Source organism: Streptomyces kronopolitis (genome assembly GCF_050953795.1).
GTDB lineage: Bacteria > Actinomycetota > Actinomycetes > Streptomycetales > Streptomycetaceae > Streptomyces > Streptomyces kronopolitis_A.
Map to the genome: position 1 here is coordinate 7,748,256 of NZ_CP191850.1, position 57,671 is coordinate 7,805,926.

Genomic DNA, 57,671 nt, shown 5'->3' on the forward strand with positions numbered 1-57,671 from the left:
GCAAGGGCGTCTCAACTCTTGACGGCCTCCGCGATCTGCCGGGCGGCCCGGGCGGGGGTGAGGTGCGTGGTGTCGACGACCTCGGCCTCGGCGTGCAGCCACGTGCGGGCCGCCTCGGCGTAGGGCTCAAGGTGTCGCAGACGGAACGGGGAGTCGGGGCCGAGAACGGTGTCGTTCGCGATGCGCGCGCGGAGGGTGTCCTGGTCGGCATGGAGGACGAAGTGTCGGACCGGAATGCCGTGCTGGGCAAGGCCCGAGCTGATCTCGCGCCAGTACTGCTCGACCAGGACGGTCATGGGCATCACCAGGGTGCCGCCGGTGTAGTCGAGCACGCGACGGGCGGTCTCGACCACGAGCGGCCGCCATGGCGGCCAGTGCTGGAAGTTGTCCGTCGCGGGCAGTCCTGGCGTGATGTCCATGAGTGTCTCGCCGACTTTCTCGGCGTCGAACACCCGTGAGTCCGGGATCAGCTGCTGCACGAGCGCACCGGTCGTCGTCTTGCCTGCGCCGTGAGTGCCGTTGAGCCAAAGGATCATGGACTTGACGCTAACGGCATGCGGGCCACAGGGACAGCTCCTGGTGACCACCGCCGGCGGTCACTTGTGAAGGAAAGCGCCGGTGCGGCGTTCTTCCCGCTCGCCGGGCACAGGCTTGATCTCGATCTCACGCATGAGGGACACCCCCTTCGACTTGCTGTTCGTACGCAGCCCAAGCGCACGCCGCACTTCCCGAGAAGCGAGGAAATGGCCCAACGGCCCTTTGAGGGAACGTAATTGCCCGAAGGCGCATCGGACAGGTCGTAGGCTCGGTGACCTCGACCGGAAGGATGACCACAGCGTGCGCGAGCAACGGAGAGCCACGGAGGCGCAGACGACCCCGCAGGCCGCCGCCGGGCGCAGAGCGTCCCTCACCGGCATGGCCACGCTTCAGCAGCGTGCGGGGAACGCGGCGGCAACCCATTGGGTCCAGCGCCGGACCGGAGCCCTGAACGAGCACTACGCCACGAGGCCCACGGAGCACCCCGAGTGGGCGACGTACCAGAAACTGACGAAGGCTGCGGGCATTCCCCAAGCCGAGGCCGACGACGCCTGGCAACTCCTGCTCGGTGGGGTCGACTCGCAGCACGCGCTGAACGTTGAGGCAGCGGCGAGAACGAGTGACCGCCAGGAGCAGCGCGAGATCCGTGCGACGAATACGTGGTACCAGGAGTTCGTCAAGCTCATCACCAAGCACCTGGAGATCAAGACGCCCACCATGGCCCTGTGGGCCGGCGGTATCGAAGTCAACGACTACGCGTACGAGAAGGGACACACACCGCTGGCGCAGACCCGGATCGGCAGCGTGCTCAACGTCCTGGAACTGCACCCGGACTGGAAGCTGACCGGGCCGATGTGGAGCATCCTGTCCAAGGCCTTCGTGTCCCTCGCCACCGGCCCCGTGCACATCTTCGTGCGGGCCTACTCTCCCGACAGCATCCTCATCAGGCTGGAAGTCCCCCAGCTCCGACTGGTCCAGCGGCTGAACCCGAACGTGAAACTGATCTGGCACCCCGTGTACACCGGTCCGGACGGCCGGACGAGGGAGATCTCGCGAGACTGCCACCTCGTCGACAACGCGGAGTACGACACACGCGACACGTGCGTGAGCACCCTCATCCAGTACCTCAGACTCTTCCACGACGAGAGCAACACCGAAGCCGCCCCCGCCCACAAGAGCATGGAGCAGCTCCTCGCTGCGAACGGCCACAAGGACGGTGTCTGAACCGGCAGCTCACCGGCCAACCCGCGGACGTCCCGAAGCCAACCACAACTCCTCTGCTGCGAGCACCAGTTAGGGACCTGATCTCCACCACTCCCGAGCCCAGTCGTTCCCTCTGCATCGACAGAGAATGTGTTTGGCTCCGCGGGGCGGTGTGCATAGGCTCGGCAGTATGGCGACACGGCTTGTTCAAATCGCGATGAACGCTCGGGACGACTCCGCGCTCGGCCGGTTCTGGGCGGAGGCGCTCGGGTGGGGCCTCGACAGCGAGGGACCCGGCGAGACCAACCTCGAACCCGTGGGTTTCATCTACCCCGACCCCGTCGCCCTCTGCATCGACGTCCTTCGCGTCCCGGAACCCAAGACCGTGAAGAACCGGGTGCACGTAGACCTCGCCACCACCTCCGCGGCCCATCAGGCAGAGCTGGTCGCACGTCTCAAGGATCTCGGTGCGACCCCCGCCGACGTGGGCCAGGGCGAGGTCCCGTGGACGGTCCTCGCCGACCCGGAGGGCAACGAGTTCTGCGTGCTGGAGCCGCGGCCGGTCTACCAAGACACCGGCCCGATGGCCGCCGTGGTGGTCGACTGTACGGACCCGCGGACCATGGCCCGGTTCTGGGGTGAGGCGATGGACTGGACCCTGTACGAGTCCACTGACGACCGCGCCGTGCTGCGCTCCGCCCAGAGCGTCGGCCCGTACCTGGAGTTCCTCCGCACCCCCGACGCGAAGACCGTGAAGAACCGCACCCACCTCGACCTCCGCCCGTACCCCGGCGACGATCAAGCAGCGGAAGTGGCCCGACTGCGCACCCTTGGCGCCACCGTCGTCGACCTCGGCCAGGGCGACGTGCCATGGACGGTCCTCGCCGACCCGGAGGGCAACGAGTTCTGCGTCCTCACCCCGCGCTGAATCGGAGCCACCGGCCAAGCGTCGCGTGCGGGTCCGCCTGCCGAGGTCTGCCGTCGGGTGCGACGGGTGGCAGCCGTCCGTCGTCGCACCGCCCCGCCCGCACGCCGACCTCAGTGCACGGAGAGGCCGCCGTCGACGAAGAGTGCCTGGCCGGTGACGTAGGCGGAGGCGCGGCTCGCCAGGAACACCGCCGCGCCGGCGAAGTCCTCGGCCAGTCCATTGCGCCCGGTCATCGTGCGGGCCGCCAGCGCCTTGACGGTCTCGGGGTCGGACCACAACCGCTTGTTGAGCGGCGTCATCACGAAGCCTGGCACCAGCGTGTTGCACGTGACCCCGTACGGCGACCAGGCCTCGGCCTGCGAACGGGCCAGTGACTCCAACGCGCCCTTCGACACACCGTAGGCGCCGCTCTGGACGAACGCGCGATGTGCCTGCTGCGAGGTGATGTGGATGATGCGGCCGAAGCCCCGCTCTGCCATGCCGGGACCGAATCGCTGGCTCAGCAGGTGCGGCGCTTCCAGGTTCACCGCCATCGTGGCGTCCCAGACCTCGTCGTCCAATTCACCCATCGGCGGCCGCAGATTGATCCCGGCGGAGTTGACCAGGATGTCCGGCTCCCCGAATGCCGCGGCGGCCTCCTCGGCCGCGGTGCGCACACCGTCGCGGGAACCGAGGTCCGCGCTCACCCACGCAGCGCGGCAGCCCTGATTCTTCAACTCATCGACAGTGCGGATGAGTTCGGCCTCGCGGCGCGCGATGATCGCCACGCTCGCCCCGGCGCGCGCGAGGGCTTCGGCGATGCCCCGGCCGATGCCGGAACTACCGCCGGTCACCACCGCCACCCGGCCGTCCAGCGAGAACAATTCGGAGAGGTACGCCTGCGAAGTCATGGCAGCACCCTAATACTCCAGCGGTGGGTGGTGATCTTGCTGGTCGCAGGCCTGAGCCGACTCCGTCCGCATCACGAATCCGATGCGCCACCCGCCACGAATCGATGCGCTACCCGCCGCGAAATCAGGCTCCGAGCCGCCCGAGAACTCGACTCCGCCGACCCACGTCCGAACCGTCAGGCAGACCCAGACCCAGACCCAGACCCAGACCCAGACCCAGACCCCGACCCCGACCCAGACCCAGACCCAGACCCAGACCCAGACCCAGACCCCGACCCCGACCCCGACCCCGACCCCGGCCCCAATCCCCACTGCGCACGACCACTGGCACAACGACCGAAATTCACCTAGAGACCACCTCCCCGCAGCCGACCATCGCCTCATGCCTCCCACCTTCGGATAGCGTGTTCACGCGCCTCCCGCAGGGCGCATTCCCTGCCCAACAACGCAACGGAGTTCGGATTCCATGGTTTCGGACGGCGGAAATCGATGACCCCGACCGACCTCTGCTTCCTGGACGCCACTGATCTGGCGGCCCGCATCCGGACGCGCGATGTGTCCCCGCTGGAGGTCGTCCAAGCGCACCTCGACCGGATCGACAGGCTCAATCCGGGCCTCAACGCCGTGGTGACGGTGACCGCCGAGCAGGCCCTCGACGCCGCGAAGTCCGCGCAGGAAGCCGTCGTGAGCGGTGAGCCGCTCGGGCCGCTGCACGGCGTCCCGTTCACCATCAAGGACTCGCTCGATTCGGCCGGTGTCCGGACCATGCGCGGCTCGCACCTCTTCGCCGACCACGTCCCGGACCGGGACGCGACCACGGTGGCCCGCTTCAAGGCGGCCGGCGCGATCCCGATCGGCAAGACCAACCTGCCGGAGTTCTCGTACTGGACGGAGAGCGACAACCTCGTCTCCGGCCGCTCCCTCAACCCGTGGGACCCGGATCGGACCCCCGGCGGGTCGAGCGGTGGGGAAGCGGCAGCCATCGCCGCCGGACTGTCGCCGATCGGCCTCGGCAGCGACGTCGCGATCTCCATGCGCGGGCCGGCCCACTACACCGGCATCGTCGCACTCAAGGCGACCCACGGCCGTATCCCCTTCACCGGCCACTGGCCGGACGTCCTGCGCCGTTACTGGCACGTGGGCCCGATGGCGCGCACCGTCCGCGACATCGCCACCGCCTACTCGGTACTCGCCGACCCCGATGGTCAGGACGGCTACGCCGTGCACGCCCCGGGCACCGCCCCCGCCACCCCGGCCGGCACCGGGGGAGACGCGATCCCGGCGGACCGTCTGCGGATCGGATGGCTTGCGCAGTCCGGTTTCGGACCCGTGGATCCCGCGGTGGCGGCGACCGTGGCGGCCGCTGCGCAGGCCCTGGGCGAGACCGGCTGCCGGGTGACCGAAGTGCGCCTGCCGGAACTGGAGGCCCGCGATTACACGGCGCTGAGCGCGACGCTCTTCCTGCCGGAGATCCTCCTGTACTTCAAGGAGCACGCGGCGGGCCGCGAGGACGAACTGCACGCGGTGCTGGCGCACACGCTGAAGCTCCCGGACGTCCCCCTCGGCGACTACGTCACGGCGCAGCGCACCGTCGAAGACCTGAAGTCGGCATTCGCGGCGTACTTCGCGCACCACGACGCACTGCTCTGCCCCGTGGTGACCATGCCCGCGCCCCCGCACGGTCGGAGCGAGTACGTCGTCGACGGGGTGACCGTCCCCGCCTGGAACGTCATGCGTGCCACCGTGCCGTTCAACCTGACCGGACTGCCGGCGCTCTCCGTGCCCTTCGGCGCAAGCCCCGAGGGACTGCCGATCGGCGTCCAACTGGTGACGAAGTGGAACGCCGAGGACACCCTTCTCCGTCTCGGCACCCTGTTGGAGTCCATGAGCCCGGTCCGGGAACGGCGCCCGGCGCTCTGACATCACCACGACACCCCTGCGCGGCGGGTGGCCGCCGGCCCCGACCGGGGCCGGCGGCCACCCGGTGACCTGCACCGGACCCTGCTCAGGGTCTTGTCTCAGCCTCCACCGCCTGTTCTTCTGTACCCCGGGTAACCCGTCTCACGTCCGCCGCCCGGTTGCCCGCCCGGCCCGCACGGGCACGGGAGGGCGGACAGCGGCACAGTGCACCGGAGGAGAACGTCGTGGCAGCAGCGGCCGATCAGGACATACGCGACACTCTGCCCGAGGGCCTCGGCGCGGCCATCCGCGACACCGCTGAAGAGATCGCCGCGCTCCTGCGCCCGGACACCGACATGGCGCGCCCGATACCCGGCTCGGAATGGAACATCGGGGAGGCGGCAGCGCATCTGGCACAGGCCAACGAGCTGATGGCCGATGTCGCCGCGGGGCACGCCCGCCGCTACGGCGACGGCACGCCGCAGAGCCTCGCCGCGGCCAATGAGCGCGCGCTCGCCGAGTTCGAGGAGCGCGGCGCCGAGCCCCTGGCCGCGATGATCGTGGCACAGGCCGAGGCCTACCTGAAGGCGGTGCGGGAAAGCGGCACGGACGAGACCGTTCTCACCCCACTGGGAACCATGAGCCCGGCCGTCCTGGGGTCGTATCTCCTCACGCACATGCTCGGACACGGCTACGACCTCGCCCGCGCACTCGGCCGTCCCCACATGATCAACCGCGCCCGCGTCGAGCTGACCCTGCCCTTCATGCTCACGGCCATGCCCCGGGTGACCGACACCGCCCGCACCACCGGCCTGACCGCGCGTTACGCGATCCGACTGTGGGGTGGTACCCGATTCGGGGTGATGGTGACCGACTCCGAGGTATCCGTGGACGCACAGCCGCCGGCCCGCCCGGACTGCACCATCGCCACCGAGCCGGTCACCTTCCTCCTGATGGCACTCGGCCGCCGCAACCAGTGGAACGCCATGGCCCGCGGCCACATCCTCACCTGGGGCCCCAAGCCCTGGCTCGCCCCCCGCTTCCCGGCCCTCTTCACGGCGCCCTGAACGAGGCGGGCGGCGGCAACGCGCCGAGACGGTCCCTCTCCTCCTCGGAGAGCCGCACCGCGCCCGCCGCCACGTTCTGCTCAAGGTGGTCCGGGTCACCGGTCCCCGGGATCGCCAGCACATGCGGCCCCTGCTGCAACGTCTAGGCCAGCCGGACCTGCGCGACGGACACCCCATGCGCCCGGGCAACGGCACACTCCGCCTCACTGCCATCGCCGGCCGGACCCGCCATGCGCCCGGCCCCGGCGATCGCGAAGAAGGGGACGAACGCGAGACCGAGCTCGCCACAGATCCGCAGCAGCGCCCGTTCTTCACCCAACGCACCGATTCCGTAAGGGTTTTGCACGCACACGACCGGGGCGATGGCGCGCGCCTCCGCCAGCTGCGCGGACGTCACATGGGAGACGCCCAGGTGCCGGATCAGACCGGCCTCCCGCAGTTCGGCCAACGCGCCGAAATGCTCACCGATCGACTCGGCCCGCCGGCTCGGCGGAACGCGCAAATTGACCACACCCAGGTGATCGAGGCCGAGTTGCCGCAAGTTCTCCTCCACCTGACCACGCAACTGCGCCGGATCGGCCCACCACCATGCCCCCGAAGGGTCACGGCCCGGCCAGACCTTGGTGCTGATGACCAGATCCTCCGGGTACGGCGCCAGAGCCTGATTGATCAGCTCGTTGGCGGACCGCGTCGCCGAGAAATAGAAGGCAGCGGTGTCGATGTGATTCACACCGAGTTCGACTGCCCGCCGCAGCACGCCGATCGCCCCCTCACGGTCGCGCGGCACACCTTGGGCGAAGGGCGCGGTACCCGTCAATCGCATCGCGCCGAATCCGACACGGTTGACGGTCAGATCACCGAGACGCCAAGTACCCGCAGCTGAAGCGGTGTTGTTGTTGTGTGAACTCACGACATGCATGACATGGATCTCCTCGTGGAGGCGGGGAACGGGATTCCGATGGACGAGCGCGACGCGCGTTCAGCTCGCGCGGAGCTCCCCGGTGCGGGGCCGTCAGCGCCGCAGTGGGGGCATGAAAAAAGCCTCCCCGGCGGATCGGAATCCGCACCGAGAAGGCTCACGTAATTGCCGGCATTCTAGCAGGGCGGGTAGGGCGACGCCCACCGCGGCCCCACCCTCGACGCGACCGGGACACGCACAACAGCGCACCAGCGCATGGGGTTTGCGCCCGGCGCACACGCTGCCATGCTCCAGCCGGTAAGGGTTCGGCAGGAATCGACCTGAGGATGCTCCTGGCGGCGGCCCATACTGGTGGCGTTCCGCAGACCGCCCTCAGCCCCCTGGCAGACCGTGACTTTCTTGCCCGCAAACGGCCCTGCTCGGCCGGTCGGGCCAGCGTCTGCGTTCCCACCAACGAGGAAAAGGAGCTTCTCCATGCGTCGCATCCACTCGTTCGTCACAGCCGCAGCTGCCCTGATCGCCGCTCTCGGCGTCATCCCCACCGCGGACGCGGCCCCCGTATCGTCCGGCAGCGTGGCGGCTTTCAACTGCACCCCCGGATACTTCTGCATCTACAGCGACTGGAACGGCCGGGGAACCCGCTGCCAGTGGTCGCAGGCCAAGAAGGCGAACACCGCCGACGACTGCTCCTTCATCCAGCGGGGACAGAACGTGCGCTCCGTATGGAACGCAACCGGACACCGCGTCCAGTACTACACGCAGACGAACTACCACGCACGCGTCGGCTCCACCCCCGCCAGGGCAGGCGGCAACCTGCAGGGCAGCTACCAGATTCGCTCCTTCCAACCCCAGTAAGCGCGCTGAGAGGTTTTCCCGGGGCCCGCTTCAGATGGTGATCTGGCGGCGGCTGAACGCTGTGCTATGCAAGGTTGGGCTCTGCCCCTGAAGTAGACCTGCCGCTCCTCCTCGGGAAGATCACCAAGGAGGAGCGGGCGGCCTCTCCGTCACGTCGACACTTTCCGAGGCTCTAGCTTGGAAAGAGGGCCGGGGGGTATCGCGCACTGAACGTGCTGATATGGACGGGGAATTGCACGGCGCCGGTCACTTTCATCGCACACGGCCGCTCCACCATGCGCTCTCACTCGGACCGGTCCACATACTCTTTCTGTCCGCCGCCAGGCTCAGGCTCGCCTCCACCGACATGCTCTTCGCCGCGCTCGATGGGAGCGAGAAGCCCTGCGTCATCTCCTTCTCCATCCCCGGCAGCAGCAGCGTTTTCCCCACGCCGCGGGAGTGATCTCCACCTTGGAAAATGGGGCCGGCCATCCGCCCGTCAGCGTCCTTGGCGCCGAGGCTCAAGAACTCCCCAAGATCGACGATGTTGGTAGAGACATTGCGGATCGTGACCTGCACAGCCACCGCCCGATGTTCCTGCGTATCACTGCCGTCGTTCATCGCCCGTGGTGTATACGGCTTGGGTGTCGAGACTGTCGCCTGCACCCCGTTCTTGAAGCACCAGGTGGTACGGAAGCTCACGGTCGAGGATGTCGGGGAACCGGCCTTGGCCCCGGAAGACGACGTCGTATGCGACGGGTCGTCCTGGGACTTCGTGTGCGACTGCTTGTCTTGGCAGGAGACTTGCTGAAAGGGGTCGGTCGCGGCCACGGCGCCATTGATGCACCACACGGTGGCCAGACCGCCAAGGACGGCACCCGTCAAGTACCTGCCCCGCGTATTGCCGTAGCCCTGCTTCACACGTCGAGCACCGAGGACTCCCAGGGCCAGAGCGGTGATCTCAAGGACGGTCGCCACCCAAAAGAGGAGTCGGGCAGGGCCGGCCGAACCCACGACACCCAGGAACGCGAGGATCGCGAAGCCGAGGCCGGCGAGGACAAGAGGGCCAGTGGCCCACCCCTTGCGAGACCGGGGGAGGGGAGCGGGCGGCCCGTGCGAGGCCGGCGCGGCCGAGCCGGCGTCGGAGCCGGGCGCGGCAGGAGACGACGGGTGATTCTCGCCAGAAGAGGGTTCCGTCTGCGGCGTGGGGGAGTCGGGCATTGCTACTCCGTTCTTACGGCAGGCTTTTCTCTCCAGACGGTCACAGCCACCCGCCGGTTGCGACCGTTTGGCGTGTGAAGCATTCAGGCACGGGTTGCTCACCTTGTACGCATCAGGCGGCCGAGGCGGGCACGGTGCAGCAGTCGGCTCGGGTGACGGAGGCACAGGCCGGCTCGACGCATCCGCGTTCGCCCAACGACAGCTTGCCCCTGCGCACTTCGACGGCGTGCCTCGTCCGGACATTGTGGGTGCGCGCCGAAGAATTCCGCGTTCTCTCCGCGACCGCGACGTGACCGTCCGTAGGAGAATGGCGCCCGCCGCGTCGTTGTTCGAGCCATTCCCGACAGTCCCATAAGCTACCGATCGGTTCTGGGCAACCGATTCCGAAGGGCTTCCGTCTCTGTGATTGACAGTGGCCAAACAGGCCCTGAAAACCACCGACGGCACCGGAATTCACCTGCTCGGGGCTCGGACCGCACAAGAGCTCCCGACGTGATGCAGTACTGCCTTTTCCTCGCCTTCTCCGTTGTGCTTTCGCCATGCGTACACGCATGGCGGGCCGGTCGGTGCCCCATGAAAGGAAATGCCGGTATGTCCATACCTTCCTCAGCTGCCGTTCGGCGTCAGCGCAGAAACAAAAGGGCGACAGTCGCTGCCGCCATCGCGTTCCTCTCCGGGGCGTCCGTGCTCGGTTCGCAGGCACCGGCTTTCGCGGACGAGAACCCGCCGGTGGCCACCGGCACCTATGAGACCGACGACAAGATCGTGGCGGACTTGGCCAAGTGGACCCCGGTCTCGGACTCCGAGAGTGTGATGGGCCTGCCGACCGGACTCGCCGACAAGCAGGTCAACCTCTCGGATGTGAAGGGAGGGAACGTCAACTACGACCCTGATCAGGCCATCAAGGACGCTCAGGATGCGGCCAAGAAGTTCGCGGAGGACCCCGGCACCAAGGAGCCGGCCCGCGAAAGCGCCAAGAGGCTGTACGGCCCCATCCCGGGCCTCACGGAGTCGGCGAACTCCGCGGCTCCCGTCTTCACCGGCAAAGACGGGTACAAGGATGAATGGACCGGTGAGAATCTTGAACAGCTCTGCAATCGGCAGAACGCCGACCCCGCGCGGGTGGGTCAGAAGCCACCGTGTGCCTTCGTTGGAAAGGCCACCGAAAAGTACCCGGTCATGGGGCCGGCCGGAGATGCCCTGGCCGGCGGCGGAAAGCTGATCTACAAGGTCTCCAGCTCGGTGACTGACGAGAAGAGCGAGACCGAGGGCTGGTCGGTCGGCGGAAAATTCACGCCCAAGGTCGGCGACGGGAAGAGCGAGGTCGGGGGAGAGCTGAACTTCGCCTACAGCTACTCATCCACCTCCACCAAGAGGCTGCAGAGCACCCTGGAAACCGACACCGAAATCACCGTGCCCGACGGCAAGATGGGCTCGATGGAGCCTCGGGGTAACGGCGCCTATTACACCGGCTACATCGTCTACCGGCAGAACAACGACACCGAGCAGAGGATGGTGGCCGTTCCGGCCAGGGTCTACGTCCAGGCCCACGACAGCACCAGCCCCGTCACCTGGTTCAAGCGCATCAAGTAGGGCTCCACTCCACCCACGCCCGTCGCGCCGCGGTCTCGTCGGGCCGCAACCGCACGGCAGTCGACGCCGGCACCCCGTTGCCCGAGCCCGGCTCCGTCGTGGAGGGGCGGCGCAAGCCCACCGCGAACACAGTGCGGCCCCGATCCCGGCCTGCCGGACCGGGGCCGCACTGTGGAGGCCGGCGGTGAGGTGGCGGGGCGCCGGCGGTGGGGCCTCGGCGCCGGCGGTAGAGGGAGCGCCCCGTGCCGTCGGTTGACCCGTCGGTCGGGGTGTCCGCAGGGGCGTCATTCGGAGATTTTCTGTTCGGTCCACAGGACCTTTCCCGCGGCGGTGTAGCGGACGCCCCAGTGCTCGGCGAACTGGGAGATGAGGTAGAGGCCCCGTCCTCCCTCGTCGGTGGTGGCGGCTCTGCGCAAATGCGGCGAGGTGCTGCTGTTGTCGTAGACCTCGCAGATCAGGCTGATGTCGCGGATGAGTCGGACGTGGATGGTTCCGGCGGAGTAGCGGATGGCGTTGGTGACCAGTTCGCTGATGATCAACTCGGTGGTGAAGGCTTCGTCGCCGAGGTGCCACTCCGCCAGCTTGCGGCTCGTTGCCGCGCGCAGGCCGGCCACGGCTTCGGGCTCGGGTACGAGATCCCATTCGGCTACGTTCTCCGTGCTCAGGGCGCGAGTGCGGGCCACCATGAGTGCGACGTCGTCGCGGGGGGTGTCGGGCACCACGGTGGTCAGGATCGCGTCGCAGATCTCTTCGGGGCCACCGGGGGACTGCGCCAGGACGCGGTGCAGGGCGGTCAGCCCCTTTTCGATGCCCTGGGTGCGGTCTTCGATGAGCCCGTCGGTGAACAGGACAATGTCGCTTCCCTCGGGTACGTGCACCTCGGTGACTTCGAACGGGAGGCCGCCCAAGCCGAGGCCCAGTGGTGGGCCCACGGGCAGGTCCGGGCTCTGCACGGTGCGGTCGGGGCTGATGAAGAGGGGGGCAGGGTGGCCTGCCAGCGCGACGGAGCAGTTGCGTGCGACCGGGTCGTAGATGGCATAGAGGCAGGTGGCGCCGGCCAACGTGGTGTTCTCCGGCTGGTGGTTGCGGTCGGACTCCGTCCTGGTGACGAGTTCGTCCAGGTGCGTGAGGAGTTCGTCGGGGGGCAGGTCGAGGGCGGAGAAGTTGTGGACGGCGGTGCGTAGTCGTCCCATGGTGGCGGCGGCCTGCAGGCCGTGGCCGACGACGTCGCCGACCACCAGGGCCACGCGGGCACCGGGGAGGGGGATGATGTCGAACCAGTCGCCGCCGGCGTCGGCCTGTGCCGGGAGGTAGCGGTGGGCTACCTCGAGTGCGTTCTGCTGAGGCAGGGTGTGCGGCAGCAGGCTGCGCTGGAGGGTCACGGCGAGGGTGTGCTCGCGGGTGAAGCGGCGTGCGTTGTCCAGGCTGATGGCTGCTCGGGCGGTGAGTTCCTCGGCGAACGAGAGGTCTTCGCCGTCGAAGGGCTCGGGTTTGTCCGACCTGAGGAAGGTGGCCATTCCGAGGGTCTCGCCGCGTGCGAGCAGGGGAGCGGTGATCAGCGAGTGAATCCCGTAGGCCAGGACATCCGCGGTGAGGTCGGGGTTTTGATGACGCCAGCCGGTGGATTCGCTCAGCGAGGGCACGAGCACGGCGCTGCCGCTGCGGAAGCCGGAGGCGTGCGGTGTGGCGGCTTCGTAGCGCAGGAGGGTGTGGAGCGGGTAGAGGGGGTGGTCGTCCCTGATGCCGCTCACCGCGGTTCGGCACATCTTCGAAGCGGGCGTCGGCTCCCCTCCGCTCAGTACCCCGTCGGCCAGGTCGATGGTGACGAAGTCCGCGAAGTGGGCGCCCGCGAAGTCGGCCAGCTCCTGCGCGGTCTGCGTGACGTCCAAGGACCTGCCCACGTGATTTCCGGCGTCGTAGAGGAGCTTCAGACGCCGGCGTGTGGCTTCGGCCTGGTCGCCGAGGATGCGCAGTTCGGTGGTGTCCCGGAGCGTGGCGACGCTGCCCGCGGGCCCGCCGTTCTGCTGGGTGGACCTGTGGTTCACCGCGAGGAGACGGTCTCCCACCGGAATGACCTTGTCCTCCGCCGGATCGTCGGAGGTCAGAAGCTGGACGAGGCGGGGTTCGAGGCGGAGGTCCCGTACCCGTGCTCTTTCAGCATCCTTGGGGAGGCTCAACAGCCGACGTGCCTCGTCGTTGGCGAGTACGAGCCGTTCCTCGCCGTCGAGGATCACCACTCCTTCTTTGACGGCATGCAGGACCGCATCGTGGTGTTCGTACATCCGCGCCAGCTCAGCGGGGTCCAGCCCCCGGGTCTGACGACGCAGCCGCCTGGTCACCAGAACTGTGCCCCCCACGGCAACGAGCACGGCAATCACGCCGGTGCTCACCAGCAAGGGCAGTTGGCGGGTCACGGCGCTGGGCACCTCGCCGATGCGCAGTCCCGCCGAGGCCAGACCCACCACACGACCGTCACCGCCCACGATCGGTGCGACGGCCTGGACGAAACGCCCGGCCTTGTCGTCCAGCGTCTCCACCACGACCTCACCGCGCTGGGCAGGGCCGATGGCGCCGATGAACTGCTTCCCGATGAGACTCGGCCGGGGATGGGTGAGGCGCACGCCCTTCGGTGTGGTGACGACGATGAAGTCGACGTCGGCAACCTTGCGTGCCTTTTCCGCCCTGGGTTGCAGCTCTGCCGAGGGGTCAGGGTCATCCATCGCCTTCACGACCCCCGTGGCGGTGGCGAACGTCTCGGCGACGGACCGTGCCCGGGCCTGTGCTTCATCCGTGCTGTCACGCTTCGACTGCACAACGGTCTCGAAGACCGCCACGCCGAGCAGCAGCGACACCATGATCGCCTGCAGCACGAACACCTGACCGGCGAGACTCTTCAACCACGCGCGCATCCGTGACAGGCGGCTCATCCCTCACCTCGCATAAGACGAGTAACAATGCGGCCGACGAGTGACTGGTGGAGTGAGGGTCAACGTGGGCACGCCGTGACTCTCCCTCACGAGGCGACGTGGGTACGCCCGCGACCCGCACTTCGCCGACAAGCCCACTCCCACGGCCCGCCCATGGCATCGCGGACCGGGAAGCCGAGGTGCGCAGTGCGGTGGAGGCCGGTGGGTGGGTGCTGCCGGAGGTAGTGGCCGCCGCGCGAGCCGGGCCGCCGGGCTCGTCGGCCGCTGAGGACGACTCCGAGCTGCCTCGGACCGGCCACCCGGGCGCGACCGGACTTCGTGACGGGTCCGGAGCCGGGGTGGATGAGTCATTCCGCGACGAGCTGCTCCTCGCCGGCCTCGCGCTCCTCGATCAGACCCTCGGCCCGGCAAGCCTGTCGAGAGGTGCACGGTCGAAGTGGGGGAGCCCATGCGGCGGTTCGATCCCGGGGACACGGTCGTGCGCAGGGACATCCATCCATCGCTACCGGGTGTGGACCGTGGCTGCGCTGTGTGTCGTCGAGGAGCACCTCGACGACGGGCCCGGTGCGTACGGGGTCGTCAGAGCTTGCGGGTGTCGCGGGGCTCGGCATAGTGCTCGTCGTCCGGGGGGAGGCCGTGTTCGATGGCACGTCCGCGTTCACGTTCGGCGTTGAACTCCAGCCCGAGCAGGATCGCGATGTTGGTGAGCCACAGCCAGATCAGCGCGACGATGGGGGTGGCGAAGGCGCCGTAGGTCTTGTTGTAGCTGCTGAAGTTGGCGGAGTACAGGGCGAACAGCACCGAGGCGATCAGCCAGATGACCACGGCGAGGATGCCGCCGGGCAGCATGTGCCGGATGCGGCTCTTGACGTTCGGGGCCGCCCAGTAGAGCACCATCACGGTCAGCGCGACCAGAACGAGCATGACCGGCCACTTCGCGATGTTCCACACGGTCACCGCCGTGTCGCCCAGCCCCAAGGCCGTTCCTGTCTTCTGGGCCAGGGGGCCGGTGAACACGACGCCGACCGCGGTGAGGGCCAGGAGGACCACCACGGCCACGGTGATGCCGAATCGGACTCGCAGCGTCTTCCACATCGGCCGGCCCTCCCCGATGTCGTAGACGGCATTGGACGCCCGCATGAAGGCGGCGACGTAGCCGGACGCCGACCACAGCGCCAGCACCACACCGATGATCAAAGCGACCAGGGCCTTTCCCTGACCGCTTTTCAGTTGTTCCAGCACGGTGGTGAGGAGGGTGCGCACGGATCCGGGTGCGACGCTGGAGAGGTTCTTGATCAGTGTGTCGATGGTGGACGGGCCCAGCAGACCCAGAATGGACACCAGAGCCAGCAGGGCCGGGAAGATCGCGAGGACTCCGTAGTAGGTCAGGGCAGCCGCCCAGTCCGTGAGGTTGTCCTCCTTGAACTCCCGCAAGGTGCGTTTCACGGTGCCCCCGGCCATGCCACCCCTCATGGCATCTTGCCGGGACGGACGCCGGGCATCGCCGCCGTCAGGACCCCCGCCGGTACGGGACGGGCGCCCCGCGCTGTCACCGTCACCGTCCGGACGCCGGTGGGCGCCACGGCCGTGGTGAGCGCCGTCGGCGTCGTGTGCCCGGTCCGGATCATGAGGGGAAGGCGTGGCCACCGTGACTCCTTCGGCAAGTTCCTGCCGGCCGGCAACACCTGCGAGGGGCGCCGTCCACCGAGGCGGTCGGAGGACCGCACCCTCATCACACCTGCAGAGCTGGATGCCCGGCGCCCGGATGGCACCCACTTGCACCAACCGATCCCACCTACGGGTGGAAGCGCCGACCCTGCCAGGCGGGCGGTTGCGGGGCGTCGGCGTGCCGGGTGGATGTCGATCGACGCCGGCCAGGGGGTCAGGCGCCGGTGACGACCCGCATGAAGACGACCGGGCCGGCGCCCTCGTTGCGGTAGGCGTACTCCTGATCGCTGGGGAGGACGGCGCTCTGCCCGGGTTCCAGCACACGGGTGCCGGCCTGAAGTGCCAGGGTCAGACGTCCGGCCAGGACGTGGTGGATTTCCCGGGCGCCCGGCCGGTCGGGCTCGGCGTCGTAGTGCCCACCGGGTGCCAGGGTCCAGCGCCACAGTTCGGCCCGCGGGCTCTGGGTGGCGCCCAGGAGGAGCGCCTCGCTGCCGTCCGGGGTCTGCCACACGAGTGTCCCCTCGGCATCCGTGCCCGCCGGGTCGCTCTCGGGCAGGGCAAGGGCGGCGAAGTCGGTGTCCAGGGCGCGTGCGACACGGTCGACGGTGGCGAGGCTGGGATTGGCCTGGCCCAGCTCGATGTCGGTGAGCATCCGTCGGCTGACCTTGCCGGCCTCGGAGAGCTGCTGCACGGTCCAGCCGCGCTGCTTGCGCAGCGTGCGGATGCGTTCTCCGATGCGGGTGACGAACTGCTGAGTGGCGTTGCTGGCGGCGACCTCACTGCTCATGGCGAGAATTATAGTGCGCAAAAGCGTTGCCAAGGTTTCTGGATGGGCAATATATTGCCCAGGCCGCTGACCACCGCACGGCCACCACCGTGCCGCCCACCGGACCGCCGCGGGCCACCGCATGGCCGCCCCACCGGAACGACGACGGTGCGACGAAGGGACAACTGACGTGAAGATCCGCGAATTCGCCGTCGAGCAGTGGATGAACGACCACGAGGAGACCTGCCGGTACAACCTGGCCGAGACCTGCGTCCGGTCACTCACCACCGGCGAGCTGCTGGAGCTGTCCGGCCGACGCGAGGAGGTGCTGTCCGAGATGGAGGCCACCCCGCTCACCTACGGGCCGATCCCCGGCAGCCCGCGCCTGCGCGCTCTGATCGCCGGTCTGTACCGGACCCAGTCCCTGGACAACGTCCTGATCACCCACGGGGCGATCGGTGCCAACGCACTCGTGCACGCCACCCTCGTCGATCCGGGCGACCATGTCGTTTCCGTGGTCCCCACCTACCAACAGCACTACTCCATCCCGGACAGCTACCACGCCCGCGTCGACCCTCTGCCACTGAGCGAGGAAGACGGGTGGCTGCCCGATCTCGACGCACTCGACCGCCTCGTCACCTCGGACACCAGGCTCATCGCCGTGAACAACCCCAACAACCCCACCGGCGCGCTCATCGACGAGGCCGGTCTGGCGCGCATCGCCAAGATCGCCGACCGGGTCGGAGCATGGGTGCTGTGTGACGAGGTCTACCGGGGCCTGGACCAGGCCGGTGACGGCTTCACGACCTCGATGGCCGACCTGTACGAGCGAGGCGTCTCCACCGGCAGCATGTCCAAGCCGTACTCGCTGGCCGGTCTGCGTCTGGGCTGGATCGTCGGCCCGACCGCGTTGTTGAAGGACGTCGCCACACACCGGGACTACACCACCATCAGTGTCGGACGCATCGATGATCTGCTGGCCGGTGTCGCGCTGGAGAACAAGGACGCGATCCTGGCCCGCTCCCACCGGATCACCCGCACCAACCTGGCCGTCCTGGACGAGTGGCTCACCAGCCGCGAGGACATCAGCTGTGCGAGGCCGGCGTCGGGCACCACCGCGCTCCTGCGCTACCACGCCCCCATGGATTCCTACGAGTTCTGCACCCGCCTGCTGAAGGAGACCGGAGTCCTGGTCACCCCCGGCGCCGCGTTCGGCATCGAACGCACCGTGCGCATCGGGTTCGCGGACGACACCCGGACCCTGCGCACCGGCCTGCACCTGATCGGCCAGTTCCTCGACGACCTTGCCCGGACCGGATGACCTGTCGCGCGAGTGCAGCGGCCTCGACTCCGGGCCGCGCGCCCGGCTCGGGAGATACCGAGACGGGCGCGACAGCAAGCGAGGGATGAGCGAAATCGAAACGTTCGACAGCCCGGTTCACGTTGTCGGGCAGGGGGTGGTCCGCGTCGTGGGGGTGGCGGTTGCGGTCCTTGCTCACGTGCCGGGCGGCGCCTCGTGATGGGGTTCGTCGCCGTCACCCATGTTCCGGTCGATCTCCTGGCGGAAGACGGCCTGGAACGTGGCTACATGAGGTGGCGCGGTGAGTGTGTGGTGCTCTCCGGGTACCTGGACGTAGCGGGCAGGACCGGTCGAGTACTTGTCCCAGTAGCGCAGGTAGTCGAGCCACTCCTGCTCGGCCTGGGAGTCGGGGAGACCGTTGAACACGGGCAGCGGAGGAGGTGCGGCGCCGTGGAAGACGGTGATGGCCGGCACGGCACCTTCCGGTTCGTACTCGGCCCTGATCTTCTTCAGGCTGTCAGCCAGCGTCATCCAGACCGTGAACTTCTCCAGGTCCATATCCAGATCGGCCACCCGCTTGCCCGGCGCCAGATCCAGGACCACCTGTACCTGCTGTCGCAGAGGCAGCCCCCTGAGTTTCCCGGGAAGCTCTCTCGACTGCTCCTTGCTGAGGAACCCGAGGAAGTGGGAAAGCACGGACACGGTCACGGAGAAGTCGAGACCGGTCAGCAGCGGTTGGAGGGCCGGGGGGAAGTCGATGCAGCCCAGGAAGGCGACCTGCTCGCCCCGGGCCTGGAGTTCTCTGGCGATGGCGAAGGCAACAATCCCGCCGGAGGAGTATCCGGCCAGTGCATAGGGGCCGTGTGGCTGCTTCTCCTGGATCGCGCGGGTATAGGTGGCAATCATCTCGTGATGGCTGCTGAAGGGGGTCTCGCCTTCGGTGAAGCCACGCGCGCGGATGGCATAGAAGGGCCTGTCGCCGGCGAAATGTCTGGCCAGGTCGAGAAGGACCAGCACTTCACCCGCGCCCGGATGGACACAGAAGAGCGGTGTCTTCGTCCCGGTGTGCTGCATCGGGACGAGCGGGTCGTAGTCGTCGTCGGTCTTCACCTTGGCCGAGGAGTTCTCCTCGAGACGGGCAGCGAGCGTGCGCGGTGTGGGCGCCGTGAGGAGATCGATGGTCTGGAGACGGGGGACGCCGAGGCGACGGCTCACGTGTCCCCGCAGCCGCAGCAGGTCCAGTGACGTTCCGCCGAGATCGAAGAAGTTGGCTGTCGCACTGACCGACGCAGGCGAGATACCGAAAATGTCGCCGTAAATCTCGGCGAGGGAATGCTCGTTCTTCGTTCGCGGAGGGGAGTGGTCTCCCATGCTCCGGCGTATCAGCTCGGCAGTCCCATGGACTTCCTCGTCGAAGTCCCCTGATGCCAGGCGGGCGCTCAGCTTCGACCGTGAGATCTTTCCCAAGCTGTTCTTGGCGAACTCCTCGCGGGCGAGCGGAAGGACGAGGGCGGGACGGAATCCCCAGTGCCTGACGACGGTGTCGCGGACCGCGGTCAGGGCTCGGCACAGAGCGGGATCGTCGTCGGCCGGAACCTGTGGATGGAAGGCGATGACCAGCTGTTCGGTGTCGCTTCCCGCCGGCCGGATGGGGAAGGCCGCCACGTAAGAGGAGGCCACCTCGTCGAGCTTTTCGACTGCGGTCTCGATCTCGTGGCTGAAGTAGCTGATTCCGTTCACCAGGATGGTGTCCTTGCTACGGCCCACCAACCGCACCCGGCCGTTGACAAGGCGGCCGAGGTCGCCGGTTCGGAACCATCCGTCGGAGGTGTGCGCCGAGCGGGTGGCTTCCTCGTTCCGGTAGTAGCCCGATGTAATCATCGGGCCACGGAGTTGCACCTCTCCGGTGTGGCCGTCGGGCACCGGGTTCCCCTGGGGGTCGGCCACTCGCATGTCCAGCGAGGCCACCGGGGTTCCCACACCGGCGAATTCCTGACCCGAGTCCACGTGGGGGAACTCGCTGGAGTAGATGATCCCGGCGCAGGTCTCCGTCATGCCGAACGCCGGCCACAAAGCGCCCGATCGCAGTCCGAACGGGGTGAAATTCTCCAGGAACGCCGAGCCTGTCGCACAGGGGACGGCTTCGCCGCCGCTGACGACATGTCTGAGGTGGGCGAGGTCCAGCTTGTCATCCGGAGAAATCTGCTGAGCGGCGGAGTTGACCAGCCCCAGCAGGAAGTTCGGAGAGAAGGTCGTCGTGACCCGGTGCCGCGAGATCAGGCGCAGGAACTCGATCGGGTCATCCAGGATGACCGATGACGGGACGTGCAGTTGGGAAGCCCCGAGGCAGACCGGGATGAGATGGAACTCCAGGAGTGCCGAGACGTGGTCGAACCCTATCCAGTTCATGACGACGTCCGCGGACGTGAGCCTGCGGGCCTGAATCTGAGCCGCCGCCGACGCCAGGAGGTTCGCATGGCTGAGCATCACGGCTTTGGCTTGACCTGTCGATCCCGAGGTCAGCATCAGCACGGCGAGGTCTTCAGGTGCCGCATCGTGGAATTCGTGGGAGGGGGAGCATTCCGACAGGCTCTCCACCGTGGCCATGGACAGGCCGGGTGCGCTGGGTATTTCGGCAGCCAACTGCTCGCTGGTTACCAGGAGTGGCTCATCCAGTAGTTGGTGAACGTGGTGGTGCTGCGCCGCAGCCTGTTCGATGCTTCCCACCGGCGGCGGCAGCGGACACGGTACGAAGCCTCCGAGCTGACATGCCCAGAAGCTGGGGAGGAGTGACGAGGCGTCGTCCATCCGCAGGAGGACTTTGTCTCCTGGCCGCAAGCCGAGATCCTGTAACCCCTTCAGAATGCGAAGGGACTGATCGAGAAGTTCGGGGTAGCTGCTGCGACGGAATCCTGTGCCGTTGCCGTTGCCGTTGCCGTTGCCGGCGTCGAAGTAGTACAGGTCAGCGTCGGTCGACCGCTGCGCGGCAGCAAGCAGCAGCTGACCGACGTTCCGTACCCCGCTGCTCGGCAGGTGATCTGTTGTCGTCATCGCAAGGGTCCTAGAAGGAGTTCTGGGCAGTGAAAAAGGTGAGGCGTCGTCGAGAGGACGGCAGTGGCCGTTGATAGCGCTTCGAAAGATCGTCCATGGTGTTCTCTTCCACCTTCCATGCGAGCGACGGCAGATGCTCGATGATGTTCCGGCGCGGCTCGGTGTTTGCCATATCCGTGATATCGATTCCGAAGTCGGCATACATGGCGCTCAGACGCCGATCGGGAGCGCCCGCGCTCTGGGTGTCCTGAGCCAGTGCCCACACGCCGATCGAACTGCCGGCGGCGGAGAGCCTGTGTACGGCGTCGAAGAGCTTCTCTTCAGCGGACGCCGGCAGGTACGGCAGCAGGCCTTCGATCAGCCATGCCGTGGGCCGAAAAGGATCGAACCCGGCTTCCAGAAGTGCTGCCTCCCAGTCATCCCGCAGATCGACCGCCACGGGCCGTCGGTCGCAAGATGCCCGGGCGCCGATCTCGTCGAGAGCCTTTTGCTTGAACTCCATGACAGGCGCGCGGTCGAGCTCGAACACCTTGCAGCCGGGTGGCCAGTCAAGTCGGAATGACCGTGTGTCCAGCCCCGCGGCCAGGATGACCACTTGAGGTGCTGGGCTTCCCGTCAGGTAGTCGTCGAGGTACCGCGTGCGCAATGCCGCACTGTCGACAGCCAGCTGGAAGAGAACCCTGTTCTCCTCTCTCACCTGATCCGGATGGGTGGGTAGCGGCTTCGGCATATGCGCTGCTTGCACAAGCCGAGCCGCGAACTGATCCGTGAACAGCGGGGCGCTGTTTGCGGTTTCAATTGCCCGCAAGGCAGCGACGACAAGCGCTGTGGACGCTGCTCCGTTCATGACCGAGGAGGGATGCTCCATGGTGAATCCATTGACCCTTCTCGCCGAGTTCATCGCGGCCTCTCCCGGCGATGAATGTGATGTTGATGCCCCTCAGTATGGAGACGTGACTCGTAAGGGCACATCACGAGGTCACGTGATTTCCGGTCACTCACAAGGGCACTTCGACTCTGGTGTACGGACCGGGTGCCGGGTTATAAGGCGCGCATCGCCGTCCGCGTCGGTCAGGCCGAAGAGAGGCCTCTGTCAGGGTGTTTCCGTAGCGGATACTGCTTTCGGTAGAGAGTGCACACGAGTGGGAAAGGGGTGTCGGTGGACAGGCAGGTGCTGGCGGTGTTGCGCGACGCTGCGAAGGAAATCGCTGTGCGGTCGCCTGATACGGCGGCGAGTGTGGTGATCCGGACTCTGGGACTTGTGGGAGCGGGGCACAGTGCCCGCCCGCAGCTCCTCGCGGAGGCGGTGCGTCTGCTGTCGTGTGCGGGAAGGCTTCCTGAGGCCCGCCTGTTGGGAAGTGCCGCCTTACGCCTCGAGTTGGACACCGCGGCAAGGGCGTCGATCGAGGCGGGTTTCGCGGAGGCGCTCCTGCACACCGGTCGTACGGATGCCGTCATCACCCGCGTACGGGGGGCGCTTGCCGCGGAGGGCGTGCCGGATGACGTGAGGGCTTCCTTGCTGGCCGTCGAAGCGCATGGCCTGTTGTACGCGTCCGATGTCGGTGCGGCTCGGCGTGCCGCGGACGCGGCCGCGAGCTTGGCGAGCGCGTGTGGTGATCGTGCCGCCATGGTGTTCGCCGTCCTCGCGCAGAGTGTGGTGGCCCGAGCTGAGGGGAGGCTCGACGACTCTGTCTCAGCGGCGTGGCGGGCGGTGCGGTTCGAGGGCGAGAGCTGGGGGGTGGAACGTCACCGCCACCCTCGGTTGTGGGCAGCCATGGCGGCTGCGGCGGTGGATCGGTTCACGGAGGCCGAGTCCGACCTCGAACGTGGCCAGCAAGGCGCGGAGTCCGCCGGTGCTCGGTGGTCGCTTCCGTCGTGGCACTGTTTCCGTGCCAAGCTGCGACTGGCCGAAGGGCGGTTGGACCGCGCGGAATCCGAGGCGCGGCTCGGCCTTGAAAGGGCGTCTCGCCTCACCGCCCATGGGCGCAATGTCTGCATGCTCGGAGTGCTGTCCCAGGTGGCGGTGCACCGGGGAAATCCGGCGGAGGCGCGGGGACATATGCGTCGAGCGCGCCGGCTGATGGCGCAGGGGCTCAACGCGGTGGAAGAGCAGGTGTGGTGGGACCTGGCGCTCGTATATGACGCGTGCGGTGACCACGAGCAGGCCGCACGAATGGCTGTCCAGGTGGCGGGAGCGCTGCCGAGCCGGCTTCTGCTGCTCACCGATGACCCGTCAGCAGGACCGCAGATGGTGCGCATACTGATCAGGTCAGGAGCTGTCCGGGAGGCGGATCGGGCGTGTGCCGCCTTGGCGCGGCTGGCGGAGGCGAACCCCCGCGTGCCCTCTCTCGTGGGAGCTGCCGCCCATGCCCGAGGTCTGCTGGACGGTGATGTGGGTGCGTTGCGGGCCGCGGTGCAGGCGTACCGGACCAGCCCCCGAAAGCTTGCCGCCGCGTCTGCGCTGGAGGATGCCGCCACGGCAGAGCACGCTGCCGGCCGGAGGAACGCGGCGTCCGTGTTCGGGCAGGAGGCCTTGAGCATGTACGACGGCCTGGGGGCGTTACGCGCTGTGGAGCGGGTGCGAGGTCTTCTGCGCGGCGTCGGTGTGCGTCAGGTGGCGCCACGCGCCGGCGACGCCGCGGGATGGGGCGCGTTGACCCGTGCGGAGCGTCGGGTGGCTGATCTGGTGACAGAGGGAATGACCAATGACGCGGTCGCTGCTGCCCTGTCGGTCTCGACGCACACGGTCGACAGTCACCTGCGGAAGGTGTTCAGGAAGCTCGGGGTCACCAGTCGCGTGGCGCTCACCCGATTGGCGTTGCACAGAGAACACGAGAAGGCGTGACGCCACGCCTCGGGGGCCGCCGGGCGCACCGCCAACGCGTCGGCTCGGCCTCAGCGTCGATGACGAGAGCACGCCCCGGCGGTCGCTGCACCGGCGCAGGACGGGGATTGAGGAACATCCATGTCAGATCGTGCGCTAAGCCGGGGTCGGCCTGCTGGGCGGCTGACGGAGCATCGGCAGCCTGACCCGTCTGAAGTCTTCCCACGGATAGCGTCCTACCATCTGCGGCATCACCGAGCGCGACCCGCGGGGACACCTTCCGCACGCCGCGTGAAGGAGCTCTGTTATCTGTGGCAAGGGGAGACGGTGCCTGCGGTCCTGTTGCTGCCGACCGGGAACACTATCCGCAGCTACGGAGTCGAGGTCGACAAGACCGCGGAGCGGATCGGGGAGACCCTCCCGCTGGGCTCGGTCGCGGACGACGAGATCGGTGAGGCGCTGGAACTGCTGTCGGGCACCGCGGCGGTCAACACCTGGAACGCCCGCCGCGGCGCGGTGCTGTCCTGGCTGGGCTGGTGCGCGGAGTACGGCTACGACGGCCTACTGGTCCCGGCCTGCGCGAAGCGGCTGCCGGTGCCGGACTCCGGGACCCCGGCCCGCTCGAAGATGGCCGTGGACCGGCTCATCGCCCGCCGCGAGGCCACCTGCGGGAAGACGCCGTCGCGGATGCGGTATGAGACCGCTGCTGTATGAGACCGCCGCCCGCGCGGAGGAGATCCTCGCGGTGACACATCGAGGACCTTGAACTTCGCCGAACGCCGCTGCCCTGTGAAGGCCAAGGGCGCCCGGAGCAAGGCCCGCCGCTGCAGGCAGGACCGGGAGGGCTCCTTGGTCGTTCTCCTCGCGGGTCCGGTCCCTTGACACCGCTTCGCCTTCTTGGCCTGTTCGGTCCTCGGTCATAGTCGGCGCCATGGACTATGACGTAGTGGTGGCCGGAGGCGGCCCGGTCGGACTGATGCTGGCCTGCGAGCTCCGGCTCGGAGGCGCGCGGGTGGCCGTCCTGGAACGCCTCACCGAAGTGAACCCGACGATCAAGGGCGGGGCGATCACCACACCCAGCGCCGAGGCGCTCTACCGCCGGGGCATGCTGCCCGCGCTGGCCGAGGTGCAGCGGGAAGCGATGAACCGCTTCCAAGCATTCATGCGCGAGCGGAACGGCGGGGACGGAGGCGGGGCCGCGGGCCAAGGGCTCGGGATCGTCGGGCACTTCGCCGGAATCCTGCTGCGCGCCGACCTGGTCGACCGTTCGGAGCCGGGCCTCGGCGACGCCGGGCCCGCCGCCGAGATCGCTTTCGTGGCGCAGCAGGACATCGAGCGGCTGCTCGGCGGGCGGGCGGAGGAACTCGGCGCCGACGTGCGTCGGGGAGTGGAACTGACCGGCTTCGACGCGGACGGCGAGTCCGTCACCGTGCGGACCGGCCACGGGGCCATACGTGCCGGCTGGCTCGTGGGCTGCGACGGCGGCCGCAGCGCGGTCCGCAAGCTCGCGGGGTTCGAATTTCCCGGTACGGACCCGGAGATCACCTGTCACCAGGCGGTCGTGGAGATGACCGGCGCCGAGGACCTGAAGGTCGGTTGGACCGCCACGGACACCGGGGTGTACGCCCACGGGCCGATGCCGGGCCGCGTCGTCACCGTGGAGTTCGACGGCCCGCCGGCCGACCGGGACGCGCCGGTCACCACCGAGGACCTCCAGGCGCGGCTGCGCCGCGTATCCGGCGTGGACGTCACGATCACCGAAGTGCAGACCGCGACCCGCTTCACCGACCACGCCCGTCAGGTCACCGAGTACCGCAAGGGCCGGGTGCTGCTGGCGGGCGACGCGGCACACGTGCACTCCGCGTTCGGCAGCCAGGGGCTGAGCCTGGGCATCGGTGACGCGATGAACCTCGGCTGGAAGCTCGCCGCGGTGATCGGCGGCCGGGCGCCGGAACGGCTGCTGGACACGTACACCTCCGAGCGGCACCCGGTCGGTGCGTGGGTCCTGGACTGGACCCGGTCCCAGGTCGCGGCCATGCGCCCGGACCCGCAGTCCCGGGCCCTGCGCGAGATCGTCAGCGACCTGGCGGGGACGGTCGCGGGCACCACGTACCTCACCGCGCGGCTCAACGGCGGCGGGGTGCGGTACGAGCTGCCGGGCGAGCACCCGCTGACCGGCCGCAGCACCCCGGACCTCGAACTCACCGACGGCGGCCGCCTCGCCGACCACCTCCACGGCGGCCGGGCGCTCCTGCTCGACCTCACCGACGACCCGGAGCTCCGGGCCCTGGCTGCGGGATATACCGGCCGCGTCGACACCCTGAGGGCCGGCTGCCCGTCCCGCCCGGAACTGGCAGCGGTCCTCGTCCGTCCGGACGGCTTCACGGCCTGGGCAGCGGACGCGGGGGCGAAGGTGCCGACGTCGACGGACGGGCTGGCGGAGGCGCTGGAGGAGTGGTTCGGAGTGCCAGAGGGTGCAGTGACGCCGGGGTGATCCGCCGCTCAGCTGACTGACTCGAACCACGAGCCGATCCACCCGCGGCCGCCCCACCCACCCGGTGTGGCGGCCGCCCGCACCCCAGTGCCGGACGAGCAGCAGCCCGGGTCACACCTCTTCGGCCGAGTCCGGGGCGCGCAGGGGCGCAGACCGCCCGGCAGTTCCCATCCTCGTTCCGGACATCGAAGCCGTCGGCGCGAGGCTGGGTGAAGGTGGCGTCCATGTACCGCGTGTTGAAGAGGACCAGGGCGATGAGGACGAGCCCGATGGCGCCGATCTGGTCTTATCCGAACCAGCCCAGCTGATGGCCCGACGGGACAGATAGCAGTCGAGTTGCTGAAAGTAGTGGTCAGAAATCTTGGCGCCTCGGGGTGTCCGGGTGTGTCGCGCTGGTGGGTCCCGACTGGTTGCTTGTGACAAGGGGGCTGGGGCCAGACGACAATCCAGCACATGGATGATGCGTTCACACTTCTCCGGCGGGCTGTCGACCTGCTGCCCGAGGACGCCGTGGCTGAGAACGGCGTGACGCTCGAGGATGTTCGCGAGGACATCGCGCGCCAGGAATGGGATATGGCGCTCGACCTTCTCATCGAGATCGCGGATGTCCACCCCGTGTCCACATCCCTCTGGGAGATCCTCGCTGAGGCTGCTCGACAGATGATGGTCGACCGCAGCCGCCGCTGGTGCCAGTGGCGGAACTGGGAAGTTCAGCACGGCATCGTCCGCGCGACGCTGACCCTGCTGGGAACAGACGAGGGCGGGCGCCAGGGTCCCTTCTCAGGGAACGGTCAGCTCCGACCGCTGTGGGACATCGGTAACCGCACTTCCGATGGAGAACGAGATCTGAACATCGCCTTGGTATGGGTGGAGTTCGCTCAGGAACTCGGTCCTGGGGAGACCGCCGATGTTCGGCTGGCTCCCCAGAGCCCCGAGCAGTGGAGGAATCTGGAGCCAGGCGACGTGATCACCATGCACGAGGGCCGACCTGTCGTCGGCACGGCCACGGTCATCGAGGTCCTGCCGCCTGGCGGCTGAGCCCCTCTCGTGGGCGGCCAGGCGCGAGGCGGCCCGGGGCCGGTGCCTATCAGTCGCTGCCGGGGCTTGTGGTGAATCGGCCCACAGTGGTGCGGAAGTCAGGCATGCCGAGGTGAACGGTGGTGTGCCGGGCCGCGAGGTCGCGCATGGCGGCAAGCTTCTGTTCCGCGGCGGCGAGACTGGCCTCGATCGCGGCGACCTCGCCGAGCCATCCCTCGTCCTTGGCCTCCGGGAGTTGGTCGAGCAGGTTCGCGTGGATCTCCTCCAATCGGGGCATCTGCTCGGGAACGGGCCGCAGGGCGGGGTAGCGGATGCAGGCGTGTTCGTGGACGCAGGGAGCGCCGAAGTCACGTGCGCAGACGCCGAGGGCAACCTCCCGCAGCTCGAAGTGGGCCAGGAAGTCCTGCCATTCCAGCGCGTTGGGCGCTGACGATCTCCTCCGCGCGCTGGAGCTCCCGCTTCATCTGCGGCCCGGCCACGCGCACAGGGCCGCGCCGCAGCCGGTCCAGCTCCGAGCCCCGCTCGCCGTACAGCGTCAGGCGTGACGGGCCCGCGATCTCCAGCTCCTCGGCCACGTACGCGGTGACCATCGCCGGCACCTGCCGCGTGTCCGGCATGAACCGGCCCAAGTAGCGCACGCTCGCCAGCTGGACCGCGTACCCGAGCCGATTGTGCGAACGGCTCTTTGCCGGCACCGCCTCCCGGTCCGCGTCGTCCAAGAAGGTGTACCGCTCCAGCTCCGCCCGCGAAGGCGCCCTGTGAAACGTCCCGTACCGGGCCGTCGGCTCATCCGTCCGGAACTCGACTGCCACAACGGCTCTCCGAAGCTCGACAACCACGACCCACGAAGGCTCCGACGCCCAATCACCCCAGGTCAAAAGCCCAATCAGGCCGGAGACGGCTCAGCCCACGATCTGACACGGATGTTCCTCAGGCCCCAAGACCACGATCCGCAACCGCGAGCGCGAACGTGTCGGCTCGGCGTCGAAAGGCGAGAGGCCGAGGTCCGCTGCGAGGCGGAGTGTCACTCACGGCCGGGGCTTGTTCGCGAACACCCAGCGGTTGCCTGCCAGCGCGTCGTTGGGCTCGGGCATGGGGCCGCGTCCGTGCCGGTGGGTGAAGTCGAAGGGGGTGTGGACGGAGGTGGACCAGCCCTTGCCCGACAGGGCACCTGCGGAGTCGGGCCGTGGCTCCCGGGCGAAGAGGTTGAGCAGGTCGATGCCGATCTGGTGTTTCGTCGAGGTGTAGAGCGGGCTGTCGCGGTACTCCAGCAAGTCCTTGTCGAGCTTGACCTCGAAGGCCAGCGCGCTTCCCCCGGTGCTCAACCGGTCCACCGTGTCGATGAGGTACGTCTCTGCGGCGTTGGTCAGATAGAACAGCAACCCCTCGGCCAGCCAGACGCTCGGTGCGGCCGGGTCGAAGCCGGCGTCGGCCAGCGCTCCGACCCAGTCGTCGCGCAGATCGATCGGGATCGGGACGCGCGCTGCCGCCGGGGTGGCCGACAGCCCGTCGAGCACCTTGCGCTTGAACGCCAGCACGCCCTCCCTGTCGATCTCGAAGACCACACAGCCGGGAGGCCAGTCGAGTCGGAAGGCCCGGGTGTCCAACCCCGCCCCGAGCAGGATTACTTGGCGGGCATGCGTCTGCGTCGACCGGAGAAGGAAGTCGTCGAGGACCCTGGTGCGCAGACCGAAGTACCGCGCGAAGCGCCCCCACAGCGGATTCGCGTCCCCGTCCGGTACCTGTTGCATGCGGACCGGCCAGCCCGCGCATGCCGACGCGGCGCGCACGAAGTGCTCTGCGTAGACGTCCCGTGCCAGGCTGTCGTGGCGGTGGGTCTCGATCGCCCGTGCCGCGGCGACCAGGAGGGCGGTCAGGCCGACCCCCTCTTCCACGTCTTCCGCACCGGTGTGTCGATGCACCGTGCCGACCATGTGTCCTCCCTTGGCGCGAGTCCGGTCCCGAACAGCGGGGAATGCGCTTGCTTGCTCCGTGCCTCGGTCATCGGCCCGTCCGTTCCGGAACCAGGACGGGCTTGACCACGCGGCCCGCGTCGCAGTCGCGTTCGGCCTCGTTGATCTCGGCGAGCGGATACGTACGGATCAGCTGATCGAACGGGAACCGCCCGGCCCGCCAGAGCCCGGTCAGGCGCGGAATCAGCAGTCCCGGCACCGCATCCCCCTCACAGAGGTGGGAGACCTTCCGGCCCCGGTCCAGTGCCCCCGGTTCGAGCGGCAGCGTGGTGGGGAGCCGTGCCACCAGGCCGAGGTGGCCGGTCGGGCGCAGTGCCCGGAGCGCATCGTTGATCAGCCGGGCGGAGCCGGTGGTGTCCAGCGCGAACTGCGCGCCGCCGTCGGTCAGTTGTCGAATGCGGCCGGGCAGGTCGGCCGACGCGGCGTCCAGTGGCGTCGCGTGGAACCGCTCGGCGAGGGCCAGGCGCGCCGGGCGCCGGTCGACGGCCACGGTCACCGCCCCGGCGGCGTCGGCGGCCAGCACCGCGGCCAGGCCCACCGCTCCCGCGCCGAAGACCGCGAGGGTGTCTCCGGGACCGATGCCGAAGGAGTGGAAGACCGCTCCCGCGCCGGTGAGGAAGCCGCAGCCGAGCGGTCCGAGCAGTTCGACGGGGAGCGAGGGGTCGACCCGGACGGCGTTGCGGGCCGGGACCATCGCGTACTCGGCGAACGAGGACTGGCCGAACCACCGGGGGGCCAGCGCGTCCCCGGCCGCGTCGGTGAACCGGGCCGCGTTCTCCTTGCGTCCCCCGAAGAGGTTGAGCGCGGCGAAGGAGTCACAGTAGGCGGGGGCCGCGCCCCGGCAGCTGCGGCAGTGTCCGCAGGAGTCGAAACTCAGCACGACATGGTCGCCGACGCTCAGGCCGGTGTCCGGGCCGCCCCTCTCCACCACGACCCCGGCGCCCTCATGGCCGAGCACCGCAGGCAGCGGCGAGCGGCCCGCCGAACGCCGGACCGCGAGATCGGTCCGGCACATCCCGCAGCCCGCGATCTCGACCAGGATCTCGCCGTCGGCCGGCCCCGCGTTCAAGGCCACCTCTTCGACGGTGAACCGGCTGTCGTACGCGCGCAGTACCGCCGCACCGAATCTCATCTTCACGCCTCCCGCGGCCGGTGTACGACGAACGGTCGGAAGTTTCCGTAGAGCCCCCACAGCCCGCCCGCGACGCCGACACCGCTCTGCTTGATGCCCGCGAAGGGCTGGGCGAGGGACAGTTCGGCATGGTGGTTGATCCACACCGTCCCGCACTCCATCCGGCAGGCCACCGTGGCGCGGGCGGCGGGGTCGGCCCGCCAGCCGCGCCAGGCCTCGTGGGCCCGGCCGACGACGGTGTCCAACGCGTCCGGCCGCTCGTCGGGAGCCTCGTCGAAGGCCTCGCCGGTGGCCGGATCGAGGACGGGGAAGCGCCCGCGGGGGGTCCGGGGCGCGGGATGGGACCGGCGCGTCGGCATCCCGGCGGTCAGCTCGCGGTGGCGACGGCGGCCGCGGCTTCCCGGGCATGCCGGTCCATCTCCGCCCGGAAGGCCGCCACCAGCTGCGGCTGGATCCTTCCGGTGGTGCGGTCGCCGCCCTCGCAGACCGCCCCACGCACCCCCACGATGTCCGTGCCGATGTGGGTCAGCGTGCCGAGGTCCGCCACCTTGACGCTGCCCGCGAGGGCGGCGAGCAGCTCGGCCTCGTGGGCCAGCCGCACGAACTTCGCGCAGACCTTGGGCGGAACGTGGTCGAACAGCCGCGTCCCGTCCTTGACCGCGGTGTCGAGCATGGCCGCGTCGGAGCCGGAGCGGCGGGCGATGTCGGGCAGCGCGAGCGGGTTGACGCAGCCGATCCGGTGGGCGTCTGCGTAGCCCGAGGCGACCACGAACGCGTCCGGCCGGAAGTCCTTCACCGCCCGGACGGCCCCGCGCATGACCTCGGTGGCCTGGTCGGGCGTCGTGCATCCATAGAGGCCGACCTTGATGTATGTGGCTCCGGAGACCGCCGCACCGAGCGCCGCCTGAGCCACCGTGCCGGGCTTGTACGGGACGTCTCCCACGGTGGCGGACACCGGCGTGTCCGCCGGGATCGCGTCGCGGATCTCCCGGATGACCCACGGGAAGTTCGCGCCGAGAGAGCCCTCATCGGGCTTCTTGACGTCGACGATGTCGAGGTGCTCCGCTGCCTTCGCGCAGTCGAGGGCCTCCTCGACGCTGTCCGGGGAGATGAGAAGCAACACCGTGGATTCCTTCCACCGCATGTCCACCGGCCCGAGGGCAGATGCGCGGAGTCGACTGGATCACGTGCGGTCCGCTCATCATTGCCGCGGCCGCTGTCCGTCGGCAGGGCGCGCGGAGTTCGAACGGGTCATTGCCATGAGGTATCCACGCCCCTGCTCCACGCCGTCGCGCCGCTTCCCGGTGCGGGGTGTCATAGCGGCCGCCAAGAGGCCCCAGCAGTCGGGATGTTCACGTAAGCGATCAAGATTTGCCAATCGCCGTCACTAAGTGTTTATGTGTGATCACGCGCCGGACAGCGGCGACTCTGATCCCTACGCGAAGTAAGGAATCGACCCCATGTCTGAGAGCGGCCCCTTAGCCGGAGACGGCGCCCTGCCGTCCGAGCAGGCCGTGCAGGAGGAGATAGCCCGGATCGTCGCCGAGGTGCTCCGACTCGACGGCATCGCGCCCGATGACGATTTCTTCGCTCTCGGTGGGCACTCCCTCACGGCCTCGCAGGTCAGCTCCCGGATCCACCGGTCGCTGAACGTCGAGGTCCCCCTGTCCGTGTTCTTCGAGCGGCCCACCCCCCTCGGGCTCACCCGGTACGTCCTGGACGGTGGTGCCGCCACGAGGTCGGCGCCATGACGCCGAAGACCGGGGACGCGGCGCTCTCTCCGCTGTCCTCCGCGCAGGAACGGCTGTGGTTTCTCTGGCGGTTGCGGCCGGACGGCGACGAATACCACGTACCGGCGCTCACCCGATTACGTGGTCCGCTGGACTTACCCGCGCTGCGTCACGCCATAGGGCGGCTCGTCGAGCGGCACCAGGTGCTGCGCGCGGTGTTCCCGCTCGTCGACGACGCCCCCATGATGCGGATCACCGACCGCGTCGCCGAGACCCCGCTCGTCGACCTGAGCGCGACACCACTCGCGGAGCGGGAGGCGGAGCTGCGGGCGCTGGTCTCCGCCACGGCGCACGCCCCGTTCGACCTGGTGAACGGCCCGGTGTTCCGGCCCACCGTGATCCGCTTCGCGCCCGAGGACCACGTGCTGGTGCTGGCGTTCCCTCACATCGTGGTCGACGGATGGTCCCTGGGCCTCATCGACCAGGAGCTGGCGGCGTTCTACAACGCACGCCTCCGCGGGGAGCCCGATCCGGCCCCCGAACCGGCCGCGCAGTACGAGGAGCACGTCCGCGCCGAACGCGACATGCTCGGTGGGGCCAAGGGACGCGAGGCGCTGGAGTTCTGGCGCGGCCGGCTGGACGGCGCCCCGCCGTACTCCGCACTCACCGGCGACCGGCCGCACCGGTCCGCCGACTACGCGGGCGGGGTCCGCGGCACCGACCTCGACGCGTCCCTGTGCGCGGACATCCAGGCCTTCGGCCGCAGCCATCGGGTGACGCGGTTCCTCACCTTCCTGGCCGCGTACGCGGCGCTGGTGCACCGCAGCACCGGCGACACCGACATCGTGATCGGCGTCCCCGTCAGCGGCCGCACCTCGCTTCAGGTCGAGCGGGTCGTCGGACTCTTCGTCAACATGATGCCGATCCGGGTACACGTCGAGGAGACGACGAGCTTCGCCGAGCTGCTCGGCCGGGTCCGCGACGCCTTCCTGACCGCGCACGCCTACCAGGACCTGCCGTTCCAGCAGATGGTGGAGGCGCTGCGGCCCGAGCGCACGAGCGGACGGCACCCGGTCTTCCAGAACGTCTTCGCCTATGAGGAGCCCGCCACGCTCGGCTCCGGCCTGGCCGGGCTGGACGCGTCGGGCGTCAGCCTGCCGATGCACACCGCGAAGTTCGAACTCACGCTGCACGTGGAGTGGTGGGGCGAGCGGGCACGCAGTGCGTTCGGCTATCAGACGGCGCTCTTCGACGACGTCACCGCCCGGCGCCTGGCCGAGCGCTACCGCACGCTGCTGGCGGACGCCGTCGCCGCGCCCGAGACGCCCGTCTCGCGGCTGCGTGTGCTGGGCCCCGACGAAGAGCGCACCCTGCTGGCCGAGTGGCCGGCCGGCGGACCCGGTGCGACCGGCCGGGTGGACAGGGCTTTCGCACTGCGGGCCGCGGCGGATCCCGACGCACCGGCCGTGCGCGCCGGCACCCGAACCCTCAGCTACGGCGAACTCGACCGGGACACGCAGCGGGTCGCCGCCGCGCTGCGGGCGCTGGGGGTGTCCGCGGAGGCCGTGGTGGCCACCTGCCTGCCCCGGGGCCTGGACCTGGTCACCGCGCAGTTGGGCGCCCTGCGCGCGCATGCCGCCTACCTGCCGCTCGATCCGGCACACCCGGCGCACCGGCTGAGCGCCGTGGTCGCCGAGGCCCGTCCCGCGCTGGTCCTCACCGACCGGGAGCACACCGAGGCCTTCGCCGACTGCGGCGCGCCGGTACGCACGCTCGATGAGCTGCTGGCGGAAGGCGTCGCCGGCGACCCGCCGGAGGCCGGGAGCGACCCGGCCGACCTCGCCTACGTGATCTACACCTCCGGCTCCACCGGGCGTCCGAAGGGGGTGATGGTCGAGCACGGTTCGCTGAGCGGGGCCCTCGACTGGTACCGCGCCGAGTTCGGCCTCCGGCCCGGCGACCGTACGGCTCTGGTCGCCGCACCGGGCTTCGACGCCACGGTGCTGGACACCTGGGCCGCCCTGACGGCCGGTGCCACACTGGAGATCCCGCCGGCGTCAGCCGTGCTCGACCCGGTGGAGCTGCGGGACTGGCTGCTGGCACGCGAGATCACCGGCGCGGTGCTGCCCACCCCGCTGGTCGCCGAACTCGCGCGGCTCGACTGGCCGGCCCGGGTGCCGCTGCGTTTCGTGCTGGCCGGCGGCGACCGTCTGCATCCGGTCACCGCGCCCCTGCCGTTCCGCCTGGTGAACGGTTACGGCCCGACCGAGTGCACGGTCTGCGCGAGCGCGGGCACCGTGCCCACCGGTCCGCACGCGTCGGACCTGCCGTCGATCGGCCGGCCGGTCAACGGCGTCACCGCCTACGTTCTCCGTCCCGACCTGCGGCCGAGTCCGGCCGGCGTGCCGGGCGAGCTGTATCTCGGCGGGCCGTGCGTGGCCCGGGGCTATCTCGGTCGGCCCGACCTGACGGCCGAACGGTTCGTCCCCGACCCCTACGGCACCGACCCGGGAGCGCGGCTCTACCGCACCGGCGACCGCGTCCGCTGGCGCTCGGACGGCACGCTGGACTTCCTCGGCCGGACCGACCGGCAGGTCAAGATCCGCGGGTTCAGGGTCGAGCCGGGCGAGGTCGAACAGGCCGTGCTCGCGCTGCCGGGGATCGCCGAGGCCGTGGTCGAGCCCGTCGCGGCCGCGGGTGCCGAGCCGGAACTGGTGGCCTACGTGGTGCCGAGTGCGTCGGATGCGGCGGCCGGGCCGGCCGAGCCGGCGGCGCTGCGTGAGCTGCTCGGCCGGCGGCTGCCGACGTACCTGGTGCCGCAGCGGATCGTGGTGGTGGACTCCTTCGCACGCACCGTCAACGGCAAGATCGACCGAACGGCCCTGCCGGCCGGCGTCCCGGCCCCCGTGAGCGGACCGCCCCGCACCCCCATGGAACGCGCGGTCGCCGACGTCTGGGCCGAGGTGCTCGGGCACTCACAGATCGGCGTGGACGACAACTTCTTCGACGTCGGCGGACACTCCATGCGGCTGCTGGCCGTGCAGCGGCGGCTCGCCGCCCGGCTGGAGCGCACGGTGGCGATCGTCGACCTCTACGGGCACCCGACCGTGGCGGCGCTCGCCCGGCACCTCGGCGACGCGCACGCCGGCCCCGTCGCGGCGCCGGCCCAAGGGCCGCCGCAGACGGGCGAGAAGCGAATACAAGGCACCCGACGGCTCCGGGCACTGCGCGCCAGGAACCGTCAGGCGGAGACGGACAGGCAATGAACGACGTGGACATCGATATCGACACCCACCTCGCCGTGGTCGGCATGGCATGCCGGCTGCCGGGGGCCGACAGCCCCGACGCGTTCTGGGAGAACCTGGTCGGCGGCGTCGACTCGATCCGGCCGATCCCGGTCGAGGAGCGCCGGTCCTGGGGCGAGGACGCGGCCTGGAGCACGGACCCGCGCTATGTCGCGCTGCACGGCCTGGTGGACGGCGTCGGCGACTTCGACGCGGAGTTCTTCGGCTACACGCCCCGCGACGCGGCCGTGCTCAACCCGCAGCACCAGATGTTCCTGGAGTGCGGATGGGAGGCCCTGGAGCGGGCCGGATACCACCCCGGCGACGTGCCGGGACCGGTGGGCGTGTACGCGGGCGCGGGACGCAACGGCTACGGCCGCATCGTGCTCGAACGCCCCGACCTGCTGCCCGGCGTGGACGCCATGGCCGCGACGATCGCCAACGAGCCCGAGCACCTGTCCACCCAACTCTCCTACCGGCTCGGTCTGACGGGTCCCAGCGTCACCGTGCAGACGGCCTGCTCGTCCTCGCTGGTCGCGGTGCACGAGGCGGGCCGCGCCCTGTTGGCGGGCGACTGCGACATGGCGCTCGCGGGCGGGATCTCCCTCCGGCTGCCCCGGACCGGCTACCGCTACCAGGAAGGCGGGACGCTGTCGCCGGACGGCCACTGCCGCACCTTCTCCGCCGACGCGCAGGGGATCGTCGGCGGCGACGGCGCCGGCATCGTGGTGCTGCGGCGCCTGCAGGACGCACTCGACGACGGCGACACCGTGCACGCGGTGCTGATCGGCTCCGCGGTGAACAATGACGGACGCGAGCGCGCCGGGTACACGGCGCCCGGGATGCGGGGTCAGACGGACGTGATCCGCCTGGCGCACGCGGCCGCCGGCGTCACCGCGGACAGCATCGGCTACGTCGAGGCGCACGGCACCGGTACGCCCGTCGGCGACCCGATCGAGGTGGCCGCCCTGACCGCGGCCTTCACCACTGCCGCCGCGCGTCCCGGGAGCATCCTGCTGGGCGCGGTGAAGTCCAACATCGGACACACCGACACCGCGGCCGGCGTCGCGGGCCTGATCAAGGCGACGCTGGCGCTGGAGAACCGGTTCGTGCCGGGCAACCTGCACTTCAAGGAGCCCAATCCGCGCCTCGACTTCGCGTCCGGCCCGTTCCTCGTGCCGACCACCGGGGTCGACTGGGACACCGCGGAGGACCGGCCGCGCCGTGCCGGGGTGAGCTCGTTCGGGATCGGCGGCACCAACGCCCACGCGGTCCTGGAGGAGACGCCGCACCGCCTCCCGGAGTCCGACGACACCTGGCCCGTCCACCTCCTGCCCCTGTCGGCGCGCACCCCGTCCGCGCTGGACACGATGCGCGAGCGGCTCGCCGCACACCTCGCCCGGCACCCCGACCAGCCGCTCGCCGACATCGCCCACACGCTGCAGACGGGCCGTCACACGTTCGCGTACCGGCACTTTGTCGTGTGCGCCGACCACGAGTCCGCCCGCGCCGCGCTGACGGGCGCTCCGTCGGCCGGCCGGGACGCGGCCGCGGCGGCGGAGGCTCCCGTGGTCTTCCGCCTGCCCGACAGCAACGTCCCGACCGGCGGGCTGATCGCCGAACTCGCGGCCGTCTTCCCCGCCTTCCGTACGGCGGCGGAGGAGTGCGCCGCGGCGCTGAGCGGCCAGGACACCGCGTCCGCCGCGCTGTTCACGCTGCAGTACGGGCTCGCGGAGCTGTGGCAGGTCTGGGGTGTGCGCCCCCACTCGTGGCAGGCCGGCCGCGTCGGCGAGCTGGTGGCCGCCTGCCGCTCCGGCGCGCTCGACCTCGCCACCGCCGCGCGCCTGCTCCACGATCAGGCAGGCCGCACGGAGCCGGTCGAGGTGCCGAACCGTCCCGAGCCGGCCGACGCGCTGGTGGTGGAGCTGCCGGCGACCGGATCGGCCGACGGCGGTGTGGCGGCCGTGCTGGCCGCGGCCGGGCGGCTGTGGCAGGCCGGGGCGCCGGTGAACTGGCGTGCCGTGGCCCGCGGCACGAGCCGCCGCCGGGTGCCGCTGCCGACCTACCCGTTCGAGCGCCGGCACCACGCGATCCGGCCGGCGGCTCCGGCGCCCGCCGGGCCGACGGCCACGGAGGGGGACGAGCGGGCCGTGCCGGGGCCGGAGCGGCCGGAGTCCGTCGCCGAGCAGCTCACCGAACTGTTCCGGCAGGTCCTCGGCAGCGCCGACGACACCGCGGACTTCTTCGAACTCGGCGGCGACTCCCTGGCCGCCGTGCAACTCATCACCCTGATCGAGGAGACCTTCGGCGTCACACCCCCCGTCGACGCGGTCTTCGACGCACCGGCCGTCGCGGACCTGGCCGTCGTCATCGAGGGCCTGCGCGCCGAGGCGGCGGGGGAGGCCTCGTGACGACGCGGTGGCCCACGTCGTTCGCCCAGCGCAGACTGTGGCTGCTCGACCGGCTCCACGACGGCAACGGCGCCTACAACCTGTATGCCGCGATGCGACTGCGCGGCACACTGGACCGGCCTGCCCTGGAGGCCGCGCTGCACGCGATCGGCACCCGCCACGACGCGCTGCGCACCACCTTCCTCGCCGTGGACGGCGAGCCCTTCCAGGTGGTCGGCGACGTGTTCACCGGCGCGCTGGGATTCCACGACCTGTCGGGCATGCCCGCCGCGCGGCGGGCGGCGCGTACCGAGGCCTTCCTGCGCGAGGCGACGCGGCAGGGCTTCGACCTGGCGCACGGCCCGCTCGTACGGTTCGACCTGCTGCGGTGCGCGGACGACGAGCACCTCTTCGTCGTCGTGGCCCACCACAGCGTGTGGGACGGCTGGTCGGCGGGGGAGTTCCTGCGTGAGCTCTCCGCGCGCTACGGCGCCCACCGTGCGGGCCTGCCCCTGGAGCAGGAACCACTTCCGCTGCGGCTCGGTGAGCACGCCGAGCGTCAGCGGCGCGAGGCGGCACACCGGGCCGGACTCGCACGGTGGACCGAGCGGCTGGCCGGTGCGCCGGGCCTGCTGACGCTGCCCACCACGTTCCCCCGGCCGGCGACACAGGGATTCGAGGGAGCCTCGGTCGACCGCCTGCTGGATCCGGGAACGGAGGACCGGCTCACCCAGCTCGCGCGCCGGCACCGGGCGACGCCGTTCATGGTGCTGCTGGCCGGGTTCTCGGTGCTCATGGCGCGGCTGGCAGGGACGGATGACGTGGTGATCGGCAGCCCCAGCGCCGGCCGCACGCGGGCGGATCTCAGGCCCCTGCTCGGCATGTTCGTCAACACCTTGCCGCTGCGGGTGGACCTGTCCGAGGACCCGACGTTCGAGACCGTGCTGCACCGGGTGCGCCGCACCCTCCTGGACGCCTTCCGGGACCAGGACGTGCCGCTGGAGCTGATCGTGGCCGACTCCGGTGTGGACCGCGCGAGCGGACACGACCCGCTGTTCCAGGTGATGTGCTCGTTGCAGCCGCCGCTCGTCCTGCCCGAACTGCCCGGCCTCAGCGTCGAGTTGGTCCCCGTTCCCACGACGACGACCTTCACCGACCTGTGGCTCGACGTGCGCCCGGGCGCCGATGCCGGAAACACGAGTGTGACGTACCGGTACCGCACCGAGCTGTTCGACACCGCCCTCATCGAGCGGATGGCCGACGCGTTCGACACCCTGCTGCGCGCCGCCGTCACCGCGCCGGACACACCCGTCGCGGCCCTCCCGCTGCTGGCGGAACAGCAGCGGGACGCGCTGCTGAAGGACTGGTCGCGCACCGCGCCGGCCCACCCGTGGGACGTCCCCGTCCACGAGCGGATCCGCTTGCAGGCCGCGCGTACCCCCGACGCCGTCGCCGTGGTGTCCGGCGAGGAGCGGATGACGTACGCCGCACTCGTCCGGCGCGCGGAGGGCCTGGCCGAGCGGCTGCGCGCGACCGGCGGCGTCGGCCCGGACGCGGTCGTCGGGATCTGTCTGCCGCGTGGCTGCTCGCTGGTGGTGGCCGTCCTGGCGGTGCTCGCCACCGGATCCGCCTACCTGCCGCTGTCGCCGGACGACCCGTCCGCCCGACGGGCCGGCATGCTGCGCGACGCCGGCGCCGGCCACCTGCTCGTGGCCGCCGGGCACCCGGCCCACGAGACCGGCGACCCGGCGCTGACGGCCCTGGTGGTCGACGGCGGCGATGCCCCCGCACACGCCCTGCCCGGCAGTCCCTGGGCGGCGGGTCCCGAGGACCTGGCCTATGTGATCTACACGTCCGGATCGACCGGCAGTCCCAAGGCCGTCGCGGTCGCCCACCACGGGCTCGCCAACCGGATCGCGTGCCTCCAGCGTACGCAGCGGCTGACCGCCGAGGACCGGGTGCTGTACAAGACTCCGTACACCTTCGACGTCTCGGTCGGCGAACTGCTGTGGCCGCTCACGGTCGGAGCCCGCCTCGTCGTCGCCCGGCCGGGCGGACACCGCGACCCGGCCTACCTCGTCGAGGTGATCGAGCAGGAGTCCGTCACCTCGGCGCACTTCGTGCCGCCCCTGCTGGAGGTCCTTCTCGACCGCCCCGACCTGCACCGCTGCGCGTCGTTGCGGCGGGTCCTGTGCAGCGGCCAGGCGCTCCCGCCGGCGGTCCGCGACGGGTGTCTGGAGCGCCTGCCGGGGGCGCGTCTGGTCAACATGTACGGACCGACGGAGGCCTCGATCGAGGTCACCGAGTGGGACTGCGGCACCGGAAGCGACCGGCCGGGCGGGTCCGGCGGCACGGCCGGGGCCGGAGTGCCGATCGGCCGGCCGCTGGCGGGCGTCGAGGTGTATGTCCTGGACCGGCGGCTCAACCCCTGTCCGGTCGGCGTACCCGGCGAGCTCTACCTCGGCGGAGTCGCGTTGGCCCGGGGCTATCTGGGCCGGCCGGACCTCACCGCGGAGCGATTCGTTCCGCACCCCTATGGGCAGCAGCCGGGCGAACGGCTGTATCGCACCGGCGACCTCGTCGCCTGGCGGGCGGACCGGGCCCTGGAGTACCACGGCCGGACCGATGAACAGATCAAGATCCGCGGATTCCGGATCGAACCGGGCGAGATCGAGAACCTGGCCCGGACCCGTGCGGGCGTCGCGGCCGCCGCGGTGAAGGCGAACAGCACCGACGGCGGAGAGCCGCAGCTGGCGCTGTACCTCGTGGCGGCGGACGGCCACACCGACGCGGAACGGCTCGCGGAGGAGACCCGGGCCCTGCTGCGCGGCGGACTGCCGGACCACATGGTGCCGCGGCACGTCGTGACGCTGCCGCGGCTCCCCCTGACCGCCAGCGGCAAGGTGGACCGGGCAGCGCTGCCGAAGCCGGCCCCCACGAGGGAGCCCGGACGCCGGGTCGCGCCGGCCGACGACACCGAGGAGCGGCTCGCCGGCATCTGGGCCGCCGTGCTCGGGCTCGCCGAGGTCGGTGTCACCGACGACTTCTTCGCGCTCGGAGGCGACTCCCTGCAGGGCGCCCGGATCGCCCAACGCGCCACCGACGCGGGGATGCCGATCGGCATCGGCGAGGTCTTCAAGTACCCGAGCGCGCGCGAGCTGGCCAGGCATCTGCGACGCGAGGCCGGGCGATGACCGCCGCCCCGGCACGTACCGAGCGGTGGCTGCTGCGCTTCCCGACCCGTGCCGCACCCACGGCCCGACTGGTGTGCGTGCCGGGGGCGGGGTGCACGGCCGCGATGTTCCATCCGTGGACCGCCTCGGTGCCGGACGACCTCGCGATCTCGGTCGTGCAACTGCCCGGCCGCGGGGCGCGGCTGCGGGAGGAGCCGGTCGTGCGGATGGACCCGCTGGCCGACGCCGTCGCCCTCGCCCTGCGGGAGGGGCCCGCACTGCCCACCGTCCTGTTCGGGCACAGCCTCGGCGCGCTGGTCGCGTTCGAGGTGGCCAGGCGCCTGGTGGCCGATCCGGGCAACAGCGAGCTGGTCGCCCTGGGCGTGGCGGCGCACAAGGCACCTCAGCTGGGATCGGCGGACATCGCACCCGAGGAGACCACGCCGGAGCGGCTCATCGCGTTCGTCGAGTCGCTCGGCGGGACCCCCGACTCGGTGCTGCGGGACCCGCAGATCCGGCGCATGCTGCTGCCCGTCCTTCGCGCGGACTTCGAACTGGACCGCACCTACCGCCCGTTCACGGGCCCGCCGCTGCCGCTGCCCTTGTACGTGTCCGGCGGCCGGACCGATCCGCTGGTGAGTGCACCGGAGATCGAGGCATGGCGAGACCGGACCGACGCGGCGTTCCGGCTCCGCTGGTTCCCCGGTGACCACTTCTTCGTGACCGGCGCCGACTCGGCAGCGCTCGTGGCCGACCTGGCCGCCCTGCTGCGCACCCCGAACTGAGCATCCGAGCTGTCCGCAGCCGAACCTCCGAATGAGAGAACCGAGATCCATGTTCGACGACGACGAGAGTCGCTTCGCCGTGGTGCGCAACGACCGCGGCCAATACTCGATCTGGCCCGTCGGCCCGGCCGTCCCGGCGGGCTGGAGCCAGGCCGGGTTCACCGGTCCGCGCCCCGACTGCCTCGCCCACATCGCCCAGGTCTGGACCGACCTGCGCCCGGCGCCGCGGGAGTGTGACTGATGCCGACCGCCACCGCCGACCACGGGGGCGAGCCCGCGCGGCCCACGGCACCCTGCCTGCACGACCTGTTCACCGCCCAGGCCCTGCGCGAGCCGGACGCACCGGCCCTCATCGATGTCGAGGGCCCCGGCCGGGTCGTGTCGTACCGCGAGCTGGCCCGGATGTCGGACCGGCTGGCGGCGGCGATCCGCGCGCGGATGCCGGAGCGGGGCGGCCGCGTGGGCCTGTACCTGCGCCGCGGGCCGCACGTCGTCACCGCGATCCTCGCGGTCCTCAAGGCAGGCTGCTCCTACGTGCCCCTGGATCCCGGCTACCCCGAGGACCGGGTGCGGTTCATGGCCGGGGACAGCGGGCTCGGCCTGGTGCTGACGGACCCCGGCACCCGCACCGCGGCGGTCGCGCCCGGAGTGCCGACACTGGAGGTGACCGACTCGCCCTTCGACGGGCCGGGAACCATGACGGGGGTGGCGCCGGACCCGTCCGCCGGGCCGGTCGCGGCGGAGGACCCCGCGTACGTCATCTACACCTCCGGTTCGAGCGGCCGGCCCAAGGGCGTCGAGGTGCCGCACCGCGCGGTGACCACGCTGCTCAGAGCCTGCGACGAGGTCTTCGACCTGACGTCCGACGACGTCTGGACGATGTTCCACTCGCATTGCTTCGACTTCTCGGTGTGGGAGATGTGGGGCGCGCTGAGCCACGGCGCCGCGCTGATCGTCGTGCCCACGGACGTGGCCCGGTCGCCGGAATCGTCCCTGAACCTGATCGTCGAGCAGGGCGTCACGGTGCTCAACCAGGTGCCCTCGGTCTTCCGGTACCTGTCCCGCGCCGCGCTCGCCGACCAGGAGCCCGCGCCCGCGCTGCGATACGTGATCTTCGGCGGTGAGCGCGTCGACCTGCAGGCCGTGCGCGACTGGCGGACCGTCAACGGCGCGACGACGGCCTTCGTGAACATGTACGGCGTCACCGAGGCCACGGTGTTCTCGACATTCCGGCACCTGACGGAGGCCGACCTCCACACGGAAGGCGCCTCGCCGGACCCCGCCCGCACCATCGGCCGGCCACTCCCCGGCACGACGGCCGTGGTGGTGGCCGAGGACGGCACGCCGGCCGCACCCGGACGGATCGGTGAACTCTGGCTCGCCGGACACCAGTTGGCGAACGGCTATGTCGGACGCCCCGATCTGACCGCGCAGCGGTATCCGCAGCCGGCCGGCGAGGACGGTGTCCTCCGCCGCCACTACCGCAGCGGCGACCTGGCCGTCCAACATCCGGACGGAACCCTGGAGTTCGCCGGGCGCGCGGACGACCAGGTCAAGATCAACGGCTATCGCGTCGAGGCCGGCGAGGTCGAGACGGTGCTCAGGGCGACGGAGGGCCTCGGCGAACTCGTGGTCGTGCCGGTCGACAGCCGCATCGGCGAGCGGATGCTCGCGGCCTGCTACACGGCCGCGCCGGGCATCCCGCCGGAGGAACTGACCACACACCTCATCGGCCGGGCACGAGGGCAGCTGCCCTCGTTCATGGTCCCCGGGCGCTTCGTCCACCTGGCGACGCTGCCGCTCAACGCGTCCGGGAAGATCGACCGCCGCGCGGTCGCCGATCAGCTGAGCGGGAGGTGAGGGCATGACGGACCTCCCCCCGCACCACCCGGCCCCGGACGGTGTCCCGCTGTCGGTCAACCAGGAGGCCATGTGGGTCGGCTGGCGCATCGACCCCACCGCCGCGACGCATGTCCTGCCCGTCGCGTGCGCGGTGACCGGCGACCTGGTCATGCCGCGGCTGCGCCATGCCGTCGCCGCACTCGGCGCCCGGCACCCGATGCTGCGCGGGCGCGTGGTCACCGGCACCACCGGCGCCCGGTTGACCTGGCGCGACGCGGCACCGATCCCGGTGACCGAACGTACCGTGACCGCCCCTCGCGAAGAGGCCCTGCTCGCGGCCGCCCACGGCAGGCCCTTCGCTCTCGACCACGGACCGCTGGCCCGCGTGGAGGTGCTGCGCGGCCCGACGTACACGCTGTTGCTGTTCGTCGTGCACCACCTCGTCTTCGACGGCACGTCCGTGGTGCCGTTCCTGCTCGACCTGCAACGCGCCTACGCGGGCGGAGAACTCGGCCCGGCGGCCGACCCGGCTCCCCTGGAAGCCGCGGCGCTCCGGGGCCGCGCACTGTCCGACGGCCCCGAGGGCGACGACCACCGGACCTTCTGGCGCGAGCTGCTCGCCGAGCCGATGGGCCGGCAGACCCTGCCGCGCAGCCGGCCGGCCGACGGCGCATTCCGTTCGCGATCCCTGGGAATCGACCCGGAGCTGGAAGCCCGGCTGCGCGACCTGGCCCGCCAGGTCGGGGCGTCATACTTCACCGTGATGTTCGCCGCGCACGTTCTCCTGCTGCGCCATCACACGGGCCACGACGACCCGGTCGTCGCGGCGCCGCACCACGGCCGGAGCGGCCCGGATCCCACCCACCACGTCGGGTACTTCGTCAACGTCCTGCCCTACCGGCCGCGCCCCGGCGGAGCGCAGACCCACCGGGACCACCTGCGTCACTTCCACGGCCACGTACGGCAGGTGCTGACCCACCACGCGCTTCCGCTCCCGGCCCTGCTGCGGGCGGCGTCGCTGACCGGCCCCGCAGCGCACGAACGCACCCACGAGACGGTCTTCCAGTACTGGAACACCACCGTCGACGACCGTCTGGACGTACGGGACGTCGAACTCTGCGCACCGGAGGGCACCTGCCGGCTGGAGGTGATCGACATGCTCGACGTCGCCGACTACGCACTGACGGTGATGCTGCGCGAGGACAGGGCCGGCAGCACGATGGTGTGGAAGGACCCGGACGGCCGGTTCGGCGACGAGACGCTGCGGCGCCTGTCCGAGGACTACCTCGCCGTGCTGCGCGACATGGTCGAGCGCCCCGACGGCAGGGTGGCGGACAGCGCGGTCCGCATGTCCCCGTCCCTGGCCCGCACGGAGCCGCCGCCCTGCGCCGGGCCCACTCCGCTGCCGGAGCGCGGACCAGAGGTCGACCCGCGGCTCATGCACGCGATCGCCGAGGTGTGGAAGGAGGTGCTCGGCCTGCCGTCCGTGGCCGCGACCGACTCGTTCTTCGAACTGGGCGGCCACTCGCTGCTGGCCACGACGCTCGTCGACCGGATCGCCCGGCGGCTGAACGTCGACCTGGCGCCGGCCGACCTGTTCGGCAACCCACGACTGCGCGACCTCACGGGCGTCGTCGAGCGACGGACGGCCGGGCGGAGCGCGCGACACACCGCACCCGGCAACCGCACCGGCCCGGTACCGGCGTCCCCATTTCAGCAGGGCCTCTGGCTGGCCCAGCGCATGGATCCGGAGCACGCGCGCTATCACATCCCGCTGTCCTGGGCGGTGGACGGCCCGCTCGACGCACCCACGCTGAGAGCCGCCCTCACCGCTCTCGTCGCCCGTCACGAGATACTGCGCAGCGGTTTCGTCGAGCGGGACGGGGTGCCCCATCTGGAGGTGCTGCCGCCGTGGACGCCCGACCTCGACGAGGTCGACCTCCGGGACAACGGCGAGGCCGAGTTCGACCGTGCCGTGGCGGCGTGGGGCGAGACCGCGGCACGCACGTTCTCACTCGTCGACGGCCGGTTGCTCCGTGCCGCTCTGCACACCGGCCCCGGCGGCCGGCGAACCCTCTCGCTGTGCGTCCACCACCTGGTGCTGGACGGCGGATCGGTGCCGCTGCTCCTACGGGAGCTGCGCAAGTGCCACCGGGCCGCGACCGGCTCCGGCTCGCCGCTCCCCGCCCCGCGGCGCCAATACGGTGACCTGCTCGCGTTCCGGGCGGGACACGGGTCAGGCGACGCGGAGTTCTGGCGCCGGCGTCTCGACGGCGCGCCCAGCACCCTGGATCTCCGCCCGCCGCGACGGCCCGCGCCGCACGGCCGGTTCACCCTCGCGCTGCCCACCGACGTGACGACGGCTCTGGCGTCGGTCCGCGCCGGGTACCAGGTCTCCGATTTCATGATCGTGGTCTGTGCGGTCGCCGTGGCCCTGCACCGGCAGACCGGACTCGACGACCTGACACTCGGCTTCCCGGTGGCGAGCGGCCGCCCGCCGGCCTTCCGCGACGTGCTCGGCCCCAGCATGAACACCCTGCTGTTGCGGACCCGATGCACCCCGCGGACCACGGTGGCCGAGCTGCTGCAACAGGTCCGTGACGAGATCATCGCGGGCCTGGCGCACCAGGACGTGCCCTTCGAGCACGTCGTACGCCTGATGCGGCCGCCCCGCAGACCGGGCCGGACCCCGTATCTGGACGTCCTGGTCAACAGCGTCGACCGGTCCGGCTGGTCGATGGATCTGGGCACGGCGCGACTGACGCCGCTCGCGAGCGGCGACCGCGCGGACGGCGACAGCAAAGTACCCCTCACCGTCACGACGACCACCACCGACGAGGGGAGCCTGCGCGTGAGCCTGGCCTACCGCGGGGACCAGGTCGACCGGGCCGCGGCCACGGACCTGACGGACCAGGTCACCGCGCTGCTGTCCGGCAAGCTGCCGGCCTCGCTGGAGGATCCCGTCCATGAACGCCCCACCACTCGATCGGAGGTGACGGGATGAGGACGGCCACGCCGCCGGTCGGGACCCCCCGACGCCCGTTCCGCTTCGGCATCAACCTCACCGCGGCCTCCACCCGCCAGGCGTGGCTGGACAAGTGCCGCCGGGCCGAAGCGCTCGGCTACGACCTCATCGTCGTGCCCGACCACCTCGGCGTACTCGCCCCGTTCCCCGCACTCGTCGCGGCCTCCGCGGTGACCGAACGGCCGCGTCTGGCCACCTACGTCCTCAACTCCGCGTTCCACAATCCCGTACTGCTCGCACGCGAGGTGCTCACGACGCAGCTGGTCACCGGCGGGCGGCTGGAACTGGGTCTGGGCGCGGGATACGCGAAGGACGAGTTCGACAAGGCCGGCATCCCGTGGACGGGCCCCGGGGCGCGCGTGCGGCGCTTGACGGAGACGGTGACGCGGTTGCGCCGGATACTCGACGATCCGCGTCTGCTCGGCTGGTCGCGGGCGGTCGAGCCGCCGCCGCTGATCATCGGCGGACACGGTGACAAGATGCTGCGGCTGGCCGCCGAGCACGCCGACGTCGTTGCCTTCGCGGGCGGGACCGCGGGAGCCGGCGACCTCGCCGGCGGGGACGTCATGGCCGAGCGGGTCTCGTTCTTCGAGACCGCGGCGGGCGACCGGGCGGCGTCGATCGAACGCAACATCCTCGTCCAGACCGTCCTCGTCACGTCCGACCGGCAGCGGGCGATCGACACGCTGCGGCGGCGCGCTCCGCACCTCGCCGAGGCCCAGGATCTCGCGGAACTGCCCACGGTGCTCCTCGGCTCCCCGGAAGAGATCGCGGCCACCCTGCGCGCCCGCCGCGAGCGGTACGGCATCTCGTCGATCTGCGTGCACGAACCGGCGATGGCATCCTTCGCCCCGGTCATCGCCCTCCTCGCGGGGCGATGAGACAGGCCGCCCCAACGGACTCAACGGCCCTGCTCCGGCGGACAGTTGACGCGTCGCATGCGTCACACCACCGAGCAGGGCCGCGCCCGTGCTCAAGGACGGGAAGCCGAACCCTTCACGGGTCGGCCGTCAGGCTCCGTCACGACCAGCCCTGCGTCACCTTGTTGGGAGCGGTGTTCCAGCTCTTGGGTATGAAGGTGATCATGTAGGCCCCGCGGTCGAAGTCCGCGTAACCGGAGGACCAGTTACGGAACTTGCTCTCGTACACCTGCATGGGACCCAGGTCGCTGTTGGGCGCGTGATAGTGGTTGGCGTGGGTCCAGATGGTCTTGTCGGCGTCCGATTCCGTCTGAGCGCCGAACCAGCCGTAGTCAAAGTTGACCCAGCCCTCGCCGGGGTTGGCGGGACTGCGCGGAATGTTCCTGTCCTTCGACATGTCGACCAGGCCCGTCCCCGGGTTGGGCCGGAAGGCGTCCGGGTCGCCGTACTTCCTCTTCTCGGAGGAGCTGCGCTGGTCCTGTCCGCTCCAGAAGTGCTTCGAGTAGATCACTGCCTTCATCTTGGAGGGGTCGTAGTTGCCTCCGTCCCTTTCCTTGAAGGACGGGGTGTTCCTCAGCGCTGAGTAGAAGTTCGAGCGGCTGTCCTCGTAGAGCAGGGCGTCCTTGTTGTTCGTGAGCTCCGTCTTGAGGTTGTTGAGGTAGCTTCCCTCGTCGTGGGCGTTCTCCAGGGCCTTGTTCATGGTGGACGCCACCTCACGCGCCCGCTTGAAGCCCTTCGCCTCGTCGAAGTTGTCCTTGGCGATGCGCCCCTCGAACTCCGCCTGCGTTTCCCCGGACCGGGGCCTGGTGTTCTTCAGGTCGCTCTTGTACTTGTCCTCGTCGAAGGACGTGAACGCCAGACTGTTCGTCGGGTAGGGGCCCGAATTCGCCCAGGTGACGCCCACGCAGCCATAGGACAGCTTGTCCCGCTGCTCTACGGTCATCTGCTGCGCCTTGCCGTCGCGCTGGCTGTATACCTGCTGCCACTTGCGTATGTAGTTGTTGACGACCGTCGTTGCCCTGCCTCCGTAGGGCTGGTACGCGTCAGGCATCCGGTTGAGCGGCTCGGCGGCAGGGATTTCCCGGTCGTCGGCGGCCCGGAAGAGCGAGCTGACGCCCGGCGGTAATTCCGCCCGCGGCTTCCCGGGCTGACCGACGGCCAGACCTCTGGCGTTCAGTGCGTTGATGCTCTTGACGTCCTCCTTCGTCAGGCCGTGCGTTGCGGCGTAGGACCCTTCCTGCTCCCCGTCGCCGTTGCCGGCGGCCTGACTGACCGACGGCATGAATCCAGCGGTGCACATGACCGCGCCGACAGTGGCGAAGGCCATGAATTTCCGACGTTGAGACATGAAAATCAGTAACTCCCTTGTGACGAAATGCGATGGACGAGGGCAGGCGAGAGCACGAGGTGCTCGGGGGATCGCGGCGAGCTGCCACTCAGGACTGCGAGGGCCGCCGGGCCGGCCGCGTGCGACCGGTCCGCCCGCCGGGGGTGCCGGCCGCCCGAGTGGGACAGGGCCGGCGGTACGCCGTTACCTCAAAGGCGTTGCCTGGGCGGACAGGTCCGGGGTGGCTGCCTGGGCTCCGGCACGGGCCGCGCTCACGGCCACGGTGGGGAGGGTGCGCAAAACGATTCGGCCTCTCAAGGCTCGGCTCCTGGATGAGTGATCAGCTTGATACGAGCAGTGATCATGTCCTTGCACAGCCCCCTGGGCAAGCTGATGATCTTAAAACCGGCCAATCTGACATGTAGGGCTGTATCTGGCCATCTATCCGACCCAGGGTCGGTCGCGCGCCACGGTGACGGAGCCTCCGCGAAAACCCGTTGGCGGGCCGCCCTCACCACTGCTACGTTCCCGGAGGCCGTGCGAAAGAACGAGGAGGTGGTACCCGTGAACGCAGTATCGACATGGGTGCTCCCCTGCGGGGTCACGGTCGGGCGATAGGTCGTCCGGGAGCGCCGTTCACGAGCGCTCTCGAAAGGCACGACCATGCACATCACTTCTGAACAGCATCTCGACGACGGCGTCGTCGCACGCGAATTCATCCTGGGGGAGATCCCCGGCACTCTGTGGACCTCTGGATCCGCCCCGGCTCCGCTGATCCTGACGGCCCACAACAACGGCCTGCCCAGGAGCGAGCCCCGGCTGGTGGCGCGGGCCCGGCACTCCGCGGCGCACGGTTACGCGGTGGCCTCCATCGATGCCGCCGGGTGCGGCGAGCGGCCCCGTTCCGCCTCCGACGAGCGGGCCCGCGCCGAGCTGCGCCGGGCCATGCGGGCCGGCGAGCCGGTCGACGAGATCTTCGAGTCCTTCATCGCGCCGCTCGTCGACAAGGCGGTCCCGGAATGGCGGACCACTCTGGACGCCCTCCTTTCGCTGCCCGGGATCGGCGGTCCGGTCGGGTACTCGGGATGGGCCGCCCTCGGGATTCGGCTGGCGGCGATCGAGCCGCGCATCGCGGCCGCCGGCTTCTTCGCCGGCGGTTATGTGCCCCACGCCCAACGCGAGGAGGCGCGGCAGATCTCCGTACCGCTGCTGCTCCTGCTGCAGTGGGACGACGAAGGCAACCCCCGGCAGCGGGCCCTGGACCTGTTCGACGCCTTCGGCAGCAAGGAGAAGACGCTGCACGCCAATATGGGCGGGCACGTCGGCACCCCGTGGTTCGAGGTGGAGGACGGTGACCGGTTCTTCGGCCGGCACCTGAAGTGAGGCCGGGCCGTCCGGCCGGCGGCAGGCGGTAGGTGAGTCCGGCCGGGACGCTGCCCGTCAACGACAGCTCCCGGCTCTCCCCGCCGCGGGCCCCCGCTCACCCGCCGCGGGCCCCCGTTCACCCGGCGGGGGCCCGCACCGCCCGAAGCCACGAACTGTCCGATTCCAGCAGCGCTTCGAGCGCCGCCCCCACCGCCTATCCCCGCTGTCGGCGCCCGGGGTCTGGCTCGATTACTGTGCCCTGTGCACGCTGCGTGACGGGGTGGGCGAAACCATCCCCTCCGGTGCGGTATGCCGCCGAGGCGGCTGAGTCGCTCGACGGTGTTCAGCCGGGCGTCACCGGCTCCTTCGGTCACACCACGTGCCTCACCCGGCGGGTACGGTCCTCGTCTCCGCCTCGCCGCGCAGAGCGCGTTCGTCCGCGTCGGCCAGCCAGAAGAACACGGGCGGCAGACCGAGTTCGATCACCGCCAGGACGATCTGGAACCACTGCGGCCGGCCGTGCACGGCGAGCGAGATCAGCCGGCCCACGCCGCCCAGCAGAAAGACGCCCGCCAGCCACCGCACCGCGAGAGCCGGGATGGGTCGCTGTCGGGCGGCCCAGAGCCAGGCCAGCCCGTAACCGGCGAAGCTGGCCCCCATGAACCGGCCCCAGCTGTCGACCGTCGCGCCGGCCGAACCGGCCCCGGGGATCGCCGCGTTGCCGAGTGCGACGTGAAACAGACCGATCGCCACGCTGGACCAGCCCATCAGCTGGGTGAGTGCCCGAAGAGCCCTTGCCATGATCCCTCCACGTCTTTAGTTGACATGTGTCAACTAGCTTGCGGGTGCCAGTAGACACATGTCAAGTAACCTGTGCTCGTGCCTCCCCGCCAGCGACTCAGCCCCACCGATCGCCGCGCCCAGCTCCTCACCGTCGCGGCGCAACTCTTCGCCGCAGACCCATACGAGGACGTGCTGATGGAGGACGTCGCCAAAAAGGCCGGCGTCTCCCGGGCGCTGCTCTACCGCCACTTCCCCAGCAAGCACGCCCTCTTCGCAGCCGTCTACCAACAGGCGGCCGACCAACTGCTCGCCGAAACCCGCCTCGACCCCGCCGACTCCCTGATGGACCAGCTCATCCAGGGCATGGACGTCCACCTCGACTACTTCACGGCCCACCGAAACGCCGTCCTCGCCGCGAACCGGGTGCTCGCGGGCGACCCGGTCATTCAGTCGATCATGACCAAGGAACTGGACGCACTCCGCGCGCGACTGCTGGCCGTACTCCCACTCGCCGACGACGGCGCCCGCGAGGCCGTCTCCGCCGTCCTGAAAAGCTGGCTGGTCTTCGTCCAGGTCCTCTGCGTCGACTGGCTCAGCCACGAAACCTGCACCCGCACCCAGCTCCGCGACACCTGCATCGGCGCACTGCTCGGCGCCCTCCGGCCGCTGCTGCCCGACACCCCGGCCAACGCCTGGCCGCCGCACCCCTCCGACACGCCAGGTGCCGCCTGATCCGCGTGTCGAGAACGCGGCCCCGACTCCGTCCCAGGGGTACCAGTAGCCGGAACGCACTGCACGACGAACAAGGAGCACCCGTGACGATTCAGCGGATGGACAACGTAGGCATCGTCGTCGACGACCTGAAAGCCGCCATCGCCTTCTTCACCGAGCTCGGCATGGAGCTGGAAGGCGAGGCACAGATCGAGGGGACCTGCCCGGACCGGATGCTCGGGCTCGATGGAGTCCGCAGCGCCATCGCGATGATGCGCACGCCGGACGGCCACGGCAAACTGGAGCTGACGAAGTTCCACACCCCCGCGGCGGTCACCGCCGCAGCGCCCAACCCGCCACCCCACACCCTGGGCCTGCACCGCGTCATGTTCACCGTCGACGACATCGACAACACGATCACCCGCCTGCGCCGTCATGGCGCCGAACTCCTCGGCGAGGTGGCGCAGTACGAGAACGTCTACCGCCTCTGCAACCTCCGCGGCCCCTCGGGAATCATCGTCGCCCTGGCCGAACAGATCGGTTAGCTGCCCCTCGCCCCGACACCGGCGGCCGGCCGCGGAGCGCCCCTCATGGGCTTGTTCTCCGCCCGCGGACGCTTGAGCTCCTCGCGTACGCCGCTGGTGTGCCCGCGGCGACGCCGGTGCCGGTCGATCTCGTGCCGGGGGCACCCGGCGACGCACTGATTCCCGTGAGCTGCCGAGCGGTTCGGCGACCTGGACATGACGAGCCAGGACGGTTCCCAGAAGCCCGCGGCCAAGGTGAGCTAGGGGCTCGTAGGGGTTTTGGCCCGTCGTTGGCTCTGGTTGAGTCAGGGGCCCCACGGTGACCCTCCAGGAAGGACTCCACGTGTCTCAACCGATGAGTGGCGTCAAGGACCTGATGAGGGTTCCGGGTCTGCCCCGGCTGTTCCTCTGGTCGATGCTGGGCCGGCTCAACGTGTCGGCGCTGCCGATCGCGCTGTCGCTGATGCTGGTGCGCTGGAGCCACTCGTACGTCGTCGTCGGCCTGGTCGGCTGCGCACTGACCCTGGGACAGGGCGCGGCCGGGCCGCTGCGCGGACGGGCGGCGGACCGCGGCTCGACCGTCCGGCTGCTGGTCATCACGGGCGTCGGCTACACGACGGGCCTGGCCGCGATCGTGACGCTCGCGGCGAGGGCGCCCTCGTCCTCGTGGCCGGTGGTCGTGCTCGTCGCGCTGGTGACCGGACTCAGTGCCGTGCCGGTGTCACAGATCAGCCGGGCGGTGTGGCCCAAGATCGTCGGCTCGGAGCTGACCTCCGCGCTCTACACCGCTGAGGCGACCGCGTCGGAGGTGGTCACCACCACCGGGCCGCTGCTCGCCTCCCTGGTCATCGCCGTCGCCGGCCCGTATTGGGCGGTCGGTGTCACGGCGCTGCTGACCCTGGTCTCGGCCCTCGTCTTCGCCGCCTCGCTCGGCCGCGCCGGCGTGGGCGGCGAGCCGTTGCCGCAGCGCGGCGAGCGACTCGCCCGGCGGTCCCTGCTGACCGAGGGGCCCTTCGTCCGGGTGGTCGCCATCTCGATGCTGGTCACGGCCGCGATCTTCGCCGTCAACCTGTCGGTGGTGGCCTGGACGCAGAACATCGGCCGTCCCGCCCTGGCCGGGGTGCTGACCGCCTGTTGGACGGCCGGCTCACTGGCCGGCGGATTCGCACTGAGCACCTTCGCCCGGGGACTGCCCCGGGCGCTGCGGGTGGCCGGGATGGCCGTCGGGATGGCCGCGCTCGCCGTCCTGCTCCCACCGGTTCTGGGGACGGTGCCCCTCTGGCTGGTCTTCGTGGTGCTGTTCCTCGGCGGGACGGCCCTCGCGCCGACTCTGGCGGCCACCTACGAGCAGATCGCCGAGGCGTCCCCGGAGGACCGCAGGGCGGAGGCGTTCGGCTGGATGGCGACGGCAACCGCGGGCGGCGGCGCGCTGAGTGCGGCACTGACCGGGGTGCTGCTCGACCTCTCCGGGCCTGCGCTGCCCGTCGCCGCCGGCGCGGCGCTCGTCGTCGTCGCACTGGTGCTGACCGTAGTCGGCCGCAAACCGCGCGCACCGGCGGACGAAACGGTCGAAGAAGTCACCGCATGATCCGGTCTCGCCCCCCTCACCCCGCATTCCACCGGCCGACCGGCATCCGCCGGTCCACCTGCTGACGTACGCCCGGAAGACGGTCGAGCAGGTCGGCGTGGCACCGCCCGCGGGCCGGCAATTCCCTCACCGTGCCGGGTCACCGGCGGATCGGAGAACGCAACCATGGCCGACAGCATCGCGGCCGAAGAGGTCAGGCAATTCACGTACCAGGGTTACGCATTCGCCTGCCGGATTCTTGAGTGCCCGGAACCGGTCACCGAGCCGATCGTCGTCATGTGCGCGGCGTTCCAGAACATCCGCAGCTACCACCGCTACGACAAGTTCTGGCGCGACTCGGCCACCATCATCTGCATGGAGCCGCCGGGCTCGTACTCGCCCGACCCGGTGCCGCGGACCGTCGGATACGGCTTCGACGCGGACGCGTTGGCCTATCTGCTCGACGAACTCGATCTGTCCCGCATCAACCTGCTCGGCATCAGCCTGGGCGCCGCGCCCACGCACCGGTTCGCCCAGGAGTACCCGGAGCGGGTCGCGCGGCTGATGCTCACCGGCGCGGCGTTGGGCGACACCGCACGGCGCGGGGCCGCCGAACTCGAACACTGGCTGAGCCTGCGCCGCGCGGACGTGTTCGGGCACAAGATGGTGGAGCTGTGCGTGAACGGGGACCCGACCCGGACCGTACGCAATCGGGTGGCCGTCCGGCGTGCGCTGCTCGACCATCTGAGCTCGGCGTCGGAGGCCGAACTGGTGCGGTACCTCGCCGTCGCCCAGCGGTTGGCCGATCACCCGGCGACGCTGCCGGGCCGGATCTCCGGGATACCCGCCCTGTGCGTGACCGGGGAGCACGACGAGCTCGCACCCCCCGACCTGACGCGGACGATGGCCGCCGGCATCGACGGCGCGGCGTTCACGACCATGCGCGAGACCTGCCACGTGTCCTTCCTGGAACGCCATGCCGACTGGGCCGACCTGGTGCTGCGGTTCTTCACCGACCAGCCGCTGGCCGACCTCGACTACCTGACCGGCCTGGAGCATCCGGCCGGCCGCCCCGGGCACGACGAGTCGGCGTCCTCCGTATGGTGACCGTCGACCTGAGCGCGTACGGCCCCGGTTTCTTCACCGATCCGTACCCCTATTACGCCCGGCTGCGCGAGGCCGGGCCGGTGCACGAGATCGTCTTGGCCGATGGGGACCGGTTCTGGCTGATCGTCGGCTACGACGAGGCCCGGGCGGCCCTGTCCGATCCGCGTCTGGCCAAGTCCCTCGAACCGCCGAGCGAGGACGAGCGGCACGTCCTGATCACCGATCCGCCGGACCACACGCGGCTGCGACGGCTCGTCTCGCGGGAGTTCACCGCGCGCCGGGTGGCGGCGATGCGCCCGCGCGTCCAGGAGATCACCGACGGTCTCCTGGATGAGATGGTGGCCGGGGGGCGGCGAGCCGACCTGGTCCCGTCGCTGGCTTCCCCGCTGCCGATCACCGTGCTCTGCGAACTGCTCGGGGTTCCGTTCGCCGACCGGGAGGACTTCCGCGGCTGGACGGAGCGGGTTTTGGTGCCGGCCGAACCCGACACCATCGCCTGGTGGAAGAGCCGGGGTTTCGCGCAGGCCGGGATGGCCCTGACGGACTACCTGAAGAACCTGATCGAGGACAAGCGCCGTTCCACGCCGACCGGCGACCTGATCTCCTCGCTGTTGCGGACGACCGCGGAGGACAACGACCGCCTGTCGGCCGCCGAGCTGCACTCGATGGTGTTCATCCTGATCGTAGCGGGCCACGAGACCACGGCCAACCTGATCACCAACGGGGTACGCGCCCTCCTGGCGAACCCCCCACAACTGGCGGCGCTGCGTACCGACCCGGAGGGCCTGATCGACCAGACGGTCGAGGAGATGCTGCGCTACGACGGCCCGGTGGAGACGTCGACCAAGCGGTTCACCACCGAGGCCGTCAGCTACGGCGCCACGAAGATCCCGCCCGGGGAGACGGTTCTGGTCAGCATCGCGGCGGCGGGGCGTGACCCTGCCCGGTTCGAGCGACCCGACACGTTCGACATCCACCGCGGAACGACCGGCACCCGCAGCGGCCACGTCGCCTTCGGCCACGGCATCCACTTCTGCCTGGGTGCCGGGCTGGCGCGGATGGAGAGCCGGGTCGCGATCCTGACCCTGCTACGCCGCTGTCCCGACCTGGCGCTCGACATCGATCCGGCCGGTCTCGACTGGCTGCCGGGCATCAGAGTCCGGGGCGTACGCAGTCTGCCGGTGCGCTGGTGAGCGTTCCCGCACGCTGAACCGAACCGGCCCGGTCGTCCGGGTGGGCGACGGGGACGGCGCACAGGCGGGCGGCCGATCTCCGTTTCGCGCGGGAGGCGGCGATCCGCCGATGCCGGGGGCCACGGTGCGTCACGGCTGTCGGTCCCGGGGCTCGGCAAGGTGAAGGCCTTCCCCGCCGTACGTGTTCACCCGTCTTGGCGCCACGTCGAGACGAGTGCGACGGCCTGTCCGGGGTTGAGGCGGGGGTCGCACAGGGTGGTGCGGCGGACGGTGGGGGAGTCGAGGGCGCGGAAGTCGGGGGCGCATTCGGTGACGTCGTCGGGTGTGGCCTCCAGGTGGAGTCCGCCGGCGATGCCACCGGCGACGGTGACGGCCCGGCAGAAGGCCTGGACCTCCTCCGCCATGGTGGGCAGCAAGCGGGTCTTGTGGCCGTCGGGGGCGCTGACGGTGTTGCCGTGCATGGGGTCGCACAGCCAGATCACCGGGTGGCCGGCACGGTGGACGGTCCGGACGAGCGGGGCGAGGCATGAGTGCGCCGCATCGGCGCCCATGCGGGCGATGAGCGTGAGGCGGCCCGGACGGCGCTGCGGGTCGAGGCGGGCACACAGCGCGGTGAGGTCGGCCGGGGTGGTCGTCGGACCGACCTTCACCGCAACGGGGTTGAGCACCTCGGAGATCAGGTCGATATGGGCACCGTCGAGCTGATGGGTGCGCTTGCCGATCCAGGGCCAATGGGTGGAGCCGAGGAGGCGTCGTCCGTCGTCCAGGTCACGGACCAGGGGGAATTCGTAGTCCAGGACAAGTGCTTCGTGGCTGGTCCAGATCGGAGTCGAGGTACCGGTACCGAGGTGGTGTGCGTCGCCGGCGGGGCCGTGCCAGCCGAGATGCTCCATGACGTCATGGGCCGCCCGGTAGGCCGTCAGCATCCGCAGCGGGTCGTGGCGGCGGGCGGCGAGGTCGCGGGTGGGGGCGTTGACCATGTGACCGCGATAGACGGGCAGGTCGACACCGTCGACCGGTTCGACCAGGTGCGAGCGGGGCTTGGCGAACTGGCCGGCGATGCGCCCCACGCGCACCACCGGTTTGCCGGTCGCGGCCTGCAGGGTGTCGCCGAGCAGGTGCAGCAGGGCGGACTTGCGCGAGACGTGTTCCGCCGTGCATTCGTCGGGGTGCTCCGCGCAGTCACCGGCCTGGAGGACGTGGGCCTCTCCTCGCGCCACCCCCGCCAACTGGTCACCGAGTCCGCGGACGTCCTCCGCCCGCACCAGAGGAGGACGCTCGGCGAGGATCGTCCGTACCCGCTCCGCCTGGAAGGGGTCGGCCCAGTCGGGCTGCTGCCGGGCGGGATTGCGTGTCTGTGTGACGGAGCTACCCACCACAGCCTCCAGAGTGTCGGGAAGGGAACGTAGGGAATGCGGAGAAACGGGCGAAGCGGCCTCGACGGTTAACTCACCGGCACTCGCCTCGAAGAACATCCCGAAGTGCCATGAATCAGCCCTGTTCCCGGAATGCCTGATGGGGGACAGCGGCACAGGCTGACTTGACTATAATCAGCCCGCGAATGGCGCACCTCGCGCGCTGGCGAAAACAGGGGGGTGGTGCGGGAAAATAGGGGGGAATCCTAAATATTAGGGGTGAGTAAACCGGGTCCTCGAAATGAGTGGGGGTGTGCCTTCCGTAG

At 70.2% G+C, this 57,671-nt stretch carries 42 protein-coding genes and 2 pseudogenes; 26 read left to right on the forward strand and 18 right to left on the reverse strand.

The window, feature by feature from the left end; translation table 11 throughout:
* Positions 1 to 11 precede the first annotated feature (11 nt).
* Complete coding sequence (locus tag ACQP17_RS33740) at positions 12 to 536, reverse strand: AAA family ATPase (protein WP_433859720.1); 525 nt, start codon at positions 534 to 536, stop codon at positions 12 to 14.
* A gap of 301 nt (positions 537 to 837) precedes the next feature.
* Between ACQP17_RS33740 and ACQP17_RS33745 the strand changes: the two genes are divergently transcribed.
* Both ACQP17_RS33745 and ACQP17_RS33750 read left to right on the forward strand, forming a co-directional pair.
* A complete protein-coding gene (locus ACQP17_RS33745; protein ID WP_433859721.1) occupies positions 838 to 1,761 on the forward strand; it encodes a hypothetical protein in 924 nt (307 codons plus the stop codon).
* Positions 1,762 to 1,930: 169 nt separating this feature from the next.
* The gene (locus tag ACQP17_RS33750; protein WP_433859722.1) at positions 1,931 to 2,668 is read left to right on the forward strand and encodes a VOC family protein; all 738 of its coding nucleotides are present in this window, start codon (positions 1,931 to 1,933) and stop codon (positions 2,666 to 2,668) included.
* Between the two features lie 110 nt (positions 2,669 to 2,778).
* Here ACQP17_RS33750 and ACQP17_RS33755 read toward each other — a convergent pair whose 3' ends face one another.
* Positions 2,779 to 3,558 carry an SDR family NAD(P)-dependent oxidoreductase gene (locus tag ACQP17_RS33755; protein ID WP_433859723.1) on the reverse strand — a complete coding sequence of 260 codons (780 nt, stop codon included), beginning with the start codon at positions 3,556 to 3,558 and terminating at the stop codon, positions 2,779 to 2,781.
* Between the two features lie 489 nt (positions 3,559 to 4,047).
* On the opposite strand from ACQP17_RS33755, the gene ACQP17_RS33760 reads away from it, so the two are divergent.
* A complete protein-coding gene (locus tag ACQP17_RS33760) occupies positions 4,048 to 5,478 on the forward strand; it encodes an amidase (RefSeq protein ID WP_433859724.1) in 1,431 nt (476 codons plus the stop codon).
* Positions 5,479 to 5,702: 224 nt separating this feature from the next.
* A complete protein-coding gene (locus ACQP17_RS33765) occupies positions 5,703 to 6,524 on the forward strand; it encodes a maleylpyruvate isomerase family mycothiol-dependent enzyme (protein WP_433859725.1) in 822 nt (273 codons plus the stop codon).
* On the opposite strand, the pseudogene ACQP17_RS33770 reads toward ACQP17_RS33765, so the two are convergent.
* Positions 6,511 to 7,443 (reverse strand): annotated as a pseudogene (locus ACQP17_RS33770) (aldo/keto reductase). The gene ACQP17_RS33765 and the pseudogene ACQP17_RS33770 overlap by 14 nt on opposite strands.
* Positions 7,444 to 7,917: 474 nt before the next feature.
* Between ACQP17_RS33770 and ACQP17_RS33775 the strand changes: the two are divergent.
* Positions 7,918 to 8,298 carry a peptidase inhibitor family I36 protein gene (locus tag ACQP17_RS33775; RefSeq protein ID WP_433859726.1) on the forward strand — a complete coding sequence of 127 codons (381 nt, stop codon included), beginning with the start codon at positions 7,918 to 7,920 and terminating at the stop codon, positions 8,296 to 8,298.
* 252 nt (positions 8,299 to 8,550) lie between these two features.
* Here ACQP17_RS33775 and ACQP17_RS33780 read toward each other — a convergent pair whose 3' ends face one another.
* Positions 8,551 to 9,498 carry a hypothetical protein gene (locus ACQP17_RS33780; protein ID WP_433859727.1) on the reverse strand — a complete coding sequence of 316 codons (948 nt, stop codon included), beginning with the start codon at positions 9,496 to 9,498 and terminating at the stop codon, positions 8,551 to 8,553.
* Between the two features lie 591 nt (positions 9,499 to 10,089).
* Here ACQP17_RS33780 and ACQP17_RS33785 point away from each other — a divergent pair.
* On the forward strand, positions 10,090 to 11,091 hold the full coding sequence (locus ACQP17_RS33785) for a hypothetical protein (RefSeq protein ID WP_433859728.1): 1,002 nt from the start codon (positions 10,090 to 10,092) through the stop codon (positions 11,089 to 11,091).
* Positions 11,092 to 11,375: 284 nt separating this feature from the next.
* Here the strand turns inward: ACQP17_RS33785 and ACQP17_RS33790 are convergent, their stop codons facing one another.
* The 3 genes from ACQP17_RS33790 to ACQP17_RS33800 form a co-directional block, all read right to left on the reverse strand.
* Positions 11,376 to 14,018, reverse strand: a complete 2,643-nt coding sequence (locus ACQP17_RS33790; RefSeq protein ID WP_433859729.1) for a SpoIIE family protein phosphatase — start codon at positions 14,016 to 14,018, stop codon at positions 11,376 to 11,378.
* Between the two features lie 579 nt (positions 14,019 to 14,597).
* The gene (locus ACQP17_RS33795) at positions 14,598 to 15,464 is read right to left on the reverse strand and encodes a YihY/virulence factor BrkB family protein (RefSeq protein ID WP_433859730.1); all 867 of its coding nucleotides are present in this window, start codon (positions 15,462 to 15,464) and stop codon (positions 14,598 to 14,600) included.
* 436 nt (positions 15,465 to 15,900) lie between these two features.
* Positions 15,901 to 16,473, reverse strand: a complete 573-nt coding sequence (locus tag ACQP17_RS33800) for a helix-turn-helix domain-containing protein (protein ID WP_433859731.1) — start codon at positions 16,471 to 16,473, stop codon at positions 15,901 to 15,903.
* 169 nt (positions 16,474 to 16,642) lie between these two features.
* Here ACQP17_RS33800 and ACQP17_RS33805 point away from each other — a divergent pair, with 169 nt between their 5' ends.
* Positions 16,643 to 17,773 (forward strand): aminotransferase, encoded by a 1,131-nt coding sequence (locus ACQP17_RS33805; protein ID WP_433859732.1) that lies wholly within the window; start codon positions 16,643 to 16,645, stop codon positions 17,771 to 17,773.
* Between the two features lie 174 nt (positions 17,774 to 17,947).
* On the opposite strand, the gene ACQP17_RS33810 is transcribed toward ACQP17_RS33805, so the two are convergent.
* Together ACQP17_RS33810 and ACQP17_RS33815 are read right to left on the reverse strand one after the other, a co-directional pair.
* Entirely contained in the window at positions 17,948 to 20,803 is a 2,856-nt protein-coding gene (locus ACQP17_RS33810) for an AMP-binding protein (RefSeq protein WP_433859733.1), read from the reverse strand.
* Between the two features lie 10 nt (positions 20,804 to 20,813).
* Positions 20,814 to 21,671, reverse strand: a complete 858-nt coding sequence (locus ACQP17_RS33815; RefSeq protein ID WP_433859734.1) for an SAM-dependent methyltransferase — start codon at positions 21,669 to 21,671, stop codon at positions 20,814 to 20,816.
* A gap of 291 nt (positions 21,672 to 21,962) precedes the next feature.
* Here ACQP17_RS33815 and ACQP17_RS33820 point away from each other — a divergent pair, with 291 nt between their 5' ends.
* The 4 genes from ACQP17_RS33820 (at position 21,963) to ACQP17_RS33835 (ending at position 27,159) form a co-directional block, all read left to right on the forward strand.
* Positions 21,963 to 23,648, forward strand: coding sequence for a LuxR C-terminal-related transcriptional regulator (locus ACQP17_RS33820; RefSeq protein ID WP_433859735.1), 1,686 nt, complete (start codon positions 21,963 to 21,965; stop codon positions 23,646 to 23,648).
* A gap of 306 nt (positions 23,649 to 23,954) precedes the next feature.
* On the forward strand, positions 23,955 to 24,341 hold the full coding sequence (locus ACQP17_RS33825; RefSeq protein WP_433859736.1) for a hypothetical protein: 387 nt from the start codon (positions 23,955 to 23,957) through the stop codon (positions 24,339 to 24,341).
* Positions 24,342 to 24,558: 217 nt separating this feature from the next.
* A complete protein-coding gene (locus ACQP17_RS33830; protein WP_433859737.1) occupies positions 24,559 to 26,121 on the forward strand; it encodes an FAD-dependent monooxygenase in 1,563 nt (520 codons plus the stop codon).
* 453 nt (positions 26,122 to 26,574) lie between these two features.
* Complete coding sequence (locus ACQP17_RS33835) at positions 26,575 to 27,159, forward strand: hypothetical protein (protein WP_433859738.1); 585 nt, start codon at positions 26,575 to 26,577, stop codon at positions 27,157 to 27,159.
* 49 nt (positions 27,160 to 27,208) lie between these two features.
* On the opposite strand, the gene ACQP17_RS33840 is transcribed toward ACQP17_RS33835, so the two are convergent.
* The 6 genes and pseudogenes from ACQP17_RS33840 to ACQP17_RS33865 all read right to left on the reverse strand — a co-directional run bounded on the left by ACQP17_RS33840 (position 27,209) and on the right by ACQP17_RS33865 (position 31,387).
* The gene (locus ACQP17_RS33840) at positions 27,209 to 27,436 is read right to left on the reverse strand and encodes a hypothetical protein (RefSeq protein ID WP_433859739.1); all 228 of its coding nucleotides are present in this window, start codon (positions 27,434 to 27,436) and stop codon (positions 27,209 to 27,211) included.
* A gap of 70 nt (positions 27,437 to 27,506) precedes the next feature.
* The gene (locus ACQP17_RS33845) at positions 27,507 to 27,971 is read right to left on the reverse strand and encodes a DUF4158 domain-containing protein (RefSeq protein ID WP_433859740.1); all 465 of its coding nucleotides are present in this window, start codon (positions 27,969 to 27,971) and stop codon (positions 27,507 to 27,509) included.
* 216 nt (positions 27,972 to 28,187) lie between these two features.
* A complete protein-coding gene (locus tag ACQP17_RS33850) occupies positions 28,188 to 29,093 on the reverse strand; it encodes a class I SAM-dependent methyltransferase (protein WP_433859741.1) in 906 nt (301 codons plus the stop codon).
* Positions 29,094 to 29,160: 67 nt separating this feature from the next.
* Positions 29,161 to 30,264, reverse strand: a complete 1,104-nt coding sequence (locus ACQP17_RS33855) for an NAD(P)-dependent alcohol dehydrogenase (RefSeq protein WP_433859742.1) — start codon at positions 30,262 to 30,264, stop codon at positions 29,161 to 29,163.
* A gap of 2 nt (positions 30,265 to 30,266) precedes the next feature.
* Positions 30,267 to 30,437, reverse strand: a pseudogene (locus ACQP17_RS33860) (aldehyde dehydrogenase family protein); the annotation flags it as partial.
* A 194-nt stretch (positions 30,438 to 30,631) separates the two neighbouring features.
* Positions 30,632 to 31,387 carry a (5-formylfuran-3-yl)methyl phosphate synthase gene (locus ACQP17_RS33865; RefSeq protein ID WP_433859743.1) on the reverse strand — a complete coding sequence of 252 codons (756 nt, stop codon included), beginning with the start codon at positions 31,385 to 31,387 and terminating at the stop codon, positions 30,632 to 30,634.
* 337 nt (positions 31,388 to 31,724) lie between these two features.
* On the opposite strand from ACQP17_RS33865, the gene ACQP17_RS33870 reads away from it, so the two are divergent.
* Genes ACQP17_RS33870 through ACQP17_RS33910 form a run of 9 tightly spaced genes read left to right on the forward strand, consistent with a single transcriptional unit; the run spans position 31,725 to position 47,374 of the window.
* Positions 31,725 to 32,015 (forward strand): phosphopantetheine-binding protein, encoded by a 291-nt coding sequence (locus ACQP17_RS33870; RefSeq protein ID WP_433859744.1) that lies wholly within the window; start codon positions 31,725 to 31,727, stop codon positions 32,013 to 32,015.
* Positions 32,012 to 35,260, forward strand: a complete 3,249-nt coding sequence (locus ACQP17_RS33875; RefSeq protein ID WP_433859745.1) for a non-ribosomal peptide synthetase — start codon at positions 32,012 to 32,014, stop codon at positions 35,258 to 35,260. Before ACQP17_RS33870 ends, ACQP17_RS33875 begins: the two co-directional genes overlap by 4 nt.
* Positions 35,257 to 37,689: a type I polyketide synthase gene (locus ACQP17_RS33880; RefSeq protein ID WP_433859746.1), complete on the forward strand. Its 2,433-nt coding sequence runs from the start codon at positions 35,257 to 35,259 to the stop codon at positions 37,687 to 37,689. Before ACQP17_RS33875 ends, ACQP17_RS33880 begins: the two co-directional genes overlap by 4 nt.
* Entirely contained in the window at positions 37,686 to 40,862 is a 3,177-nt protein-coding gene (locus ACQP17_RS33885) for a non-ribosomal peptide synthetase (protein WP_433859747.1), read from the forward strand. Before ACQP17_RS33880 ends, ACQP17_RS33885 begins: the two co-directional genes overlap by 4 nt.
* Positions 40,859 to 41,626 (forward strand): thioesterase II family protein, encoded by a 768-nt coding sequence (locus tag ACQP17_RS33890; RefSeq protein WP_433859748.1) that lies wholly within the window; start codon positions 40,859 to 40,861, stop codon positions 41,624 to 41,626. The genes ACQP17_RS33885 and ACQP17_RS33890 overlap by 4 nt, the downstream gene beginning before the upstream one ends.
* 49 nt (positions 41,627 to 41,675) lie before the next feature.
* The gene (locus ACQP17_RS33895; protein WP_364883982.1) at positions 41,676 to 41,867 is read left to right on the forward strand and encodes an MbtH family protein; all 192 of its coding nucleotides are present in this window, start codon (positions 41,676 to 41,678) and stop codon (positions 41,865 to 41,867) included.
* The gene (locus ACQP17_RS33900) at positions 41,867 to 43,486 is read left to right on the forward strand and encodes an amino acid adenylation domain-containing protein (RefSeq protein WP_433859749.1); all 1,620 of its coding nucleotides are present in this window, start codon (positions 41,867 to 41,869) and stop codon (positions 43,484 to 43,486) included. Before ACQP17_RS33895 ends, ACQP17_RS33900 begins: the two co-directional genes overlap by 1 nt.
* 4 nt (positions 43,487 to 43,490) lie before the next feature.
* The gene (locus tag ACQP17_RS33905; RefSeq protein ID WP_433859750.1) at positions 43,491 to 46,472 is read left to right on the forward strand and encodes a condensation domain-containing protein; all 2,982 of its coding nucleotides are present in this window, start codon (positions 43,491 to 43,493) and stop codon (positions 46,470 to 46,472) included.
* Positions 46,469 to 47,374: a TIGR03621 family F420-dependent LLM class oxidoreductase gene (locus ACQP17_RS33910; protein WP_433859751.1), complete on the forward strand. Its 906-nt coding sequence runs from the start codon at positions 46,469 to 46,471 to the stop codon at positions 47,372 to 47,374. The genes ACQP17_RS33905 and ACQP17_RS33910 overlap by 4 nt, the downstream gene beginning before the upstream one ends.
* Before the next feature lie 139 nt (positions 47,375 to 47,513).
* Here ACQP17_RS33910 and ACQP17_RS33915 read toward each other — a convergent pair whose 3' ends face one another.
* On the reverse strand, positions 47,514 to 48,761 hold the full coding sequence (locus ACQP17_RS33915; protein WP_433859752.1) for a protein-glutamine gamma-glutamyltransferase: 1,248 nt from the start codon (positions 48,759 to 48,761) through the stop codon (positions 47,514 to 47,516).
* A gap of 642 nt (positions 48,762 to 49,403) precedes the next feature.
* Here ACQP17_RS33915 and ACQP17_RS33920 point away from each other — a divergent pair.
* The gene (locus ACQP17_RS33920) at positions 49,404 to 50,123 is read left to right on the forward strand and encodes a dienelactone hydrolase family protein (protein ID WP_433859753.1); all 720 of its coding nucleotides are present in this window, start codon (positions 49,404 to 49,406) and stop codon (positions 50,121 to 50,123) included.
* 366 nt (positions 50,124 to 50,489) lie between these two features.
* Here the strand turns inward: ACQP17_RS33920 and ACQP17_RS33925 are convergent, their stop codons facing one another.
* Positions 50,490 to 50,906, reverse strand: coding sequence for a DUF4345 domain-containing protein (locus ACQP17_RS33925; protein ID WP_433859754.1), 417 nt, complete (start codon positions 50,904 to 50,906; stop codon positions 50,490 to 50,492).
* 78 nt (positions 50,907 to 50,984) lie between these two features.
* Here ACQP17_RS33925 and ACQP17_RS33930 point away from each other — a divergent pair, with 78 nt between their 5' ends.
* The 5 genes from ACQP17_RS33930 (at position 50,985) to ACQP17_RS33950 (ending at position 55,990) form a co-directional block, all read left to right on the forward strand.
* Positions 50,985 to 51,620 (forward strand): TetR/AcrR family transcriptional regulator, encoded by a 636-nt coding sequence (locus ACQP17_RS33930; protein WP_433859755.1) that lies wholly within the window; start codon positions 50,985 to 50,987, stop codon positions 51,618 to 51,620.
* A 98-nt stretch (positions 51,621 to 51,718) separates the two neighbouring features.
* Positions 51,719 to 52,144: a VOC family protein gene (locus ACQP17_RS33935; protein ID WP_433860080.1), complete on the forward strand. Its 426-nt coding sequence runs from the start codon at positions 51,719 to 51,721 to the stop codon at positions 52,142 to 52,144.
* Positions 52,145 to 52,466: 322 nt separating this feature from the next.
* Positions 52,467 to 53,711, forward strand: coding sequence for an MFS transporter (locus ACQP17_RS33940; RefSeq protein WP_433859756.1), 1,245 nt, complete (start codon positions 52,467 to 52,469; stop codon positions 53,709 to 53,711).
* Between the two features lie 165 nt (positions 53,712 to 53,876).
* On the forward strand, positions 53,877 to 54,797 hold the full coding sequence (locus ACQP17_RS33945) for an alpha/beta fold hydrolase (RefSeq protein WP_433859757.1): 921 nt from the start codon (positions 53,877 to 53,879) through the stop codon (positions 54,795 to 54,797).
* Positions 54,791 to 55,990, forward strand: a complete 1,200-nt coding sequence (locus ACQP17_RS33950) for a cytochrome P450 family protein (protein WP_433859758.1) — start codon at positions 54,791 to 54,793, stop codon at positions 55,988 to 55,990. Before ACQP17_RS33945 ends, ACQP17_RS33950 begins: the two co-directional genes overlap by 7 nt.
* 185 nt (positions 55,991 to 56,175) lie before the next feature.
* Here ACQP17_RS33950 and ACQP17_RS33955 read toward each other — a convergent pair whose 3' ends face one another.
* Complete coding sequence (locus ACQP17_RS33955; RefSeq protein WP_433859759.1) at positions 56,176 to 57,366, reverse strand: 3-deoxy-7-phosphoheptulonate synthase; 1,191 nt, start codon at positions 57,364 to 57,366, stop codon at positions 56,176 to 56,178.
* Between the last annotated feature and the right edge of the window lie 305 nt (positions 57,367 to 57,671).

What these genes read in the sequence shown, in the direction of transcription:
- ACQP17_RS33800 (WP_433859731.1), bottom strand. Translation starts at nt 16,473, where the DNA reads ATGAGCAGTGAGGTCGCCGCCAGCAACGCCACTCAGCAGTTCGTCACC.
- ACQP17_RS33775 (WP_433859726.1), top strand. Translation starts at nt 7,918, where the DNA reads ATGCGTCGCATCCACTCGTTCGTCACAGCCGCAGCTGCCCTGATCGCC.
- ACQP17_RS33875 (WP_433859745.1), top strand. Translation starts at nt 32,012, where the DNA reads ATGACGCCGAAGACCGGGGACGCGGCGCTCTCTCCGCTGTCCTCCGCG.
- ACQP17_RS33935 (WP_433860080.1), top strand. Translation starts at nt 51,719, where the DNA reads ATGGACAACGTAGGCATCGTCGTCGACGACCTGAAAGCCGCCATCGCC.
- ACQP17_RS33850 (WP_433859741.1), bottom strand. Translation starts at nt 29,093, where the DNA reads ATGGTCGGCACGGTGCATCGACACACCGGTGCGGAAGACGTGGAAGAG.
- ACQP17_RS33915 (WP_433859752.1), bottom strand. Translation starts at nt 48,761, where the DNA reads ATGTCTCAACGTCGGAAATTCATGGCCTTCGCCACTGTCGGCGCGGTC.
- ACQP17_RS33835 (WP_433859738.1), top strand. Translation starts at nt 26,575, where the DNA reads ATGGATGATGCGTTCACACTTCTCCGGCGGGCTGTCGACCTGCTGCCC.
- ACQP17_RS33890 (WP_433859748.1), top strand. Translation starts at nt 40,859, where the DNA reads ATGACCGCCGCCCCGGCACGTACCGAGCGGTGGCTGCTGCGCTTCCCG.
- ACQP17_RS33740 (WP_433859720.1), bottom strand. Translation starts at nt 536, where the DNA reads ATGATCCTTTGGCTCAACGGCACTCACGGCGCAGGCAAGACGACGACC.
- ACQP17_RS33905 (WP_433859750.1), top strand. Translation starts at nt 43,491, where the DNA reads ATGACGGACCTCCCCCCGCACCACCCGGCCCCGGACGGTGTCCCGCTG.
- ACQP17_RS33910 (WP_433859751.1), top strand. Translation starts at nt 46,469, where the DNA reads ATGAGGACGGCCACGCCGCCGGTCGGGACCCCCCGACGCCCGTTCCGC.
- ACQP17_RS33870 (WP_433859744.1), top strand. Translation starts at nt 31,725, where the DNA reads ATGTCTGAGAGCGGCCCCTTAGCCGGAGACGGCGCCCTGCCGTCCGAG.
- ACQP17_RS33755 (WP_433859723.1), bottom strand. Translation starts at nt 3,558, where the DNA reads ATGACTTCGCAGGCGTACCTCTCCGAATTGTTCTCGCTGGACGGCCGG.
- ACQP17_RS33880 (WP_433859746.1), top strand. Translation starts at nt 35,257, where the DNA reads ATGAACGACGTGGACATCGATATCGACACCCACCTCGCCGTGGTCGGC.
- ACQP17_RS33920 (WP_433859753.1), top strand. Translation starts at nt 49,404, where the DNA reads ATGCACATCACTTCTGAACAGCATCTCGACGACGGCGTCGTCGCACGC.
- ACQP17_RS33945 (WP_433859757.1), top strand. Translation starts at nt 53,877, where the DNA reads ATGGCCGACAGCATCGCGGCCGAAGAGGTCAGGCAATTCACGTACCAG.
- ACQP17_RS33840 (WP_433859739.1), bottom strand. Translation starts at nt 27,436, where the DNA reads ATGCCCCGATTGGAGGAGATCCACGCGAACCTGCTCGACCAACTCCCG.
- ACQP17_RS33830 (WP_433859737.1), top strand. Translation starts at nt 24,559, where the DNA reads ATGGACTATGACGTAGTGGTGGCCGGAGGCGGCCCGGTCGGACTGATG.
- ACQP17_RS33790 (WP_433859729.1), bottom strand. Translation starts at nt 14,018, where the DNA reads ATGAGCCGCCTGTCACGGATGCGCGCGTGGTTGAAGAGTCTCGCCGGT.
- ACQP17_RS33925 (WP_433859754.1), bottom strand. Translation starts at nt 50,906, where the DNA reads ATGGCAAGGGCTCTTCGGGCACTCACCCAGCTGATGGGCTGGTCCAGC.
- ACQP17_RS33900 (WP_433859749.1), top strand. Translation starts at nt 41,867, where the DNA reads ATGCCGACCGCCACCGCCGACCACGGGGGCGAGCCCGCGCGGCCCACG.
- ACQP17_RS33855 (WP_433859742.1), bottom strand. Translation starts at nt 30,264, where the DNA reads ATGAGATTCGGTGCGGCGGTACTGCGCGCGTACGACAGCCGGTTCACC.
- ACQP17_RS33760 (WP_433859724.1), top strand. Translation starts at nt 4,048, where the DNA reads ATGACCCCGACCGACCTCTGCTTCCTGGACGCCACTGATCTGGCGGCC.
- ACQP17_RS33750 (WP_433859722.1), top strand. Translation starts at nt 1,931, where the DNA reads ATGGCGACACGGCTTGTTCAAATCGCGATGAACGCTCGGGACGACTCC.
- ACQP17_RS33780 (WP_433859727.1), bottom strand. Translation starts at nt 9,498, where the DNA reads ATGCCCGACTCCCCCACGCCGCAGACGGAACCCTCTTCTGGCGAGAAT.
- ACQP17_RS33950 (WP_433859758.1), top strand. Translation starts at nt 54,791, where the DNA reads ATGGTGACCGTCGACCTGAGCGCGTACGGCCCCGGTTTCTTCACCGAT.
- ACQP17_RS33785 (WP_433859728.1), top strand. Translation starts at nt 10,090, where the DNA reads ATGTCCATACCTTCCTCAGCTGCCGTTCGGCGTCAGCGCAGAAACAAA.
- ACQP17_RS33815 (WP_433859734.1), bottom strand. Translation starts at nt 21,671, where the DNA reads ATGGAGCATCCCTCCTCGGTCATGAACGGAGCAGCGTCCACAGCGCTT.
- ACQP17_RS33810 (WP_433859733.1), bottom strand. Translation starts at nt 20,803, where the DNA reads ATGACGACAACAGATCACCTGCCGAGCAGCGGGGTACGGAACGTCGGT.
- ACQP17_RS33895 (WP_364883982.1), top strand. Translation starts at nt 41,676, where the DNA reads ATGTTCGACGACGACGAGAGTCGCTTCGCCGTGGTGCGCAACGACCGC.